At 64.3% G+C, this 57,671-nt stretch carries 48 protein-coding genes and 1 tRNA gene (2 of these 49 cut by a window edge); 27 read left to right on the forward strand and 22 right to left on the reverse strand.

Annotated features, from left to right (window positions below):
* Positions 1 to 593: the 3' portion of a L,D-transpeptidase gene (locus RFM40_RS16245; protein ID WP_320226438.1), read on the forward strand. 148 nt of this gene lie to the left of the window's left edge; 593 of the gene's 741 nt are visible here — the last part of the coding sequence; its start codon lies beyond the left edge, outside the window; the stop codon is at positions 591 to 593.
* Between the two features lie 314 nt (positions 594 to 907).
* A complete protein-coding gene (locus RFM40_RS16250) occupies positions 908 to 1,828 on the forward strand; it encodes a bifunctional 5,10-methylenetetrahydrofolate dehydrogenase/5,10-methenyltetrahydrofolate cyclohydrolase (RefSeq protein ID WP_320226437.1) in 921 nt (306 codons plus the stop codon).
* Here RFM40_RS16250 and glcF read toward each other — a convergent pair whose 3' ends face one another.
* The 6 genes from glcF to RFM40_RS16280 all read right to left on the reverse strand — a co-directional run bounded on the left by glcF (position 1,829) and on the right by RFM40_RS16280 (position 8,456).
* Positions 1,829 to 3,154 (reverse strand): glycolate oxidase subunit GlcF, encoded by a 1,326-nt coding sequence (gene glcF, locus RFM40_RS16255; RefSeq protein WP_320226436.1) that lies wholly within the window; start codon positions 3,152 to 3,154, stop codon positions 1,829 to 1,831.
* Between the two features lie 89 nt (positions 3,155 to 3,243).
* Entirely contained in the window at positions 3,244 to 3,633 is a 390-nt protein-coding gene (locus tag RFM40_RS16260) for a DUF4870 family protein (RefSeq protein ID WP_320226435.1), read from the reverse strand.
* A complete protein-coding gene (gene glcE / locus RFM40_RS16265; protein ID WP_320226434.1) occupies positions 3,630 to 4,886 on the reverse strand; it encodes a glycolate oxidase subunit GlcE in 1,257 nt (418 codons plus the stop codon). The genes RFM40_RS16260 and glcE overlap by 4 nt, the downstream gene beginning before the upstream one ends.
* A gap of 76 nt (positions 4,887 to 4,962) precedes the next feature.
* Positions 4,963 to 5,427: an endonuclease domain-containing protein gene (locus RFM40_RS16270; protein ID WP_320226433.1), complete on the reverse strand. Its 465-nt coding sequence runs from the start codon at positions 5,425 to 5,427 to the stop codon at positions 4,963 to 4,965.
* 50 nt (positions 5,428 to 5,477) lie between these two features.
* Positions 5,478 to 6,974, reverse strand: a complete 1,497-nt coding sequence (locus RFM40_RS16275) for an FAD-linked oxidase C-terminal domain-containing protein (protein WP_320226432.1) — start codon at positions 6,972 to 6,974, stop codon at positions 5,478 to 5,480.
* Between the two features lie 159 nt (positions 6,975 to 7,133).
* Complete coding sequence (locus RFM40_RS16280; RefSeq protein ID WP_320226431.1) at positions 7,134 to 8,456, reverse strand: DUF3422 family protein; 1,323 nt, start codon at positions 8,454 to 8,456, stop codon at positions 7,134 to 7,136.
* A gap of 214 nt (positions 8,457 to 8,670) precedes the next feature.
* Between RFM40_RS16280 and RFM40_RS16285 the strand changes: the two genes are divergently transcribed.
* The 3 genes from RFM40_RS16285 to RFM40_RS16295 all read left to right on the forward strand — a co-directional run bounded on the left by RFM40_RS16285 (position 8,671) and on the right by RFM40_RS16295 (position 11,591).
* Positions 8,671 to 9,474 (forward strand): FCD domain-containing protein, encoded by an 804-nt coding sequence (locus RFM40_RS16285; protein ID WP_320226430.1) that lies wholly within the window; start codon positions 8,671 to 8,673, stop codon positions 9,472 to 9,474.
* Between the two features lie 22 nt (positions 9,475 to 9,496).
* Positions 9,497 to 10,633 carry an alpha-hydroxy acid oxidase gene (locus RFM40_RS16290; RefSeq protein WP_320226429.1) on the forward strand — a complete coding sequence of 379 codons (1,137 nt, stop codon included), beginning with the start codon at positions 9,497 to 9,499 and terminating at the stop codon, positions 10,631 to 10,633.
* Between the two features lie 187 nt (positions 10,634 to 10,820).
* Entirely contained in the window at positions 10,821 to 11,591 is a 771-nt protein-coding gene (locus RFM40_RS16295; RefSeq protein ID WP_320226428.1) for a metallophosphoesterase, read from the forward strand.
* A 156-nt stretch (positions 11,592 to 11,747) separates the two neighbouring features.
* Here RFM40_RS16295 and RFM40_RS16300 read toward each other — a convergent pair whose 3' ends face one another.
* Together RFM40_RS16300 and RFM40_RS16305 are read right to left on the reverse strand one after the other, a co-directional pair.
* Entirely contained in the window at positions 11,748 to 11,888 is a 141-nt protein-coding gene (locus tag RFM40_RS16300) for a hypothetical protein (RefSeq protein WP_124997890.1), read from the reverse strand.
* A 285-nt stretch (positions 11,889 to 12,173) separates the two neighbouring features.
* Positions 12,174 to 12,872: a type 1 glutamine amidotransferase gene (locus tag RFM40_RS16305; protein WP_320219945.1), complete on the reverse strand. Its 699-nt coding sequence runs from the start codon at positions 12,870 to 12,872 to the stop codon at positions 12,174 to 12,176.
* 86 nt (positions 12,873 to 12,958) lie between these two features.
* Here RFM40_RS16305 and RFM40_RS16310 point away from each other — a divergent pair, with 86 nt between their 5' ends.
* The 6 genes from RFM40_RS16310 (at position 12,959) to RFM40_RS16335 (ending at position 17,886) form a co-directional block, all read left to right on the forward strand.
* Entirely contained in the window at positions 12,959 to 13,606 is a 648-nt protein-coding gene (locus RFM40_RS16310; protein ID WP_320226427.1) for a hypothetical protein, read from the forward strand.
* 133 nt (positions 13,607 to 13,739) lie between these two features.
* Positions 13,740 to 14,474, forward strand: coding sequence for a 16S rRNA (uracil(1498)-N(3))-methyltransferase (locus RFM40_RS16315; RefSeq protein ID WP_320226426.1), 735 nt, complete (start codon positions 13,740 to 13,742; stop codon positions 14,472 to 14,474).
* Positions 14,475 to 14,909: 435 nt separating this feature from the next.
* The gene (locus tag RFM40_RS16320) at positions 14,910 to 16,283 is read left to right on the forward strand and encodes a glutamate--cysteine ligase (RefSeq protein WP_320226425.1); all 1,374 of its coding nucleotides are present in this window, start codon (positions 14,910 to 14,912) and stop codon (positions 16,281 to 16,283) included.
* Positions 16,284 to 16,385: 102 nt separating this feature from the next.
* Positions 16,386 to 17,399, forward strand: a complete 1,014-nt coding sequence (locus RFM40_RS16325; RefSeq protein WP_320226424.1) for a DUF937 domain-containing protein — start codon at positions 16,386 to 16,388, stop codon at positions 17,397 to 17,399.
* A gap of 27 nt (positions 17,400 to 17,426) precedes the next feature.
* Complete coding sequence (locus RFM40_RS16330) at positions 17,427 to 17,678, forward strand: type II toxin-antitoxin system HicA family toxin (protein WP_320226423.1); 252 nt, start codon at positions 17,427 to 17,429, stop codon at positions 17,676 to 17,678.
* Positions 17,662 to 17,886 (forward strand): type II toxin-antitoxin system HicB family antitoxin, encoded by a 225-nt coding sequence (locus RFM40_RS16335; RefSeq protein ID WP_320226422.1) that lies wholly within the window; start codon positions 17,662 to 17,664, stop codon positions 17,884 to 17,886. The genes RFM40_RS16330 and RFM40_RS16335 overlap by 17 nt, the downstream gene beginning before the upstream one ends.
* Before the next feature lie 239 nt (positions 17,887 to 18,125).
* Here the strand turns inward: RFM40_RS16335 and RFM40_RS16340 are convergent, their stop codons facing one another.
* Positions 18,126 to 18,416 carry a DUF1127 domain-containing protein gene (locus RFM40_RS16340; RefSeq protein ID WP_320226421.1) on the reverse strand — a complete coding sequence of 97 codons (291 nt, stop codon included), beginning with the start codon at positions 18,414 to 18,416 and terminating at the stop codon, positions 18,126 to 18,128.
* 179 nt (positions 18,417 to 18,595) lie between these two features.
* On the opposite strand from RFM40_RS16340, the gene RFM40_RS16345 reads away from it, so the two are divergent.
* From RFM40_RS16345 to RFM40_RS16355, 3 genes are all read left to right on the forward strand, one after another.
* Positions 18,596 to 19,552: a LysR substrate-binding domain-containing protein gene (locus RFM40_RS16345; protein ID WP_320226420.1), complete on the forward strand. Its 957-nt coding sequence runs from the start codon at positions 18,596 to 18,598 to the stop codon at positions 19,550 to 19,552.
* 87 nt (positions 19,553 to 19,639) lie between these two features.
* Positions 19,640 to 21,205, forward strand: coding sequence for an exodeoxyribonuclease VII large subunit (xseA, locus tag RFM40_RS16350; protein WP_320226419.1), 1,566 nt, complete (start codon positions 19,640 to 19,642; stop codon positions 21,203 to 21,205).
* Positions 21,206 to 21,212: 7 nt separating this feature from the next.
* Positions 21,213 to 22,331, forward strand: coding sequence for a DmpA family aminopeptidase (locus RFM40_RS16355; RefSeq protein WP_320226418.1), 1,119 nt, complete (start codon positions 21,213 to 21,215; stop codon positions 22,329 to 22,331).
* A gap of 158 nt (positions 22,332 to 22,489) precedes the next feature.
* Here RFM40_RS16355 and RFM40_RS16360 read toward each other — a convergent pair whose 3' ends face one another.
* On the reverse strand, positions 22,490 to 22,744 hold the full coding sequence (locus RFM40_RS16360) for a hypothetical protein (protein WP_320226417.1): 255 nt from the start codon (positions 22,742 to 22,744) through the stop codon (positions 22,490 to 22,492).
* Positions 22,745 to 23,300: 556 nt separating this feature from the next.
* On the opposite strand from RFM40_RS16360, the gene RFM40_RS16365 reads away from it, so the two are divergent.
* Positions 23,301 to 25,163 carry an ABC transporter ATP-binding protein gene (locus tag RFM40_RS16365; RefSeq protein ID WP_320226416.1) on the forward strand — a complete coding sequence of 621 codons (1,863 nt, stop codon included), beginning with the start codon at positions 23,301 to 23,303 and terminating at the stop codon, positions 25,161 to 25,163.
* Entirely contained in the window at positions 25,163 to 27,055 is a 1,893-nt protein-coding gene (locus RFM40_RS16370) for an ABC transporter ATP-binding protein (protein WP_320226415.1), read from the forward strand. The genes RFM40_RS16365 and RFM40_RS16370 overlap by 1 nt, the downstream gene beginning before the upstream one ends.
* A 116-nt stretch (positions 27,056 to 27,171) precedes the next feature.
* On the opposite strand, the gene RFM40_RS16375 is transcribed toward RFM40_RS16370, so the two are convergent.
* Both RFM40_RS16375 and RFM40_RS16380 read right to left on the reverse strand, forming a co-directional pair.
* A tRNA-His gene (locus tag RFM40_RS16375) sits at positions 27,172 to 27,248 on the reverse strand.
* Between the two features lie 343 nt (positions 27,249 to 27,591).
* A complete protein-coding gene (locus tag RFM40_RS16380; protein WP_320226414.1) occupies positions 27,592 to 28,056 on the reverse strand; it encodes a phasin in 465 nt (154 codons plus the stop codon).
* A gap of 246 nt (positions 28,057 to 28,302) precedes the next feature.
* On the opposite strand from RFM40_RS16380, the gene RFM40_RS16385 reads away from it, so the two are divergent.
* Positions 28,303 to 32,046 (forward strand): PAS domain S-box protein, encoded by a 3,744-nt coding sequence (locus RFM40_RS16385; RefSeq protein ID WP_320277806.1) that lies wholly within the window; start codon positions 28,303 to 28,305, stop codon positions 32,044 to 32,046.
* 246 nt (positions 32,047 to 32,292) lie between these two features.
* Here RFM40_RS16385 and RFM40_RS16390 read toward each other — a convergent pair whose 3' ends face one another.
* On the reverse strand, positions 32,293 to 34,251 hold the full coding sequence (locus RFM40_RS16390; protein ID WP_320226412.1) for an acetoacetate--CoA ligase: 1,959 nt from the start codon (positions 34,249 to 34,251) through the stop codon (positions 32,293 to 32,295).
* Between the two features lie 263 nt (positions 34,252 to 34,514).
* On the opposite strand from RFM40_RS16390, the gene RFM40_RS16395 reads away from it, so the two are divergent.
* Positions 34,515 to 36,419 (forward strand): AsmA family protein, encoded by a 1,905-nt coding sequence (locus tag RFM40_RS16395; protein ID WP_320226411.1) that lies wholly within the window; start codon positions 34,515 to 34,517, stop codon positions 36,417 to 36,419.
* A 113-nt stretch (positions 36,420 to 36,532) separates the two neighbouring features.
* Here the strand turns inward: RFM40_RS16395 and RFM40_RS16400 are convergent, their stop codons facing one another.
* The 6 genes from RFM40_RS16400 to RFM40_RS16425 all read right to left on the reverse strand — a co-directional run bounded on the left by RFM40_RS16400 (position 36,533) and on the right by RFM40_RS16425 (position 43,560).
* On the reverse strand, positions 36,533 to 37,351 hold the full coding sequence (locus RFM40_RS16400; RefSeq protein WP_320226410.1) for an ABC transporter permease subunit: 819 nt from the start codon (positions 37,349 to 37,351) through the stop codon (positions 36,533 to 36,535).
* Positions 37,348 to 38,313, reverse strand: a complete 966-nt coding sequence (locus RFM40_RS16405) for an ABC transporter permease subunit (RefSeq protein ID WP_320226409.1) — start codon at positions 38,311 to 38,313, stop codon at positions 37,348 to 37,350. Before RFM40_RS16405 ends, RFM40_RS16400 begins: the two co-directional genes overlap by 4 nt.
* A gap of 9 nt (positions 38,314 to 38,322) precedes the next feature.
* Positions 38,323 to 39,462: an ABC transporter ATP-binding protein gene (locus RFM40_RS16410; protein WP_320226408.1), complete on the reverse strand. Its 1,140-nt coding sequence runs from the start codon at positions 39,460 to 39,462 to the stop codon at positions 38,323 to 38,325.
* Between the two features lie 92 nt (positions 39,463 to 39,554).
* Positions 39,555 to 40,652, reverse strand: coding sequence for a polyamine ABC transporter substrate-binding protein (locus RFM40_RS16415; protein ID WP_320226407.1), 1,098 nt, complete (start codon positions 40,650 to 40,652; stop codon positions 39,555 to 39,557).
* Positions 40,653 to 40,992: 340 nt separating this feature from the next.
* Positions 40,993 to 41,943: a DMT family transporter gene (locus RFM40_RS16420; protein ID WP_292372007.1), complete on the reverse strand. Its 951-nt coding sequence runs from the start codon at positions 41,941 to 41,943 to the stop codon at positions 40,993 to 40,995.
* A gap of 168 nt (positions 41,944 to 42,111) precedes the next feature.
* Positions 42,112 to 43,560, reverse strand: coding sequence for a helix-turn-helix domain-containing protein (locus RFM40_RS16425; protein WP_320226406.1), 1,449 nt, complete (start codon positions 43,558 to 43,560; stop codon positions 42,112 to 42,114).
* A 246-nt stretch (positions 43,561 to 43,806) separates the two neighbouring features.
* On the opposite strand from RFM40_RS16425, the gene aceA reads away from it, so the two are divergent.
* The 3 genes from aceA (at position 43,807) to RFM40_RS16440 (ending at position 46,067) form a co-directional block, all read left to right on the forward strand.
* Complete coding sequence (gene aceA, locus RFM40_RS16430; protein ID WP_320226405.1) at positions 43,807 to 45,096, forward strand: isocitrate lyase; 1,290 nt, start codon at positions 43,807 to 43,809, stop codon at positions 45,094 to 45,096.
* Between the two features lie 52 nt (positions 45,097 to 45,148).
* Positions 45,149 to 45,391, forward strand: a complete 243-nt coding sequence (locus RFM40_RS16435; protein WP_059186117.1) for an SMc00767 family acetate metabolism repressor — start codon at positions 45,149 to 45,151, stop codon at positions 45,389 to 45,391.
* Between the two features lie 259 nt (positions 45,392 to 45,650).
* Positions 45,651 to 46,067: a response regulator gene (locus tag RFM40_RS16440; RefSeq protein ID WP_320226404.1), complete on the forward strand. Its 417-nt coding sequence runs from the start codon at positions 45,651 to 45,653 to the stop codon at positions 46,065 to 46,067.
* A gap of 72 nt (positions 46,068 to 46,139) precedes the next feature.
* Here RFM40_RS16440 and RFM40_RS16445 read toward each other — a convergent pair whose 3' ends face one another.
* Complete coding sequence (locus RFM40_RS16445; protein ID WP_320226403.1) at positions 46,140 to 46,853, reverse strand: HAD family hydrolase; 714 nt, start codon at positions 46,851 to 46,853, stop codon at positions 46,140 to 46,142.
* Between the two features lie 148 nt (positions 46,854 to 47,001).
* Between RFM40_RS16445 and RFM40_RS16450 the strand changes: the two genes are divergently transcribed.
* From RFM40_RS16450 to RFM40_RS16460, 3 genes are all read left to right on the forward strand, one after another.
* Positions 47,002 to 48,438, forward strand: coding sequence for a glutamine synthetase family protein (locus RFM40_RS16450; protein WP_430691682.1), 1,437 nt, complete (start codon positions 47,002 to 47,004; stop codon positions 48,436 to 48,438).
* A gap of 125 nt (positions 48,439 to 48,563) precedes the next feature.
* On the forward strand, positions 48,564 to 49,850 hold the full coding sequence (locus RFM40_RS16455; protein ID WP_320277807.1) for an NAD(P)/FAD-dependent oxidoreductase: 1,287 nt from the start codon (positions 48,564 to 48,566) through the stop codon (positions 49,848 to 49,850).
* 260 nt (positions 49,851 to 50,110) lie between these two features.
* Positions 50,111 to 51,010 (forward strand): SH3 domain-containing protein, encoded by a 900-nt coding sequence (locus RFM40_RS16460; protein WP_320226401.1) that lies wholly within the window; start codon positions 50,111 to 50,113, stop codon positions 51,008 to 51,010.
* A 71-nt stretch (positions 51,011 to 51,081) separates the two neighbouring features.
* On the opposite strand, the gene RFM40_RS16465 is transcribed toward RFM40_RS16460, so the two are convergent.
* Positions 51,082 to 51,828 (reverse strand): SDR family oxidoreductase, encoded by a 747-nt coding sequence (locus tag RFM40_RS16465; RefSeq protein ID WP_292372230.1) that lies wholly within the window; start codon positions 51,826 to 51,828, stop codon positions 51,082 to 51,084.
* A gap of 459 nt (positions 51,829 to 52,287) precedes the next feature.
* Here RFM40_RS16465 and zwf point away from each other — a divergent pair, with 459 nt between their 5' ends.
* The 3 genes from zwf (at position 52,288) to edd (ending at position 56,343) form a co-directional block, all read left to right on the forward strand.
* Positions 52,288 to 53,757: a glucose-6-phosphate dehydrogenase gene (gene zwf / locus RFM40_RS16470; RefSeq protein ID WP_320226400.1), complete on the forward strand. Its 1,470-nt coding sequence runs from the start codon at positions 52,288 to 52,290 to the stop codon at positions 53,755 to 53,757.
* A complete protein-coding gene (pgl, locus tag RFM40_RS16475; RefSeq protein WP_320226399.1) occupies positions 53,739 to 54,455 on the forward strand; it encodes a 6-phosphogluconolactonase in 717 nt (238 codons plus the stop codon). The genes zwf and pgl overlap by 19 nt, the downstream gene beginning before the upstream one ends.
* A gap of 64 nt (positions 54,456 to 54,519) precedes the next feature.
* Positions 54,520 to 56,343, forward strand: a complete 1,824-nt coding sequence (gene edd, locus RFM40_RS16480) for a phosphogluconate dehydratase (protein WP_320226398.1) — start codon at positions 54,520 to 54,522, stop codon at positions 56,341 to 56,343.
* Between the two features lie 73 nt (positions 56,344 to 56,416).
* Here the strand turns inward: edd and RFM40_RS16485 are convergent, their stop codons facing one another.
* Positions 56,417 to 57,671, reverse strand: partial view of a vWA domain-containing protein gene (locus RFM40_RS16485; RefSeq protein WP_320277808.1) — the 3' portion only. It continues 401 nt past the right edge of the window; 1,255 of the gene's 1,656 nt are visible here — the last part of the coding sequence; its start codon lies off the right edge, out of view — the gene reads right to left on this strand; it ends in the stop codon at positions 56,417 to 56,419.

Here is a 57,671-nt window from a genome sequence, read left to right on the forward strand (position 1 = left end):
ATGCGCCGGGCATCGTGCGCCCGAGCCGCCAGGCAACGCAGCAGCAGCCGCGGCGGCTATTCCAGGCGCAGCCCGACCGGCAGCGCACCGCGGCCGTGCAGCAGCCTGCCAAGCGCGTGGCGATGCGGCCGCAGATCAACCCTGTCTACCTGCCGCAGGAAGTCGCCTATGACGGTCCCCAGAAGCCGGGCACCATCGTCATCGATACCCACCAGAATTTCCTCTATCTGGTCGAGAAGGACGGCAAGGCGCGTCGCTACGGCGTCGGCACCGGCAAGCCGGGCTTCGAATGGTCGGGCACGCACAAGATCACCGACAAGAAGGTGTGGCCGGACTGGCGCCCGCCAGCCGTGATGATCAAGCGCGAGGCGGCCAAGGGCCGCTACCTGCCGACCTATCTTGCCGGCGGCATAGAGAACCCGCTCGGCGCGCGCGCGCTCTATCTCGGCACCACCGAATACCGCATCCACGGCACCAACCAGCCCTGGACGATCGGCGGCGCGGTGTCTTCCGGCTGCATCCGCATGCGCAACGAGGACGTCGTCGATCTTTACGAGCGTGTGAATGTCGGAACGACCGTCGAGGTGATATAGTGAATGCGAATCAGCCGGTTAGGCAGCGCCAAGCAGTTTTGGCGCATACTGTTGCCCTCAAGCCATAGCGCGCTTTTGGGAGACGTGCTTAGACTGGCAATGAGTTAACGGGGGACGGGCCGTGTGGGGATACGGCCAGTCACGAGAGGGCAGCACGGGAAACCGCGCTGCCCTTTTCGCTTTCACCCAGGTGCGACCGGGTCGTCACGACTGCGACAGGTCGCCCCGGAAGCACGGTGTTTCGTTTTCGGGGCTGATTTCCGGGCCATGCTCTGCTATTGCAGCGCACAATTCCCATGCCAAAGGTCCCAGCCATGTCCCGGTCCGACGACAGCCGCTACCTCAAGGGTGGTCCGGTCGCCCAGCGCATCATCGCTTCCGTGCGCGAGGACGCGGCAATCGCCACGGCGGAAGGGTTTTCACCGAAGCTGGTCTCGATCACCGTCGGCGATACCGATGCGGTCGATGTCTATGTGCGCAACCAGCGCGCCAAGGCCGGGCTTGCCGGCATTGGCTTCGAGGAACGGCGCTTTGCCGCCGACATCACGGCGGGTGAGTTGGAGGCCTCTATCCACGGCCTCAACGCCGACCCGCGCGTCACCGGCATCATCATCCAGCGGCCGGTGCCGGCGCACATCCCGATCAAGACGCTGCAGGCGGCGGTGCATCCGCTGAAGGACGTCGAGGGCATGCATCCGGCCTCGATCGGCAACATCGTCTACAACCAGCTCGATCTGGCGCCCTGCACGGCGGCGGCCTCGGTCGAGCTGCTGAAGGAGACCGGCCTCGACCTCAAGGGGCTCGAAGTCGTCGTCGTCGGCCATTCCGAGATCGTCGGCAAGCCGATCGCCTTCCTTTTGATGAGCGAAGGCGCGACGGTGACGGTCTGCCATCACATGACGCGCTCGGTCGCGGCGCACGCACGGCGCGCCGACGCGCTGTTCGTCGCCGTCGGCAAGCCGCGCCTGATCAAGGCCGACATGGTGAAGCCGGGCGCCTGCGTCATCGATATCGGCATCAATTCGGAGATCGGCCCGGACGGCGAAAGCCGCATCGTCGGCGACGTCGATACCGAGAGCGTCAAGGAGGTGGCCTCCTGGATCACACCGGTGCCGGGCGGCGTCGGCCCGCTGACGGTCGCGATCCTGCTGCGCAACACGATGGTGGCGCTCAACCGCCAGCGCGCGCTGTACCGCGCGACCTATGGCGTGGCGGACAAGCTCGCGGCGGAATAATTATTCGGCGGCGACCAGCTTCGCGTCGGAAACACCTTCCGGCTTCGGGCCGCCATAGGCCCAGTCGAGCAATTTTATCGTATGCACCACCGGCAGCCTGGCGGCGGACGCGATCTGGGTGATGCAGCCGATATTGCCGGTGGCGACAATTTCGGCGCCGGTCGCCTCGATATTCCTGACCTTGCGGTCGCGCAGCTTCGCTGAGATCTCGGATTGCAGGATGTTGTAGGTACCGGCGGAGCCGCAGCACAGATGCCCTTCGCGCGGCTCGCGCACGACGAAGCCCACCTTGGCCAGAAGCTCCTTCGGCTGGCGCGTGATCTTTTGGCCGTGCTGCATCGAGCAGGCCGAATGATAGGCGACGATCGTGCCCGGCTTGCGCACCGGCTCGGGCAGATCGATGGCGGCGAGATATTCGGTGATGTCCTTGGCCAAAGCCGAAACACGCGCCGCCTTTTCGGCATAGGCGGGATCGAGACGCAGCATGAAGCCGTAATCCTTGATCGTCGTGCCGCAGCCGGACGCCGTGATGATGATGGCGTCAAGCCCGCCCTGGTCGATGGCGCGCGTCCAGGCGTCGACATTTTGCCTCGCCGAGGCAAGGGCCTGATCCTCGCGACCCATGTGATGGACGAGCGCGCCGCAGCAGCCCTCGCCTTCCGGCACCACGACCTCGACGCCCAGCCTTGTCAGCAAGGAGATGGTCGCCTCGTTGATGGCCGGATCGAGCACCGATTGCGCGCAGCCGGTAAGGATGGCGACACGACCGCGCTTGGCGCCCTGCCCGGCATAGACGCCGGGCGAGGCCAGCGGCGACGCGGACGGGATTGACGACGGCGCGAGCTTGAGCATGGCGGCGACCGGTTTCAGCGCCGGCAATTTCTCGAACAGGTTGATGAAGGGCCGGCCGAGCCCGGCAAGCTTCAGCGCGGCGCGGAAGCGGCTTGGATAGGGCAACACGAAAGCCAGCATGGCGCGCGTCAGCCGGTCGAACAGCGGCCGCTTATAGGTCTGCTCGATATGGGCGCGGGCATGATCGACCAGGTGCATGTAGTTGACGCCCGAGGGGCATGTCGTCATGCAGGCGAGGCAGGAGAGACAGCGGTCGATATGGGTGACGATCTCCTTGTCGGCCGGCCGGCCGTTCTCCAGCATGTCCTTGATGAGATAAATGCGGCCGCGCGGGGAATCGAGCTCGTTGCCTAAAGTCACATAGGTCGGGCAGGTGGCGGTGCAGAAGCCGCAATGCACGCATTTGCGCAGGATCGTCTCCGATTCCGCGACATGCGGATCGGCAAGCTGCGCGGCTGAGAAATTGGTCTGCACCGTGATGTCCTTAATGCCTGAGCATGATCTTTTCCGAAAACCGGTTCCCGCTTTTCGCTGTCGCGGACCTTTGGTTCGGGATCATGCTTCTATGAACCGATAAGCCAGCTTTGCGGGTTCCTGACCGGCTCGCCGCGCTGCAGCGCCTGCAGCCCGAGGATGCAGCGGACGATGAACCAGACGGCGACTGCAAACATCAGCAGGAAGCCGATCGCGAGCATCATCAGGACCACCGAGATCAGCGCGTAGAGAAGGCCGATCCAGAAAGTCCTGATCAGGAATGTGTAGTGGCTTTCGACAAAGCCGCCCGCCTTGCCGCGATTGATGTAGGCGAGCACGATTCCGACAATGCCGGTCACGCCGATGACAAGGCTGGCGAGGTAAAGAATGTAGATGACCAGCGCATTGGTCTGACCTGGCTCAAGCCAGCGGTCGGTCTGGCGCGATCCGGTATCAGGGCCTGGATTGGCATTGCTCATGGTGCTGCTTCCTCCGTTGTCTGAGGAAGAGTAGCAGAGCTGGAGCCCGGCGCCATGCGACCGGGGTTGAGAATGTGCTTCGGATCGAACTCGGCCTTGAGCCTGGCCGACAGCGCTGCCAGATGCGGCGGCTGCGGCTCGAACACCGGCAAAGCGGCTCGGAGAGAGGCCGAAGCGCGCACCAGCGTCGCATGGCCGCCGCCAAATTTGCGGATCAGCCCGCGCAGCAGCTCGGCCTCGGGATCGTCCTCGCGCATCGAGAGCCACACCAGCCCGCCCTGCCAGTCGTAGAAGGCGTCGACCGCGGCCTGCATGCGCAGCGCCATCACCATATGGTGCGCCTGTGAGGGTGCCATCGACACGCGCCAGACCGGCCTCGCGCCGCCATCGGCGAAGGGCACGCAATCGCGGATGTCGCGCCAGATGGTTTTTGAGGCCTCGCCGGCAATTTCCTGGAGCGGCCCGGCCTTGCCGAGCAGCTGCTTCAACGCCTCGATACGATAGACGACCGACGGTCCAAACCCCTCGACGCGCAGCAGTGTCGCGGCGTCGCTGCCGAGACGACCGGCAGCGACGCGCGCGGCGATACGCTCCGGCAGATGCGCGGCGCTCGACACTTCGGCGCTGGACCCAAGCGCCAGCGCCATGGCGGCGACGGCGGCATCGTCGAGCAGGCCGCGAATGGCCAAAGTCACCTCGGTCTCCGCCGCGGGCAGGACCTTGAAGGTGACATCGGTGAGCACCGCAAGCGTGCCCCAACTCCCCGCCATCAGCTTGGAGAGATCGTAACCGGTGACGTTCTTGACGACGCGGCCGCCCGACTTGAAGGCCTCGCCGCGGCCGGAAACCGCCGATATGCCCAGGATGTGGTCGCGCGCCGCGCCCGCCTTCAGCCGCCGCGGACCGGAGAGGTTCGAGGCCAGCACCCCGCCGAGCGTGCCTTTGCCCCGCTCGCTTCCAAGCAGCGGGCCGTAATCCATCGGCTCGAATGCGAATTGCTGGCCGTTTTCGGCAAGCAGCCTCTCGATTTCGGCAAGCGGCGTGCCGGCCCTTGCCGAAAGCACCAGCTCGGCCGGCTCGTAGAGCGTGACGCCGGTAAGCTTGGACAGGTCGAGCGTGTGCTCGGCCTGCAGCGGACGGCCGATGCCGCGCTTGGAGCCATGGCCGAGGATTTCAACGGGTGTTTCTTCGGCGGCTGCCCATTGGATGGTGGAGAGGATTTCGGCGGGCGAGGATGGGGTGAAGGTGGTCATAGGTAAGCGCCTTTCCTCGTCCCCGCAAAGCGGGGGAGAGGTGGCTCGGGCGAAGCCCGAGACGGAGAGGGGGCCATCATAGAGCGCTGTCTCCGATCTTCCTGGCCGCGAAAACAAACCTGAGGTCCGGAGCGGCAACATCTTCGGCAAGCCGACCTTCCAGCGCTGCAAGGATCGTTTCGCAGACACTCCTCGTGTTTTTCAAAACATCGAATTTCCAGAACCGCAAAACCGAGAAACCTTCGCCACGCATGAATTCGTCTCGTCGCCTGTCGTACGAACTGTCCGCATGCTGGCTGCCGTCCAGTTCCACGACCAGCCTTTGGCTTCTGCAGGCAAAATCCGCGAAATACGGACCGATAGGCATCTGGCGAATGAACTTGTATCCGCCCAGCCTCTTGGCCTTCAATTCGGTCCAGAGTGTCGCCTCTGCTTGATTGTCACCGTGGCGAAGCTCGCGCGCACGGGCGATCCTTTCGGGCGAGCGGCGGCTTGGCTGAGAGGGCGTCCCCCTTTCCGTCTCGGGCTTCGCCCGAGCCACCTCTCCCCCGCTTTGCGGGGGCGAGGAACCAGAGTTTCGAGATGCCCCCATCAAAACCTCGGAATGTCCGGAAACGCCACCTGGCCGCGATGCACATGCATGCGGCCGAGCTCGGCGCAGCGGCGAAGTTGCGGGAAGACCTTGCCCGGGTTGAGCAGATGGTTGGGGTCGAAGGCGCATTTGACGCGCATCTGCTGGTCGAGGTCGATCTGGTTGAACATCTCCGGCATCAGGTCGCGCTTCTCAACGCCGACGCCATGCTCGCCGGTCAAGACGCCGCCGACCTTGACGCAAAGACGCAGAATGTCGGCGCCGAAGCTCTCGGCCTTGTCGAGCTCGCCCGGCACGTTGGCGTTGTAGAGGATCAGCGGATGCAGATTGCCGTCGCCGGCGTGGAAGACATTGGCGACGCCCAACCCGTATTTCTCGGAAAGGTCGCGCATGCCGGCCAGCACCCTCGGCAGTTCCTTGCGCGGGATGGTGCCGTCCATGCAGTAATAGTCGGGCGAGATGCGGCCGACCGCCGGGAAGGCAGCCTTGCGGCCGGCCCAGAAGCTCAGCCGCTCCTCTTCCGACTGCGAAATGCGGCAGGTGGTCGAGCCGTTGCGGTGGGCGATCGCCTCGACGAGGCCGATCAGGTGGTCGACCTCGACGCTCGGCCCGTCGAGCTCGACGATCAACAGCGCCTCGACATCGAGCGGATAGCCGGCATGAACGAAATCCTCCGCGGCGTGGATCGCCGGCCGGTCCATCATCTCCATGCCGCCCGGGATGATGCCGGCGCCGATGATGTCGGCGACGCACTGGCCGCCCTCTTCGCTGGTCGGAAAGCCGATCAGCAGCGCGCGCGCCGTCTCCGGCTTCTTCAGGATGCGGACCGTCACCTCGGTCACGACGCCGAGCAGGCCTTCGGAGCCGGTCATGACGCCGAGCAGGTCATAGCCTTCCTGGTCGAGATGGCTGCCGCCGAGCCGCACCACCTCGCCATTCATCAGGACCATCTCGATGCCCAGCACATTGTTGGCGGTGAGGCCATATTTCAGGCAGTGCACGCCGCCGGAATTCTCCGCGACGTTGCCGCCGATCGAGCAGGCGATCTGGGAGGATGGATCGGGGGCGTAGTAGAAGCCCTCCTGCTCGACGGCATTGGTGATGCCAAGATTGGTGACGCCCGGCTGGGCGACGACGGCGCGGTTGGGATAGTCGATCGCCAGGATGCGGTTGAAGCGGCTCATCACCAGAAGCACCGCATCCTCGAGCGGCAGCGCGCCGCCGGAGAGCGAGGTGCCGGAGCCGCGCGGCACGACGCGGATGCTGCGCTCGTTGCAGTATTTCAGCACGCGCGAGACCTGCGCCACCGTTTCTGGCAGCACCACGACCAGCGGCAATTGCCGGTAAGCGGTGAGGCCGTCGGTCTCGAAGGCGCGCATCTCGTTGGCCGTGTCGACGACGCCCTCGCCCGGCACGATGATACGCATGTCGGCGACGATCTCAGCGCGCCGGCCAAGCGTCTCGGCATCTGACTTGGGCATGGCAAGGCCGGACATCGGCGCTTCCTCCGCTCGACTGGTCAAAATCTTTTACCAGCCGGGACCATTCGTTGCAAACGCTGCTTTGGTCGGAATGGGATGGCGAACGATGGCCAGGGGTTCCGCAGCGGCAATCTGCCGCTGGCCCTCAATCGTATCTGAGGAAGGTCTGGCTGCCTACTCGCCCGGGTGCTTGGACGGCTCGGAGTGCATGCGACGCACGCGGCGCACGGCCCACCAGACTAGTAGCACCGCCACCGGCACGGAGGCCGCGGTGACGACTTCCGGCGCGAAAGCGTGGCCGAAGATCGACACACCCTTGGCGACATAGCCGATCAAACCGACGACATAGTAGGACACGGCGGCGACCGAGAGGCCTTCGACGGTCTGCTGCAGGCGCAGTTGCAGCCGGGCGCGGTTGTTCATAGAGGCGAGCAGGTCGCGGTTCTGCTTCTCGACGTCGACGTCGACCCAGGTGCGCAGCAAAGTGGTGGCGCGGGTGAGTTTTCGCGACAGGTTGGCCTGGCGCTCCTCGACCGAGCGGCAGGTGCGCATGGCCGGCGCCATGCGCCGCTGCAGGAATCCAGCCCAGGTGTCGTAGCCCTGCACAGGCTCCTCATCCAGCGCTCCCAGGCGCGCGGTGACGATGCCGTCATAGGCGCGGCTGGCGCCGAAACGGTAGAGGCTGGAGGCGGCATCGGCCTCGAGTTCGGCGGCGAGCCCGGTGAGGTCGGCGAGCAGCGTCTGGCTGTCGCGGGTCTCGGCCGCCTTCATTTCCAGCGTCGTCTGCGCCAGTTGGTCCTCGATGCGGCGGGCGCGGCCGGACAGCGTCAGCGCCAGCGGCAGGCCAAGCATGGCAAGGGTGCGGTAGGTCTCGATGTCGATCAGCCGCTGCGAGAGGGCACCGGTGCTGGCCGGCGTCAGGCCGCGATCGAGCACCAGCATGCGGGTCAGGCCATCGCCATCCTGGCGGAAGTCGGTGATGATGGCCGCTGCCCCTCGCTCGACCAGCGAATAGCAGAGGCTGGTGGGATCGAAGCCGGCGATCAGCTTCTCGCTCGCCTGCGTCCATTTGCGGATCTCGAGCCGGATGCCGGAAATCACGGTTCCCGGCGGCGAAAAACCGTTGCCGAAGGGAGAATCCTCCTGGCCGCGGCCGTTTTCGGCAAGCGGCCCCTCCCACAGATAGGTGGAAAATTCCGTATGCCGTTCCCAGCGCAGCGTGCCCTTGCCCCATCTCATGGCGTGGTGGCGGGCATGACGCTCGGGGGCCGCAATGCCAAGGCGCCGCGACAATTCCGACAGCACGGCATGGTCGACGCTGGAGCCGCCCTCGGTCATGAAGGAAAGCTGGATGAGCACGCGCGGCTTCTCGACGAGCGGATGCGGCCGGGCATGCACTTCGCCCAATGCGCCGGGGCGGCCCTCATGCGCCGGAAAGCCCATGACGCTGCCCTGGGCGCGCGACTGGAATTCGAGATTGGACGTCTCGTCCGACACGTCTGGTCCCCCTGGTTTCGACCACCCTTCGTGCAATGGCGTTCTCCCTGCGGCAATCGGCAAGGCACGTAAACAGCAAATTTTAGCAGCCGCCCGATGCAAGGGCGCTGCGCTGGAGCCGACCGGATCCGGCGAATTGGATAAATAATTTGACCAGTTGGCGACAGAGGCTTTAATCTGCGCGACACCCATCCCGTTCCCAGGCGCCCCTCTGTTGAGCGATATCTTCTCCAGGATCGAGCATTCGCGCACCGCCGACGAGGTGGTGCAGCAGATCGAGAACCTGATCCTCGAAGGCGTGCTGCGCACCGGCGACCGGTTGCCCGGCGAGCGAGAGCTGGCGCGCCAGTTCGACGTGTCGCGACCGATCCTGCGCGATGCGCTGAAGGCGCTGGAGGCACGCGGGCTGCTGACGACCAGGCCAGGCGGCGGCACGCATGTCGCCGACGTCATCGGCCAGCTTTTCACCAGGCCGGTGACCGATCTCATCTCCACGCACCGCAAGGCGGTGACCGACTATCTGGAATACCGGCGTGAGATCGAGGCGGTGGCGACCGAATATGCGGCGCGGCGCGCGACGCCGGAGGATCTGGCGCTGCTCGACCGCATCATGGCGCGCATGGACGAGGCGCACCGGACCGGCGATTTCGACGACGAAGCGGAAATCGACGTCGAGTTCCATCACGCGGTCTGCGAATGCGCGCACAACATCATCCTTTTGCACACGCTGCGCTCCTGCTACCGGCTGCTCTCCGAGGGTGTGTTCCAGAACCGGCTCTTGGTGTTCACCGTTCCCGGCGCCCGCGAGGCGCTGCTTCAGCAGCACCGGGCCATCCACGCCGCGATCAAGGCCGCAGACCCGATCGCGGCGCGCAAGGCGGCGATGGACCACATCACCTATGTCGAGCGCTCCATGGCGGAAGCCGAGCGTAGCGGCGACTGGCAGCGCGTCTCACGGCTGAGGCTAAGGCAGCGCTCGGAAGCCGGCGACATCGAACCCACACGCAAACGCTCCTAAGCATCGATCAGCGGGGACCACCATGAGCGACATCCTCACCATCGCCGACCTCAAGGATCTGGCGCGCCGCAAGGTGCCGAAGATGTTCTTCGACTACGCCGATTCCGGCGCCTGGACAGAGAGCACCTACAGGGCCAACGAGGAGGATTTCGGCAAGATCAAATTCCGCCAGCGCGTGCTGGTCGACATGAGCAACCGCTCGCTGGAATCGACCATGATCGGCCAGAAGGTGGCGATGCCGGTGGCTCTCGCCCCGACCGGGCTGACCGGCATGCAGCATGCCGACGGCGAGATGCTGGCGGCGCAAGCGGCCGAGGCGTTCGGCGTGCCGTTCACGCTTTCGACCATGAGCATCTGCTCGATCGAGGATGTCGCCTCGGCGACAAGCAAGCCGTTCTGGTTCCAGCTCTACGTGCTGCGCGACAAGGATTTCGTGCTCAATCTCATCGACCGCGCAAAGGCGGCGAAATGCTCGGCGCTGGTGCTGACGCTCGACCTGCAGATCCTCGGCCAGCGCCACAAGGATATCCGCAATGGGCTATCGGCGCCGCCCAAAATGACGCTCGCCAACATCATCGACCTAGCCATCAAACCGCGCTGGTGCCTGGGCATCGCCGGCACGCCGCGCCGAACCTTCCGCAACATCGTCGGCCACGCCAAGGGCGTCGGCGATGTCTCTTCGCTGTCGTCCTGGACGACGGAGCAGTTCGACCCGCAGCTGTCCTGGAAGGATGTCGCCTGGATCAAGGAGCGTTGGGGCGGCAAGCTGATCCTGAAGGGCATTCTCGACAAGGAAGACGCGCTGATGGCAGCCCAGACCGGCGCCGATGCGATCATCGTCTCCAACCATGGCGGGCGGCAGCTTGACGGCGCCGCGTCGTCGATCTCGGTGCTGGAGGAGATCGCCGACGCGGTCGGCGACAAAATCGAGGTGCATATGGATGGGGGCATCCGCTCTGGTCAGGACGTGCTCAAGGCGCTCTGCCTCGGCGCCAAGGGCACCTATATCGGCCGGCCCTTCCTCTACGGGCTCGGCGCAATGGGCAAGGCAGGCGTCACCAAGGCGCTGGAGATCATCCGCAAGGAAATGGACATCACGCTGGCGCTCTGCGGCAAGCGGCTGGTGACCGACATGGGCAAGGATCAGTTGCGGCGTTGAACCGGGACGCGCTGAACCGGATTTCAGGTATCGCGGTTCAGCTCTTAACCTTACATGTCGTTTTCCCAAAACCGCTGCGCACTTTTCGGCGACATGCACTAGGATGTTGTTTATTCGTTGGTTCTAGCTTCCGTGACAGCTTGATCACGACTGTCGTGACGGCTTGATCGCGGAGACGACGGCAGCCTTGACTGAGACTGGCATCCACTATCTCGACGCGCGCGGGCCGGACGGCATGCGGCTCTACGCCATCGGCGACGTGCATGGCCGTCACGACCTGCTCGCCGCCATGCACCACCATATCGAAAGCGAGCTGGAATACGCGGCGGCGTCCGACTGGCGCATCATCCATCTCGGCGACTATACCGACAGGGGACCCGACTCCAAAAGCGTCATCGATTTCCTGATCGAGGCGCGAGAGCGCGATTCGCGCAACCTGATGCTCGCCGGCAATCACGACATCGGCTTCCTCGATTTTCTCGACCGTCCGGACCCGGACGGGTTGTTCATGCGCTATGGCGGGGTCCAGACCGCGGCGTCATACGGGGTGAAGCTCTCGACCGGCAGCAGCTGGTTCGGCAGGCCGGACGAAGCGCTGGCGCACGGGCACGCGGCATTGGTCGAAGCGGTGCCGCAAGCCCATGTCGACTTCCTGCGCTCGCTGTCCTTTTCAGTGACCTTCGGCGACTTCTTCTTCTGTCATGCCGGCATCAGGCCCGGCATTCCGCTCGAAAGCCAAAGCCCGCAGGACCTGATCTGGATCCGCGACGCCTTCCACGACCACCCCGGCCTTTACCCGAAGGTGATCGTGCACGGGCATACACCCGTGCCCGAGGCCGAGGTGATGGCCAACCGCGTCAATGTCGACACCCTCGCCTGGCAATCGGGAACGCTGAGCGCGCTGGCCATCAATCGCGGCGAAAAGCGTGTCCTGGCCGTGCAGGGAAAAGCGTTCTAGCCATGATCCCGACCGTCGGATCGGCTTTCCGTTTCTCGGAAAGGATCAGGCCCTAAAGCGCGTCGCGATCTTTCAGATTCGCTCCGTGCGCTTTAGGTTTTTGATTTTACCCATGTCTTTGTCCCGAAACCGGTTCCCACTTTCGGGAGACATGCTCTAGCGAAGCGCGGCGGTGACGCCGTAGCCGTCGACGGCCTGATGATTGTTGGCCGCGTCGGCAGAATAAATGCCGAGGCCGCACACGACGATGGCAGACAGCATGACAAAGGACAAAAGCGCTGCTTTCACGGACGTCATCTCTAGTTGAGCTTCCTGCATCTGTGCACGAGGCGGTTACCAATGCGTTGAAACGATAAAATGCGTCTCAATGTTTCGACGATTTCGCGCTTCTAAGCAGATTCTGTATCGCCGGTGTGTCGCTTGGATCACACAGAGGTTCATCGCGGTTGCACGGACGATACAGGGCGCGCGCCTTCTAGGATGGCGGGCGAGCACAAGCCAAGGACGAAGCAGGTTTTCCCCAGGCGGAACTGCCGTCGCGTGCCAATTATGTCACGCTTGGCGCAGCGGTCGGCGAGACGATCAGATCGTCGCCACCCAGGCACGCGCAATCGCTAGGCCGGCGGCGTCGGCGTCGGGCCCGTTACGATCCATCTCGTCATCGAGCTTGCCGGCCCAGTCGGGATGACGGTCGGCGATCAGCGTCGCGAAGGAGGTGCTCCAGTCGCGCACCAGCGGGCGGTCCGCCTCGAAATGGAACTGGAAGCCATAGACGGCGCGGCCGATGCGAAAGGCCTGGTTCTGGGCGACATCGTTGCCGGCGAGCCGCACGGCCTTCTCGGGCAGGTCGAACGTGTCGTCGTGCCATTGGAAGATCGGGAATTTTTCCGGCAAGGCGCCGAGCACCGGATCGGCCTTGGCTGACGTCGTCAGCGACACGCCGCACCAGCCGAATTCAACTGCGGCGCCGATGTGGTTGTCGGCGCCGAAGGCGCGGGCGAGGAGTTGGCCGCCCAGGCAGATGCCGAGCACCGACCGGTCCTTGCCGGCGAAATCGCGCGTCAGTTCAAGCAAAGCGGGAAAATAGGGATAGTCCTCGTCGGCCAGCGCATTCTGCCCGCCGCCCAGCACCACCAAGGCATCGTGACCGTTCGCGTCCTGCGGCAGCGGATCGCCCTGGTAGGGGCGGCACAGGTCGAGCTCGGCGCCAGCCTCGGCAAGAGCGGTGCCGACCTGGCCGAGGCCGGTATTGTCGTAGTTCTGGACCACCAGCACCCGCATGGAAAATCCTGCTGACATGAAAATACCGGGGCGAGCGATATCATGCTCTGTGTATTTCAGCCAAGCTGCGTGCCGGAGAGAAAGCTATGCCACTGCAGAACCGGGTCGATCCATTCGGCGCCATCCATGCCGTGCCCGAGCGCGGCCTGTTCATGGGCAATCGCGGCATCATCCACGATCCCGATACGAGAACGCTTCTGAAGAAGCGCTGGGCCTTGCCGACCTGGATCATCTGCGCCTGCGAATTCCGCAACGTGCGGCGCGCGCCGATGGGGCGCAACCGGCCCGGAGGCAAAGCCGGCTGGACCGAGCTGTTCTTCCTCGATGAGGTGACGGCGCTGGCCGCCGGGCATCGGCCCTGCTTCTTCTGCCGGCGCGAACGGGCGAGCGATTTCGTGCGGCGCTTCGGCGAGGCGTTCGACGTTCCCGATCCACGCGCGCCTATGGTCGACAAAAGGTTGCACAAGGAGCGGCTTGCAGCGGGCGGCCGGCCGCCGACCATCTCCATGCAAGAGCTTGGCGGCCTGCCGGATGGGACGATGGTGTCCGACGGCGGCACCGCTTACGCGCTCCGCGACGGCAAGGCGCTCAGATGGTCCTTCGCGGGCTATGGCGGTCCTGTTCCGTTCAATCGACTTGCCGAGAGGCCACTGCGACTGCTCACGGCCGCCACGAGTGTTTCGGTGCTGCGGCGAGGCTACGCGCCGGTCTGGCACTCCTCCGCCGATACTTGACGGCAAGCTGCGCCTCGCCCATTGCTAAGCAGATATTCGTGGGATGTCCCACGAATATCTGCTTAGATTCCCTTGTTTTTCGCAGGTTCTGATCGCAAAACCGCGGGACACTTTTGCGGAACCTGCTTGGGCCATGCGCGCCAATTACAAAATGCAGCGGCTGTTCGTGCCGGACGATCTCGGACCGGGCCTCGAATTCGATGCCGGAGAACAGCAAAGCCACTATCTCGCGCATGTGCTGCGGCTCGGCGAAGGCGCGGAGGTTCTGCTCTTCAACGGCCGCGACGGCGAATGGTCGGCGGCGATCGCCGCCAAATCCAAGAAGGCGGTGCGGCTCAAGGTGCTTTCGCTGCAGCGGCCGCAGCCGCCGCTGCCCGATCTCGTCTACTGCTTCGCGCCGCTGAAACAGGGTCGGCTCGACTATCTGGTGCAGAAGGCAGTGGAGATGGGCGCCGGCATCCTGCGGCCGGTCATCACCCAGCATACGCAAGTGGCAAAGCCCGGCATCGAGCGGCTGCGCGCCAATGTCGTCGAGGCGGCCGAGCAATGCGGCATCCTGGCCGTTCCGGAGGTGCGCGAGGCGGAGAAGCTGGAGCGGTTGCTCGGCGGCTGGGACAAGGAACGGCGTCTGATCTTCTGCGACGAGGATGCCTCGACCAACAACCCGCTGCCGGCCTTGCAGGAGTTGAATGAGAAAAAATTCGCGCTGCTGGTCGGGCCGGAGGGCGGATTTTCCGACGACGAGCGCAAAATGCTGAGGGCGCTGTCCTTCGTCACCGCCATCCCGCTTGGGCCGCGCATCCTGCGCGCCGATACGGCGGCGGTGGCTGCACTTGCGGTGATGCAGGCGACGATCGGCGACTGGTGAAGGATCCTCCTTCTCCGCCAACGTGTGCACATAGGCGAGAAGGGAAGAAGCAATGGCAATCGCTTCAGACCGCACGACGTTTCCAATTTGAGATTGCCAATTATCGAGGTCAGCGCTGTCCCTCATCGCCCTGCCGGGCACTTCTCCCCGTATAGTGACGGGGAGAAGGGGCTGGCCGCGCCCTTGGCGCCTTTCCTGCAACCCTGGCAATTGGCGAAATCGCCAGCGACAGTGCCCCTCTCCCCGTCACTATACGGGGAGAGGATGCCGGCGGGCAGTGAGGGGCGGCGCCAGCGCTCGGCGACCTGCCCGGGGCAGAAGCCATGCAGATCAAATCCAGTTGAGCCGTGGCTCAGGATTTTTCGCTTGATCGGCTACTGACATTTCGTCCATCTAGCGCCCGGCGGTCGGCTGACCGCTGCGGAGGGCTTTGTTATGGCGCGCGACACAACCGATACCAGTCCCATCGAAGGCATCGACGAACTCGTCGGCTACCTGGCCGCGGGCAACAAGCCGCGCGACAAATGGCGGATCGGCACCGAGCACGAGAAATTCCCCTTCTATGTCGACGGCAACGCGCCGGTGCCCTATGGCGGCGAGCGCGGCATCCGCGCCATCCTCGAAGGCATGCAGGAAAAGCTCGGTTGGGACCCGATCATGGATGCCGGCCGCATCATCGGCCTGGTCGAGCCGACAGGCCAGGGCGCGATCTCGCTGGAACCGGGCGGGCAGTTCGAACTCTCCGGCGCGCCGCTGGAATCGATCCATCAGACCTGCCGCGAGGGCAACGCGCATCTGGCGCAGGTTCGCGAGATCGCCGAGCCGCTCGGCATCCGCTTCCTCGGCCTCGGCGGCAGCCCGAAATGGTCGCTCGCCGAAACACCGAAAATGCCGAAGTCGCGCTACGAGATCATGACGCGCTACATGCCGAAGGTCGGATCGAAGGGCCTCGACATGATGTACCGCACCTGCACGATCCAGGTTAACCTCGACTTCGAGAGCGAGACCGACATGCGCCGCAAGATGCAGGTGTCGCTCAAGCTGCAGCCGCTGTCGACGGCGCTGTTCGCCAACTCGCCCTTCACCGAGAGCCGGCCGAACGGGCTGCAGAGCTGGCGCGGCGACATCTGGCGCGACACCGACAACCAGCGCTCGGGCATGCTGGAGTTCTGTTTCGCGCCGGACTTCGGCTTTGCCGACTATGTCGAATGGGCGCTCGACGTGCCGATGTATTTCGTCATCCGCGACGGTCAGTATCATGACATGACGCGCTACACTTTCCGCCAGTTCATGGCGGGCGCCGCGCGCGCGCTAGTGCCCGACGGCCTACCTACGATGGGCGACTGGGCAAACCACCTGTCGACCCTCTTCCCGGATGTGCGGCTGAAGCGCTTCCTCGAAATGCGCGGCGCCGATGGCGGGCCGTGGCGGCGCATCTGCGCGCTGCCGGCCTTCTGGGTCGGACTGCTCTATGACGAGCAAGCGCTGGATGCGGCCGAGACGCTGACATCGAGCTGGACCTACGAGGAAGCACTGGCGATGCGCAACGCGGTGCCGGAGCATGGCATTTCGGCGCCGTTCCGCAACGCCACCTTACGCGAGGTCGCCCGCGACGTGCTGACCATTGCGCGCATGGGGCTGAAGAACCGCTGCAAGAAGAACCGCGACGGCTATGACGAGACCTCGTTCCTCAACACGCTCGACGAAGTCGTGGCGCGCGGCACCACCAGCGCCGAGGAGATGCTTTCGGCCTACCACACGCGCTGGGGCGGTTCGATCGAGCCGGTGTTCATGGAGTATGCCTATTAACCGTCCGGCATCCGCTTGACGGCGGCGCGGCAAAAGCTGCTTCAATCAGGAATGGAAACGAACTAGGTTTCTCCGACGAGGATATTCCCGGAGGAGAATCCGATGCCTTCCCTGTTCGACATCTTTGCGCAAGCCCAGAACGGCAGCGGCATGCAGGCACTGGCCCAGCAATTCGGCCTCTCTCAGCAGCAGGCGCAGGCTGCGGTGCAGGCACTGCTGCCCGCCTTCTCGCAAGGGCTCCAGCGCAACACCGCCGATCCTTACGGGATGGGCGCCTTCATGACAGCGATGGCGAGCGGCCAGCACGCCAAATATTTCGAGGACGCGACCCGGGCCTTCTCGCCGCAAGGCGTCGATGAAGGCAACGGCATTTTGGGCCATCTGTTCGGCTCGAAGGACCTGTCGCGCGCCGTCGCTGCCCAGGCCGCTCAGGCGACCGGGCTCAGCCAGCAGGTGCTGCAGCAGATGTTGCCCGCCATGGCATCGATGATGATGGGCGGGCTGTTCAAGCAGACCAACAACCAGATGCAAGCCGCCGGCGGCTTCGGCGGCGGCGGCAATCCGCTCGGCGAGATCATCGAGGAGATGATGCGCCAGGCGGGAGGCGGCGCACAGGCCCCGCAGCCGCGTCAGGCGCCGCAACAGGCGCCCAGTCCTTATGGCGACAACCCGCTCGGCAAGGTCCTGCAGGACATGTTCGGCGGTGGCGCGCAGCAATCGCAGAGCCAGCCGCAGCAGGCGCCGAACCCCTACGGCGACAATCCGCTCGGCAAAGTGCTGCAGGATATGTTCGGCGGCGCGCAGCAGCCGCAGGGCCGGCCTCAGCAGACGCAGAGCCCCTATGGCGACAATCCGCTCGGCAAGATGTTCGAGGAGATGCTGCGCCAGGGCGGAGGCTTCGGATTGCCGGGCGGGCAGCCAACACCGCAGCAGCCGCAAGAGCGCCAATCACAACAGAATCAGCCGCCGCAGACCAACCCGAGCGGCAGTCCTCGAAACCCGTTCGACGATATCTTCGGCAGGATGTTCGAGACCGGCGCGCACCAGCGCGACGAGTATCAGAAAGGCATGGAGACGATCTTCGATCAGTTCAAGCGCGGCATGGACCGGCGCTGAGTATCAAATGCCTCGGAGCAACGTTCCGTGAGCAAGAGACTTGAGCAAATGCGCCGCAACCCTCGCGGCGACTGGTCGATGCGAGACGTTAAGGCGGTTTGTGACGAGGCCGGCATTCAATGCGTGCCGCCAAGATCGGGTGGATCGCATTACAAGATCTACCATCCGGCAATGGCCGACATTTTGACGGTGCCTTTCAAACGCCCAATCAAACCCGTATATATTCGAAAACTCGTGGCATTTATCGACGAGGCAAAAAAGCATGACGGACAAGCTTGAATATCCTGTCGTCATTGCACCACTCTCGGTCGAGGACGGTGGTGGGTTCTCCGCCTATGTTCCGGATCTTCCCGGTTGCATGAGCGATGGCGAAACCCCCGAGGAGGCCATTGCGAACGTTCAAGATGCCATCGCGGCTTGGATAGAAGCGGCGCATGAACTAGGCCGATCGGTGCCAAGGCCGTCGCGAAAATTGGCTTTCGCCTGATCCCTGCAACCCCAGGGAAGTGCTTAGGGTTTTCCGCCGTAATTTTCAAAACGACACTTAGAGCGGTCGGCGCCTCGACAGCACGCCCTATAAAAAATGCCCGGTCCTGGAGGAGAACCGGGCAATGTGCAGGCAGGCCGGCGGGGAACCGGCTGGGAGTGTGGGAGCCTGCATGAAGCTTGGTCGCTTCGAACCTTCAAAAGGTTCAAGGCGACCGGAAACGCAGTCAGCGCAGCCGATCAGGCCACCTTGCGCGCGAGATCCTCGACCGTGTCGGCGCGGTCGCTGGCGATCGCTCGCAGCTTCGCCGTCGGGTCGCGGCCGAAGGGCACCGCGACGGCGACGTGGAGGTCGGCGCGGGTGAGCCCGATATCGGCAAGCTCGGCATCCGACATCTCGCCGAGGCGATAGAAGGCGCGGCGATTTTTCCAGGCGCGAAAGGTATCGGCGACCGCATTGAGCACGCGCGTCGCAACGGCCGGACGCGTGGTGATGCGCGGGGTCTCGGAGGCGAATTCGATCGTGGTCATGTCAGTCTCTCCTTCAGGACAGAGCGGACGAAACCAGTAGACCGGCGCCTGGGAGGGGCGCCGTTCCGGTTCCGATACACATGCCTTCATGTGGATGCTGGCAATTTGCCATCGATCGATTGATTAATCCAACGAATGTTTCTAATCTTTAGCATCAACATCAATGATGGATTGAACCGATGAAAGCGCCGCTCGATCTCGATCAGTTGCAGACCTTCATCTCGATCGCCGACACCGGCAGCTTCACCCGGGCGGCCGAAGAGGTGCACCGCACGCAGTCGGCGGTGTCGATGCAGATGCGCCGGCTGGAGGAGCGGATCGGCAAGCCGCTGTTCGAAAAGGACGGTCGCACCAACAAGCTGACCGAGGAAGGCGACAGGCTGCTTTCCTATGCGAGGCGGCTGATCCACCTCAACCGCGAGACTTTAGCCGCCTTCGACGACCAGCGGCTCGAAGGCACGATCCGCATCGGCACGCCGGACGACTACGCCGACCGCTTCCTGCCCGAGATCATGGCGCGCTTCTCGCGCTCCAACCCGCGCGTGGAACTCACCGTCATCTGCGAGCCGACGCCGGGACTGGTCGAGCACATCAAGCGCGGCAATCTCGATCTCGCGCTGGTGACGCACAACGACACGCGCGGCCAGTCGGAAGTGGTGCGGCGCGAGCCGCTTTTGTGGGTCACCTCGGCCAACCATGCCACGCATGAGCAGGAGATCCTGCCGATGGCGTTCGGCCGGCCGAACTGCGTCTGGCGGCGCGCGGCGGTCGACGTGCTCGACCGGCAAAGCCGCGAGTACCGCGTGCTCTTCTCCAGCTTCTCGGCAACCGTTATCACGGCCGCCGTGCTTTCCGGCCTCGCCATCTCGGTACTGCCGGAATGCGCGCTCAGGCCCGGCATGCGCGTGCTGGGCGAGGCCGACGGATTCGACGCGCTGCCGGACTGCCGGATCGGCATCATGCGCGGCCAGACCTCGCAGCCGGAGATCGTCGACGCGCTGGCCCGCCACATCGCGGAAAGCCTCGACAACATCTCGGTGCCGGTCGGCGAGGAAACGGGCAGCTTCGACTTCGCGGCACTCGCCTTCGCCAAGATGAAGCGGACCAAGGCAAACCAGATCCTGCCTGGCTGGTAGGCCGTCCGCCCCGAAACGTCGGACGAAGACAGGCCCCGGGCAGCGCCCTACCTTGACGCGGCCCGATAAGCGTTCCCCAATCATGTGATGAGCGAGACAGCAACCGAATCACGCAGCAACGCCACCGAATATACGGTGAGCGAGATTTCCGGCGCGCTGAAGCGCACGGTCGAGGACGCCTTCGGCAATGTGCGGGTGCGCGGCGAGATTTCCGGCTATCGCGGTCCGCATTCTTCCGGCCACGCCTATTTCGCGCTGAAGGACGACCGCGCGCGGATAGACGCCGTGGTGTGGAAGACCACGATGTCCAGGCTGAAATTCCGCCCCGAGGAAGGGATGGAGGTGATCGCCAGCGGCAGGCTGACCACTTATCCCGGCAAATCCAACTACCAGATCGTCATCGACAATCTCGAACCGGCGGGCGCCGGCGCGCTGATGGCGCTGCTGGAAGAGCGCAAGCGACGGCTGCAGGCCGAGGGCCTGTTCGATGCCGGGCGCAAGCGGCGGCTGCCGTTCATGCCGCGCGTCATCGGTGTCGTCACCTCGCCGACGGGCTCGGTGATCCGCGACATCATCCACCGCATCAAGGATCGGTTTCCGCTTCACGTGCTGGTCTGGCCGGTGAGGGTCCAGGGCGAGACGACGGCCAGGGAAGTGACCGCAGCCGTCAACGGCTTCAACGCGCTCACCTGGGACGGCGCGGTGCGGCAACCCGATCTCCTGATCGTGGCACGCGGCGGCGGCAGCCTGGAGGACCTTTGGGGATTCAACGACGAGGGGCTGGCGCGCGCTGTCGCTGACTCGCACATCCCGATAATTTCGGCCGTCGGCCACGAGACCGACTGGACGCTCATCGACTTCGTCGCCGACATGCGCGCGCCGACGCCCACGGGCGCCGCCGAAATCGCTGTGCCGGTCAAGGCCGATCTCGAGGCCACGCTTGCAAGCCTCGGCGCGCGGCTCAACGCCTGCGCCTCGCGCAATCTCGAACGTAAGCGCCAGGCCGTGCGCGCCGCGGCTCGCGCGCTCCCCTCGCCCGACCAATTGCTCGCGCTGCCGCGCCGCCGTTTCGACGAGGCGACGAGCCGGCTGGGCCGTGGGCTGACGGTGAGCATCGAGCGCAAGCGCGCAAGGCTGGACCGGCAGCGGCTGACGCCGGCGACCTTGTCGCGCCGGCTCAACGAGACGCGCACGCTGACGGGCCGCGACATTGCCCGCGCACGCGCCGCCTTCTTCGCCATCGTGCGCCAAGGCAGGACACGCTTCCAGCGCACGTCGGTGAGGCTGTCGCCGGCGCCGATCGTCAGGCGGCAAAAGGTGCAGGCCGACACGCTGGCCGGGCTCACCCGAAGGCAGGACCAGGCGATGGCTCGGCAGCTCGACCGGCTGCGCGCGGCTCTCACCCAGGCCGATCGGCTGCTCGCCACGCTGTCACACAAGGCCGTGCTGGCGCGCGGCTTCGCACTGGTCAAGGATGCCGACGGCTCTGTCATCAAGCGGGTCGCGGAGCTGGCGCCGGGCGCGGCGCTGCAGCTGGAATTCGCCGACGGCAATGCCGAGGCCATCGCCACCAGCGGCGGGGCGCGGCCGAAGCTGGCGGCCAAATCGTCGGGCAAGCCCAAGGAACCCGGCAGCCAGGGCTCGCTGTTCTGAGGACGCGATGAGCACCAACGACCCGCATCTTCGCACGCCTTCAGGCAAGCCGCGCCTGCGCGCATTCAGTGTGGCATTGGACGGCACGCCCGGCCGCTTCAACGCCATCACCGACGTGCCAGGCGTCGCGGTCGGCTACACGACGCTGATTTCCGGCGACGGCCCGCTCCGGGTCGGCAAGGGGCCGGTGCGCACCGGCGTGACCGCGATCTTGCCGCGGCCGCCTGGCGAGCTCGCCACGCCAGTGTTTGCCGGCGTGTTCAGCCAGAACGGCAATGGGGAACTCACCGGCACGCACATCATCGAGGAAACCGGCGCCTTCAACCTGCCGATCACCATCACCAACACCCATTCCTGCGGTGTCACGCGCGACGGCACCCTGCGCTGGATGAGCCGGGTGCTGCCGGCAGCGCTCGACAGCGGTTGGGGCCTGCCGGTGTCGGCGGAGACCTATGACGGCTTCCTCAACGACATCAACGGCCACCACGTGAACTTCGAGCATGTCGCCTCAGCGCTCGACGGCGCGACAAGCGGCGCCATCGAGGAAGGCAGCGTCGGCGGCGGCACCGGCATGATCTCCTTCGGCTTCAAGGCCGGGTCCTGCACCGCCTCGCGCATCGTGGAATGGCAGGACAGGCGCTACACGCTCGGCGTGTTCGTGCAGGCCAATTTCGGCAAAAGGCGCAACTTCACCCTTCGCGGCCGGCGCGTCGGACCGGAGTTCACCGAACCGGCGATCCGCGAGGCCATGGCGCGCGCCGAAAAGGGTTCGATCATAGCCATCGTCGCCACCGACGCGCCATTCCTGCCGCATCAGATGAAACGGCTGGCCAGGCGGGTGCCGCTCGGCATCGCCATGACCGGCGGCTACGGCTATCACAGTTCGGGCGACATTTTTCTCGCCTTCTCGACCGCCAATCCGGAGGCAGCGATGGCGGCTTCAGGCCGCGTCGCTCGCGCCGATTTCATCCCGGACGTCGATATCGATCCGTTCTTCGACGCGGTGGTGCAAGGGGTGGAGGAGGCGATCCTCAACGCGCTGGTCGCCAATGACGACATGACGGGGCGCGACGGCAATTTCGTGCCGGCACTGCCCAAGGGATGGCTGAAGAACAAGTCCGGCTAAAGCGCGTCGCGATCTTTCAGATTCGCTCCATGCGCTTTAGCTTCTGATTTTACGCATGTCTTTGTCCCGAAACCGGTTCCCACTTTCGGGAGACATGCTTTAAGCCAGACGCTCGGCTCGTTTGCAGGAGAATGCCGGGTTTCCGGCGGGCCGGTGTCTTACTCGGACGGCTTGTCCGGCTGCGTTTCGTGTTCGTTCTCCTCGGCGACTTCCTCGAGACGCGATGCGATCAGTTCCTTGATGTCGCCGACCTCTTCCTGGATGTCCTCAAGAAGAATGCCTTCCTCGGCTGCCTGGGCGCAGCACTCCTTGGCGAGGGTTTCGGCCTGCTTCTCGATCCTGGTCGGCGAATGCGGGCACTGGACTTTCTCGCCAATCCATCCGCGCAAGAATTCGATCGCATGTTCACTCATACTGCTTCTTCCCTAGCGGCAATGCCGGTTGGTAGTCATGAACGCCCCCATCCCGCTAACGGATGCACGCCCCATTGGAACCCGAGTCGGCCTCGACCGGCAAGACATCTTGCCCGAGATCCACACAGCGGGAGAAATGGGGGGTTCAGGGAACACGTTCTGATCGGTGAGGATGATGATGCTTGGCCAGGACCGTCAAAGATCCGCACTATTGCTTCTGTTTGCTTTTTCCCGGTTTTTCGAACCGATTTCCGTCACAATACGCAACGCATTTACGGCGATCTCGCAGGCGCACGCAAGGGCGAGAAGCCGAAAGCCGCCGCTATATAGTGATATCCTCAGACAATGTCGACTCCGCTCGCGGTCCTGCTTCTTTCCGCCGCGTCAGGCAAGGCAACCATCGGATCGGAAGCCTATAGTCGCCTTCAACAGGCACAGTGCGATGCCTTCATTGGCCCTTGAACGCTCAAGTCGGGCACGCGTAACATCACATCGCTCAAACTGAGTCTGTTTCATTCGTCCGGGCTAATGTCCGGATCGGTTTGGATATTTTCCTTTGCATACGGATGCAAAAAGCAGCGCGCCGGAGCGCGGCAAGTCCTTTGCCCATGTGGCGGAAGCCTCCTGGGGCAAGGGGCTCAGCACCCTGCTGCGCATCATGCGCATGACGCTGCGCCATCCCTGGCAAGTCGCGATCACCATCGTCTCGACCTTCATTGCCGCGACGCTGCAGCTTCTTATTCCACGCCTGCGGGGGCGCGCCATCGATCAGGCGCAAGGCGTGATGGCCGTGGGCGCCGGCACTGCTGCGGAACAGGCGCTTTGGAACACGGCGCTTACACTCTTGGTCGTCAGCGTGCTGCGCGGCCTCTTCACCATGGCGCAGAACTACTATGGCGAGGCCGTCGGCCATCGGACCGGCTATGAGCTGCGCCTGGCGTTCTATGAGAAGATCCAGCGGCTGAGCTTTGCCTTCCACGACCGGGTCCATACCGGCGATCTGATTACGCTCGGGCTGCTTGATCTCGACGGCGTGCGCATGTTCTTTTCCACCGGCGTCCTGCGCGTGGTCCTGCTCGGCGTGCTGATCGGCGTCGGCGCCTATCTGCTAATCAGCACCGATCTCGTGCTCGGGCTGCTCAGCCTGAGCTTTGTGCCGTTCGTCGCCTGGCGATCCTCCGTCACCCAGCTGAGACTGCGCGGCACCTGGCTGACGCTGCAGGAGCGCCTGTCGGTGCTGAGCCGGGTGATGGACGAGAATCTCGGCGGCATCCGTGTCGTGCGCGCTTTTGCTGCGCAGCGCCATGAGCTCAAGAAATTCGACCGCGCCAAGCAGGATGCGCTGGACCTCGCCAACCAGCGCGTCGATATCCGCGTCAGCAACACCAGCGCCATGAACTTCTCGTTCCTGGCGGCCATGGGCCTTGTGCTCTGGTTCGGCGGCCAGAAGGTGATGTCGGGTCAAATCAGCGTCGGCACGCTGGCTCAGTTCCTCACCTTCATGACCATCCTGCAGATGCCGGTGCGCCAGCTTGGCCTGATGGTCAACTCGTTCGCACGCGCCTCGACCTGCGGCACGCGGCTGTTCGAGCTGCTCGACACCGAGCTCGACATCAAGGACGTGCCGGGCGCCAGGGAGCTCGTCGTCACCGAAGGCGTGCTGCGCTTCGACGATGTCGGCTTCTGTTATGCAGGTTCAACCGGGCGGCCGACATTGTCGGGCATTTCCTTCGAGGCCAGGCCCGGCCAGACCATCGGTATTGTCGGCCCGCCCGGCAGCGGCAAGTCGACCATCGCGCATTTGATCCCGCGCTTCTACGACGTGACCTCGGGCACTATCACCATCGACGGCCAGGACATCCGCGCGGTCACACTGCAGTCGCTGCGCAAGGCGGTGGGCGTCGTGCAGCAGGACGCGTTCCTGTTCACGACCTCGATCGAGAACAACATCGCCTACGGCAATCCCTGGGCCCGCGAGACCCGTATCGGCCAGGCCGCAGAGTATGCCCAGTTGCACAACTACATCATCGGGCTTCCGGCCGGCTACACCACGATCGTCGGCGAACGCGGCGCCTCACTTTCCGGCGGCCAGCGGCAGCGCCTGACCATCGCCCGCAGCCTGATGCTGCGGCCTTCGGTGCTGGTCTTCGACGATTCCACCGCGGCCATCGATGCCGGCACCGAACAGCGGATCCGGGCGGCGATGAAGCGCTTCGCCAAGGATCGCGTGACGCTGATCATCTCGCACCGGCTGGGCTCGCTGATGCATGCCGACCAGATCCTGTTCGTCGAGGGCGGTAGGATCGTCGAACGCGGCACACATGAGGAATTGTTAGCCTTGGGCGGACGCTATCGCGCGCTCTACGACCTGCAGCTGCGACCCGACGACGACCGGCCCGCAGCACTGGGAGCCGCGTGATGTCGGACCCGCGCGACGACGAGAAGGAAGATACCAGCGGGCGTCCGGCGAAGGCGGTCGTCGGCTCGCACCGCGACGAGGAGGAGGTTTTCGGCAAGGCCTATGATCCGCGCGTCGTGCGGCGCATCTGGAGCTTCGTGAGGCCGTACCGGACCCGGATCTTCATCTCGGTCGCCGCGGTGCTGGTGTTCACGCTGACACAATTGGCGATCCCGCTGATCATCCGCTACGCCATCGACCACGGCATGGCGACGGGCAGACTGGACCGGTCGGTGATGGCCTGGGCGACCGCCGCTTTCTCGGCGGTCATCCTTATGAATTATGCGGCGAGCTACGTGCAGGAAAGCGTCGTCGGCAAGGTGGCCGAGAACGTGCTCTCCGACCTGCGCCGCGCCATGTTCGGCCATCTGCAGCGGGTCTCGCTGAGCTTCATGGACAAGACCGAGGTCGGCCGGCTGATGTCGCGCCTGCAGGGCGACGTCAATTCGATGCAGGAGTTCCTCGAAACGTCCGTCATGTCGGTGGGCGACATCGTGCTCTTGTTCGGCATTGTCAGCGTGCTCTTGTGGCTCGATTTCCGGCTCGGGCTGCTGACGCTTTCGACCATGCCGATGCTGTTCATCGTGCGCCTGTTCTGGCTGCCGCGCGCCAAGGTCGCCTTCATGGCCGCGCACGAAACCAACTCGATCGCCAATGGCGCGCTGGCCGAAGGCATTCACGGCGTGCGCACCGTGCAAAGCCTCGAGCGCCAGCATGTCAATTTCGACCTCTATGACGAGAAGGTGCTGGCCAATCTCAATGCCCATCTGAGGTCGGCCAAATATGCGCAGGTGATGGTGCCGATCGTCGATGCGCTGACCGGCATGGCCATGGCGACGGTCATCGTCGTCGGCGGTTCGATGGTGCTGTCGCACGGCCTCGACGTCGGCGTCATGGTGGCGTTCCTGTTCTACATCCAGCGCTTCTTCGACCCCATCCGCTCACTGACCATGCAGTACAGCGTCATGCAGCGCGCCATGGCCTCGGGACAGCGCATCTCCGAAGTGCTCGACGTGCCGGTGGACGTCAGCGACAGGCAAGGCGCGGTAGCCCTGTCGCGCGAAATGGACGGATCGGTCGAGTTCAGGAACGTCACCTTCGGCTACCGGCGGAACCAGCCGGTGCTGAAGAACGTCAGCTTCCGCGTCAATCCGGGCGAGACCGTAGCACTTGTCGGTCCGACCGGCTCGGGCAAGTCGAGCTCCATGGCGCTGGCGCATCGCTTCTACGATGTGTGGTCGGGTCAGGTTCTGGTCGGCGGGCACGACGTGCGCGACCTGACACAGGATTCGCTCGGCGAACAGATGGCGATGGTCTTGCAGGAGCCGTTTCTGTTTTCCGGAACGGTGCTGGAAAACATCCGCTACCACAAGACCGGCGCGACCCGAGAGGAGGTGGTCCGCGCGGCAAAGGCCGTGGGCGCGCACGACTTCATCGAGCATCTGCCCGACGGCTACGACACCGAGCTCAAGCAGCGCGGCGGCAATCTCTCGCTCGGCCAGCGGCAGTTGATCAGCTTCGCGCGGGCGCTGGTGGCCGACGCCAAGATCCTTGTGCTCGATGAGGCCACTGCCAGCATCGATTCCTACACCGAGATGCTGATCCAGAAGGCGCTGGTAAAGCTGCTGGAAGGCCGGACCGGGCTCGTCATCGCCCACCGGCTGGCCACCATCCGCGGCGCCGACCGCATCATCGTGCTGCAGAACGGCGAGATCGTCGAAAGCGGCAACCACGATCAATTGATGGAACGAAAGGGCCTCTACGCCCGCCTCTACAACATGAACTACGCCTCGTTCGACGACATTTCGGAGGAGAAGATGGGAATGGACGCGGTGGCCGGCAAAGCGACGTGAGCGTCAGAGGGATTCGGCTTTTTGCTGGAACCAATGAGCCGCTCTGATATTTGTTTCACGCAATTCCGGACGGAAAACCGCGGCGCACTTTTCCTGGAATTGCTCTAAGAAGGCGATGGTACCGTTGGCTGGGCTCGAACCAGCGACCCCCAGATCCACAATCTGGTGCTCTAACCAACTGAGCTACAACGGCACATCCGCCTGAGCGCAACCCGAGAAGAAATCATTCTCCGCGTCGGCTCTGTCGTCGGCGATGCGTCCAATACGGGCTATCAGAGTCTAATTCAAGGCCTTTGATGAGGCAAAGGCCGGCTCAGTGCACCGGGCACCATTTATCCAGGCAAAAGAAAAGGCCGGCGGGAGGAGGTGCCGGCCTTTTCCTGTTACGAGCCAGCGGGAGGAGGAGCTGGCTGGTCACCCCGGAGAGAGAAGGGAGGAGGTTTCGCCCTCCGGGTATTCATCCAATCAAATCGTCGCACATCTATTTGTCTGACGAAATGCGACGTTTTGATGCATCGTAAGGTTGCGACCTGGAATCAGGCCGCCTTGCTGTCCTTGAACGCCTTCTCGAAAGCGGTCTTCACTGGCTTGGAGACGTCCTCGACGGCCTTGGAAGCAACGGTCTGGAAGTCCTTGGCCTGCTCGACGGCCATCTCGGCACGCTTGCGCAGGAAGGCGGTCTGCAGCTCGACGACCTCGGAGAGCGTCTTGGCGCCGACCAGGGCTTCGAGATGCGAGAAGCTGGCCTCGGCGTTGGCGCGCAGGATGGCGATGGACTTGAGCGACAGGTCGCTGGAAACGGTCTTGGCGGTCTCGTAGGTCGACTCCAGAACCTTCTGGGTCTCCTCGGCGCTGTTCTTCAGCTTGGCATAGGCCTCTTTCGACTGCTCGACGCCCTTCTCGGCGAAGGCGCGGATCTGATCGGTGGCCTTGGAAGCGTCGAAGCTCGGGAATTCAATGTTCTCGATGGTCTCAGCGGTCTTCGTGGTCGTCTTGGACATTTTCCAACCTTTCAGGGGCAGCGGCTTTGACAGAAAGCCGTCTCGTTCATGCATGATGGCAATATAAAGGCAAATTTTGTGCATTGCAATATCTTTGTTGCAGCGCACCATAAAAATTGCCCGACCGTTAACCACGAGCCCAGAGATTTCGGCCGATGCACGGCATGGCTTGTGGACCTTCGCTCCGTACGCTTTTATTAACAAAGCGTTAACCGAAATGCCCGCTTGCGGAGGGTTCGCCAGCGCATGCCGCCTGAAAATTACTCCTTCCTCGACGTCGCCGTGCTCGATGCGGTGCGCCAGCGCTTTGCCGCCGGCGACGCGCTTGCCATATTGTCGGCCGACCTCGAGCAGGTGATCTGGGCCAACGGGCCAGGTGCCGCGGTGTTCGGCTATCCGGATATCGAGGCCATCATCGGCGCCTCGGCACAATTGCCGCTGATCGCCAGGCGGCAGATCATGGCGACCAGCGGCTTTCCGGACATCGGCAGCGACCGCGCCATCACCGTCAGGCTGGCGACCGGCATAGTGAGCCGTGCCGTCGGCTTGCTCGCCAGCACGGTTACGATGCCGGACGGCGAAAAGGCGATCATGCTGGCGATACCGGCGGCGCAGACCGGTTCGCGCAGTGCGGACGAAATCGCCAGCCGCGCCATCGGCGGCTTCACCGAGGCTGGGCATTTCATTGCCTTCGTCGATGCCCAAGGCCAAATCGAGGCGGCTTCGGAGGGTTTTATAGCGCTCGGCATCAAGCCGGAGACCCTGGCTGCCCTTGTCGCGGACGTGGCAAGCGCTGGAGACCGCATCGTCAAGCGCCTTGTTCCCGGTGCAAACGCCTCCTACCCGGCCGGTTTCGCGCGGCTCACCGACCAGCGCCATCTGCTGGTGGTGATCGACGAGGATCAACTCGACGACCGGCAGGACGACCGGCCTAGCAGCGATCGGGCGGCAGCGTCGGAAAGCGCGTCCACCATCTCCGAAGACAAGAGCGCCGCCACCGAAGCCGAGCCCGCCCGCGAGAACGATACCAGCACCGAGGCAGGCAAGCAGGCTGCCGATACCGGCCCCGCGCAGCATGACCATTGGTATTTCAACGCCGGCGGCGACGAGGCGGGGCGGCCCGAACCGGAAGCGCCGGCACGGGTCGAACCGACGGATGCCGCGGCCGAAAGCCAGCAGGACGCCGCCGAATCCGCGCCGCCGGCAGAGCCGGCCGCGGCTCGCAATATCGACCGTTCGGCGCCGCCGCTGCGTTTCGTCTGGCGCACCGACGCCGAAGGCAAGTTCAGCGCGCTGTCGCCGGAATTTGCCGACATCGTCGGCAAGCCGGCCGCCGATGTGATCGGCCGGCGCTTCAGGGACGTCGCCACGACTTTCGGTCTCGACGCATCGGGCGAGATCGCCACCCTGCTCGAGCGGCGCGATACCTGGTCGGGGCGCTCGGTGCTTTGGCCGGTGGCTGGCATGGACCTGAAGATCCCCGTCGATCTGGCGGCGCTGCCGGTCTATGGCCGCAGCCGCGCCTTCGAGGGTTTTCGCGGCTTCGGCGTCGCGCGCAGCGCCGACGCTGTTGTCGATCCGGAAGCGCTGGGCATGGCGCTTGTGCCCAATGGCTCCGCACCGGCCAAACCCGAACCTGCCGCCGGGCAGCCGGCGGCCGAGCCGCCAAAGCCCGCCGACCCGTTCCAGGGCGAGGTGCCGGCGCTGACCATCGTGCCGAAGCCGGAGCGGCGCTATGCCGACAAGGTGATCCGGCTGGCCGAGCACAGGCAGCCGGCCAACGACAAGCAGCAGGGAGATGACAGGCAGCAGGGAAATGACAAGGGTCTGTCGATCCTCGAGCGCAGCGCCTTTCGCGAGATCGGCGAGCGGCTGCGGAAGGACAGTTCCGGCCCGGCTGAGCCGACGACTGGCGAAACCGCCGGCGCTGAAAAGCAGCCCGATGAGACCGCGCCCGCCGGCAAGGCCGGTCCCGCGGCCGAGCAGCCGAAGGCCGGCGAAAGGAAGACCGGCGAATACGATCTGAAGGCGCCCGACGCGACCGGGAATGAGCCTGCGTTGCGGGAAGACAACCAAGCGCAGCCCGAGGCCGAAGCCGTCGAGACAGCTGAGGCGCAGACCGAGGCGGAGGATCAGAAAGACCTGGCTCGGCTCGACGGCATCGACGACACTTCCGAGACTGCCGGTGGCGAAGACGAAACGGCACCCGGGTCCGGTTCGCTGCTCAACTATGCCGGGCGCGAGAACACCGCCGATGAACCGCCGGCCGAGGCGCCTGACGCTGGCGCTGACGACGACAGCATGACCGCCGACGATTTTCGCGACGCGGAAGACAGCGAGGACTGGGCCGGCTCCGACAGCGCCCTGCCTGAAGCTGGACAGCCCGGCGAAGGCAAAGCGGCGTTACCGGAACGGCCGCGCCTCACGGTGCCGCTGCTCAAGCTCGAAGGCTTCGTGCCATCGGCTTTCTCCACCGGGGAGGAATCCAGGGCGCCCGACACGTCGATCATCGCCAGGCTGCCGGTGCCGCTGCTCATCCATTCCGGTGATGTGCTGCATTACGCCAATGCGGCGTTCCTCGAGCTCACCGGCTATGACACGCTGGAGGACCTTGCCGATGCGGGCGGGCTGGGCGCGCTGTTCGCCGACCATTACGCCGACGATGGCGAGACCGACGAAAGCGACCGTTCGCTGAAGCTCACGACCCGCCAGGGTCAGGAATTCCCGATCGATGCGCTGTTGCGTTCCGTGCCGTGGCGCGGCGGCAAGGCGCTGATGCTGGTGGTGCGCCGCTCGGGCGAGGACGAGGCGCCGGCGGCGCATTTCAGCGCGGCGAATGACGAGCCGAGCCAGCAGCCGGACGTTTCGGAGCTCAAGTCGCGCATCGCCGAAATGCGCACCATCATCGACACCGCCACCGACGGCGTGGTGCTGATCGGCCGCGACGGCAATATCCGCTCGATCAGCCGTCCGGCGGAAGCCCTGTTCGGCTTCGACAGCGACGAGATTGCCGGCAAGCCGTTTGCCTCGCTGTTCGCCATCGAAAGCCAGCGCGCGACGCGCGACTATCTCGCCGGTCTTTCCGAGCCGGGCGTGGCGAGCCTGCTCAATGACGGTCGCGAGGTCATCGGGCGCGAGGCGCAGGGGCGCTTCATTCCGCTGTTCATGACCATCGGCAGGCTGCCCAACGACAGCGGCTTCTGCGCCGTGGTGCGCGACATCACACAGTGGAAGCGCGCCGAGGAGGACCTCACCCAGGCGCGCGCCGTGGCCGAGCGCGCCTCCTCGCAGAAGACGGATTTCCTCGCCCGCATCAGCCACGAGATCCGCACGCCGCTCAATGCCATCATCGGCTTTTCCGAACTGATGGTGGACGAGAAATTCGGCCCGGTCGCCAACGACCGCTACCGCGACTATCTGCGCGACATCAACCGTTCGGGCAATCACGTGCTCGACCTCGTCAACGACCTCTTGGATATCTCCAAGATCGAAGCCGGCCAGCAGGAGATGGCCTACGAGGCGGTGTCGCTCAACGACACGCTGGCCGAGACGGTGGCGATGATGCAGCCGCAGGCCAACCGCGAGCGCGTCATCATCCGCTCGAGCTTCGCCTCGCGGCTGCCCGAAGTGGTGGCGGATTTGAGAAGCGTGCGCCAGATCGCGCTCAACATCCTGTCCAACGCCATCCGCTACACGCAGGCCGGTGGCCAGGTGATCGTGTCGACAGCCTACGAGGCTTCCGGCGACGTCGTCATGCGGGTGCGCGACACCGGCATCGGCATGACCCAGGCCGAGATCGAGCAGGCGCTGAAGCCGTTCAAGCAGATCAATGCGCTGAAGCGCGGCCGCGGCGACGGCACCGGGCTCGGGCTGCCGCTGACCAAGGCGATGGTGGAGGCCAACCGCGCCCGATTCGCCATCACCTCCACGCCCGGCGAAGGCACGCTGGTCGAGGTCGGCTTCCCCTCGACGCGCGTGCTGGCCGAATAGTCGAGCCCAAAAGAAAAAGGCGTCCAATGGACGCCTTGAAAGATGGGATTGCTGTCACAACGGGGGCTTGAGCGAATCTGAACCTCAGGGGACGAGGAACGGGATTTCTCCCTCAAGTTACACGCGACTATCGGCGCCGTCCCTTAACAAGTCCTTACCGGGGGCCGAAAAAATTTACGAATGTGTACCACTCGTGAAATCTAGGTAAATTCGGGAGATAGATTTCGTTAACCATGTGCCAGCGCTCTAATCGGCCAGCTGCGGCAGGTTCCTGAACAGCTCCAGTGCCTCCGGGTTGGCGAGCGCTTCCTTGTTCTTGATGGCGCGGCCATGCACGACGTCGCGCACGGCGAGCTCGGTGATCTTGCCGGATTTGGTGCGCGGGATGTCGGTCACCGCGACGATCTTTGCCGGCACATGGCGGGGGCTGGCACCGGTGCGGATCCTGGCGCGGATGCGCTTTTCCAGATCTTCGTCGAGGCTCACGCCGGCGGCCAGCCGCACGAACAGCACAACGCGCACGTCATTGTCGAAATCCTGGCCGATGCACAGCGCCTCCAGGATTTCCGGCATCTGCTCGACCTGGTTGTAGATCTCCGCCGTGCCGATCCTCACCCCACCCGGATTGAGCGTGGCGTCCGAGCGGCCATGGATGATCATGCCGCCATGCGCCGTCCATTCGGCGAAGTCGCCATGGCACCAGATATTGTCGAAGCGCTCGAAATAGGCCGCGTGATATTTCTTGCCTTCCGGATCTTTCCAGAAGCCGATCGGCATCGACGGGAAGGCTTTCGTGCAGACGAGCTCGCCCTTCTCCTGCCGGATCGGCTTGCCGTCGTCGTTCCACACATCGACGGCAAGGCCGAGACCCGGTCCCTGGATCTCGCCGGTCCAGACCGGTTCTATCGGCACGCCGAGCACGAAGCAGGAAACGATGTCGGTGCCGCCTGAGACAGAGGCCAAGTGCACGTCCGTCTTGATGCCGTCATAGACGAAGCGGAAATCCTCCGGCGACAGCGGCGATCCCGTGGACGAGATGGTGCGCACGCTCTCGAGGTCATGGCTCGTGATGGGCTTCAGCCCCGCCTTGCGGACGGAATCGATGAATTTCGCCGAAGTGCCGAAATGGGTCATCTCCTCCGCATCGGCGAAATCGAACAGCACGTTGCCGTCAGGATAGAAGGGCGAGCCGTCATAGAGCAGAAGCGTCGCCCCCGAGGCGAGGCCCGAGACCAGCCAGTTCCACATCATCCAGCCGCAGGTGGTGAAGTAGAAGAAGCGATCGCCGTCGAGCAGGCCGGCATGCAGGCGATGCTCCTTGACATGCTGGATCAATGTGCCGCCGGCCGAATGCACGATACATTTCGGGATCCCAGTGGTGCCGGAGGAGAACAGAATGTAGAGCGGGTGCGAAAACGGCAGCCGCTCGAAGATGAGCGCTTTGGCGGCGAAGGGCTCTAGCGCCTCTTCCAGCGCCGCTGCCTTGTCGATGGTGGCGGCGACATCGGAAGATGTGCCGAGATAGTCGACGATCAGCACCTTGCCCACGGTCGCGAGTTTCTCGGCCACCGCCCGGACCTTGTCGGCGACCTCGATCGCCTTGCCGTTGTACCAGTAGCCGTCGGGCGCGATGAAGACGACCGGCTCGATCTGGCCGAAACGGTCGAGCACGCCCTGTTCGCCGAAATCGGGCGAGCAGGAGGACCAGACCGCGCCGATCGACGCTGCGGCCAGCATGGCGGCGACCGTCTCGGGCATGTTGGGCATCATGGCGGCGATGCGGTCGCCCTCTCTGACTCCAAGCGACAGGAACAGCTGCTGCAGGCGCGAGGTGAGCGCGTTGAGCTCGTTCCAGGACAGCCTGCGCTCTACCTTGTCCTCGCCGCGAAAGACGATGGCCAGACCGCCGCCTGTCTTCTTCAGGAGGTTCTCGGCGAAATTGAGCTTCGCGTCGGGAAAGAAGGCCGCGCCCGGCATCTTCTCGCCGTCGATAAGCGCCCGCTCGCCTTTGTCGCCGACAAGCCCGCAAAAATCCCAGACCAAGCTCCAGAACGCCTCGCGATCGTCGATCGACCAGCGATGCAGCTCGGCATAGCTGGAGAAAGCCGCCCCTGACTTCGCAGCCGCGGCCTTCATGAAGGCGGTCATGGGCGCGGAGGCGATACGGTCCTGCGTCGGCGTCCACAAGGGGGTGTCGGCGGCCATCATCGTTCCTCCCAAAGCGCGTCGCGATTGCGGCAGTTAAGCCTGATGTCGCCTGCGTCGTTGTCCCAAAACCGGCGTGGCATTTGCGGGCCGGACGGGTTTATCGCTTATGCATACCGCAGCGCAGCGGAGCAAGATTTTGTTGGAATGGCCGACAAGGATACGGCGCAAATGCCATCGCAGGGCCATAAAGACTTGAAAAGCGTCGGCGCTCGGTTACACCCGTCGGGCGATTTGTCGGCAATGGAAGCATACGGGGCGAAATGCCATCATCTTTGATCCGGCGCGGGGTATGGGTGATCGGTGTTGCGGTGCTGGTCATCGCGCTGGCCGTCGCCGCCCTGCCGCTGATTGCCTCGACGCGGATCGTGCGCGACCGCATCGCCTGGGAATTGAGCGCCTGGAGCGGTTTTCGCGTGACGATCGACGGCTCGCCGCGCATCGAGGTGTGGCCGAAGTTCCGGGCAATCCTCAGCGACGTGACGCTGTCGCAATGGACAGAGACCGACGCGCCGCCGGTGGTCGAAGCCGAGCGTGTCGAAGTCGACCTCTCCGCCATGGCCGCCCTGCAAGGCGACGTGGCATTCTCGACGGCAAGACTGGTGCGGCCGACGATCAGGGTCGAGCGCACGGCGAGCGGCCTCTATTTGCCGCCTCGGCCTTCCGGCGGCCGCATCACGCGCTCGATCGACACGGCGCGCGGCGTGGTCACCGCGAACCCGCAGAAACCCGACCTCGGCAGACTGCCTTCCGATCCGTTCGGCACCGTCGAGTTCCGCGACGGCCGTGTCGTGACCTCGGTGGGCGGCAAGGACACCGAGATCCTGAGCAGCCTCAGCGGCCAGGTGAACTGGGCGGCGATGAACAGTGACGCCACCCTTACGGCGACCGGCATATGGCGCGGCGAAAGCGTCCAGATCGACTTTTCCTCGGCGAGGCCGCTGGTGCTGTTTGCCGGAGGTGTCGCGCCCGTCACGCTCGCCTTCAAGGCGGCGCCCGCCACCCTCTCCTTCGACGGCGTGGCGTCGATGTCGGAGAACGCCTATCTGGACGGCCAGGCGAAATTCACTGCTCCGTCGCTCAGACGCCTGCTTGAATGGTCACAGGCCGGCATCGCGCCTGGCGCCGCGATCGGCTCCGTCTCGGTCGCGAGCAAGGTGACGGCGTCGGCGGGACGGGCGAAATTCGAGAACACGACGGTGGCGCTGGACAACAACCCCGGCATGGGAGCGCTGGACTTTTCGTTCAGCGAGGCCCTGCCCGTCATTTCCGGCACGCTTGCCTTCGACACGCTCGATCTCAGATCGTTCCTTTCCGCCTTCACACCGATCACTCCCACCGGCGAAGCAGGCCCCGGCGAGATCGACACCAGCTTCGCCGACAAGATCAACCTCGATCTCAGGCTGTCGGCGGCGCACGCCACTGTCGGCCCGATACAGCTCGCCGATGTCGCCGCGACCGCGCAGGTCAAGAACGGGCTTGCCGTCTTCGACATCTCCGACGCCTCTGCCTTTAATGGCAACATCCAGAGCAGCCTGCGTTTCGACCGTAAGCCGGACGGCACCCAGGTTGAGTTGCGGCTTTTGGCGTCGGATGTCGACACCGGCGCCTTCGCCACCGCGGCCGGGATGACGCGGCTGATGCCGGCCGGCACCGGAACCGTCTCGATCATCCTCAAGGGGCCGGGCAAGGCCTGGGACTCGATCTTCGAGAACGCTGACGGATCCTTCTCGGCGACGTTCGGGCCGGGCTCGCTCAACGGCCTCAACCTGCCTGCCTTCCTCAAGCGCAACGAACAGGGCGGGTTCTTCGCGCTTGACGATGTCGCCGACGGCTCGCTGCCGATCGACGGCGCCGAGATCAAGGCAAGCATCTCGAAAGGCGTGGCGCGGCTGGACAAGGCCGAGGTCAATTCCCAGAAGTACAAGATCTGGCTTTCCGGCATCGCCTCCTATAGCGGGCGCGGCCTGGCGCTGTCCGGCGGCATCATCCCGAACGGACAGCCTGCGCAACAACAGCCCGCACAGCAGCCGGCGCAGCAACCAGCCGCCGGTGGTCAGGCGCCCGTGCAGGCACCGCCGCCCCCAAAGCAGTCGCTGTTCTTCGTTGGCGGCAACTGGAGCACGCCGTTCATCTCGCCGATCAGCCGGGGCGTTTCAGGCCAATAAGGCAATTGCCTAAAGCAGGTTGCGTGAAAAAGGATTCACGCGACCTGCTTTAGGTTCTTGATTTTTAAGCATGTCTTCGTCCGGAAACCGGGCCCACTTTCGGGAGACAAGCTTTAACCGCGTTGCGCGGCCTGCTCGTCGCGCTGGCGCTGGACCTCGCGGCGCTTGTTGGCGATCGAGGCGATGATAACGCCGATCGCGACCACCGCGATCAGGATGGTGCAGGCGGCGTTGATCTCCGGCGTCACGCCAAGGCGCACCTGGCTGTAGATCTTCATCGGCAATGTCGTTGCGCCAGGGCCGGAAGCGAAGCTGGCGATGACCAGGTCGTCGAGCGACAGCGTGAAGGCCAGCATCCAGCCTGAGATGATCGCCGGCATGATGACCGGCAAGGTGATCTGGAAAAAAGTCTTCACCGGCGGCGCGCCGAGGTCCATGGCGGCCTCCTCGAGCGAACGGTCGAAGGAGACCAGGCGCGACTGCACGACGACGGCCACGAAGCACATGGTGAAGGTGATGTGGGCGAGCGTCACCGTAAAGAAGCCGCGGTCGAGCCCGACCGCCACGAACAGCAAGAGCAGCGATAGGCCGGTGATGACTTCCGGCATGACCAGCGGCGCAAAGACCATGCCGGAAAAAAGCACCCGCCCCTTGAAGCGCGTATAGCGCGTGAGCGTGATCGCGGCCAGCGTGCCGAGCACGGTCGCAACGGTGGCCGAGATGACGCCGACACGCGCGGTCACCCAGGTGGCGTCCATCAGGCCCCGGTTGTGGAACAGCGAGACGTACCATTTGGTCGAGAAGCCGCCCCAGACGGTGACGAGCTTCGATTCGTTGAAGGAAAAGACGATCAGCAGCACGATCGGCAGATAGAGGAAGGCAAAACCGAGCACGATCGAGGTGATGTTGAAGCGGCTCCAGGTGGCGTTCATTTGCCTTGCTCCTGGGCGCGCGCCTGGGCCTGCTGGAAGAACATGATCGGGACGGTCAGCACCAGGAGCAGAATGACCGCCACCGCCGACGAGACCGGCCAGTCGCGGTTGGCGAAGAACTCGTTCCACAGCGTCTTGCCGATCATCAGCGTCTGCGAACCGCCGAGAAGGTCCGGGATGACGAATTCGCCGACGGCCGGGATGAACACCAAAAGGCAGCCGGCGATGACACCCGGCAGCGACAGCGGGAAGGTGATCTTCCAGAAGGCGCCAGTCGGCGGGCAGCCAAGATCCTGCGCCGCCTCGATCAGCGAATAGTCCATCTTCTCCAGCGACGAATAGAGAGGCAGCACCATGAAGGGCAGGTAGGAATAGACGATGCCGATGAAGATCGCGGTGTAGGTGTTGAGGATGACCAGCGGCTGGCTGATGAGGTGCAACGACAGAAGCACCTGGTTGAGCAGCCCTTCCGGCTTGAGGATGCCGATCCAGGCATAGACGCGGATCAGGAACGAGGTCCAGAACGGCAGGATCACCAGCATCAGCAAGGTCGGGCGTACTGTCGCCGGCGCGCGCGCCATGCCGTAGGCGATCGGATAGCCGACGATCAGTGTCAGCAGCGTCGAGATGGCGGCGATGATGAGGCTCGTCACATAGGCGTTGAAGTAGAGCGCGTCCTGGGTCAGCCAGGTGTAGTTGTCGAAGTTCAGCTCGCGGAAGCCTGCGAAGAATCCCGAAATACCATCGCTGAAATCGAGCACGGGCGTGTAGGGCGGCATCGAGATCGCCGTCTGCGACAGCGAGATCTTGAAGACGATGATGAACGGGACGAGGAAGAAGAACAGCAGCCAGAGATATGGGATGATGATGACCAGGCGCTCGACGAAACCCTTCGCCAGCCTGGCCGGCAATGCTGCAGCGGTTGCGGTCGGTGGAGAAGCCGTGGCGGCGATGTTGGTCATGGCCCGCTCCTATCTGGTCAGCACGACGCCGGCATCCGGCCGGAAGGAAACCCAGGCGCGGTCGTTCCAGGTCAGCGGATCCTCGGTGACGCGCGACGCGTTCAACGCGCTTGCCCGCACGATCTGCCCGTCGTCCAGCTTGATGTGATAGACGGTCATGTCGCCGAGATAGGCGACATCGTAGATCTCGCCCTCCAGGGCGTTGACGGCGTCGGCCGGCTTCTTCGACGAGACCTTGATCTTCTCCGGCCGGATCGCGAAGACGATGTCGGCGCCGTTGGCGGTGTCGGCGGCGTTCTCGACGACGATCTGCGCCCCGGTCGCGCCGGTGATGCGCGTCGTATTCGCCGCCCGCTCGGCGACCTTGCCTTCGAACATGTTCACATTGCCGACGAAATGCGCGACGAAGCGCGAGGTCGGGGCCTCATAGACTTCCGCCGGTGTGGCGACCTGCATCACCTCGCCCTTGTCCATGATGGCGATGCGGTCGGCCATGGTCATGGCTTCTTCCTGGTCGTGGGTGACGACGACGAAGGTGAGGCCAAGCTCCTGCTGCAGGTCCATCAGCTCGAACTGCGTCTCCTCGCGCAGCTTCTTGTCGAGCGCGCCGAGCGGCTCGTCCAGAAGAAGCACCTTCGGCCGCTTGGCGACCGAGCGGGCGAGCGCGACGCGCTGGCGCTGGCCGCCGGAAAGCTGATGCGGCTTGCGCTTGGCGAACTGCTCGAGCTTGACCAGCCGCAACATCTCGGCGACGCGCTTTTCGATATCGGGCGCGGGCATGCCTTCCTGCTTGAGGCCGAAGGCGATGTTCTTCTCCACCGTCATATGCGGAAACAGTGCATAGGACTGGAACATCATGTTCACCGGCCGCTTGTAGGGCGGGATGCCGCGCAGGTCCTGGCCGTCGAGCAGGATGCGGCCTGCCGTCGGCTCCTCGAAGCCGGCGAGCATCCTGAGCAGGGTCGACTTGCCGCAGCCCGAGGCGCCAAGCAGGGCGAAGAACTCGCGCTCGAAGATGGTCAGCGACAGACTGTTGACCGCGGTGAAGTCGCCAAACTTCTTGGTCACCTTGTCGAACTGGATGTATGGCTTGGCGCTTGGATCACTCCATGGCGCGAAATCCCTGCGGATGCTGCCAAGCGATTTCATGTCCCCACTCCGTTCTTGTTCTTGGTGCTTCTTGTTGGCGTTTCAAAAGAAGGCGACCCCGGCAGTTGGCTGCCGGGGTCGCCTCTCGACGCTTATTGGCCGGTGACGATCTTGGTCCAGGTGCGCGTGATGACCCGCTGCGTCTTGGGATCGTATGGCTGCACGGTATAGAGCTTCTTGGTCGTCTCCTCGTCCGGATAGACCGAGGTGTCTTCGAGCAGCGCCTTGTCGACGAACTGCTGCGAGGCCTTGTTGCCGTTGGCGTAGAGCACGTAGTTCGACGACTTGGCGATGACTTCCGGCGTCATCATGTAGTTGATAAACTCAAGCGCCTCGGCGACATGCGGCGCATCGGCCGGGATCGCCATCTGATCGAACCACATCTGGGCGCCTTCCTTCGGCACCGAATAGCCGATCTCGACGCCCTGCTTGGCTTCCTCGGCGCGGTTGCGCGCCTGGAACACGTCGCCCGACCAGCCCACCGCCAGGCAGATGTCGCCGTTGGCTAAGGCATTGATGTATTCGGACGAGTGGAACTTGCGGATATAGGGCCGGACCTTCAGCAGCGCTTGCTCGGCCTTGGCGATATCGTCGGGCGAGGTGCTGTTCGGGTCGAGGCCGAGATATTTCAGCGCCGCCGGAATGATGTCGGCCGGCGAATCCAGCACATAGACGCCGCAATCCTTCAGCTTGGCCAGGCTCTCCGGATTGAAGAACACGTCCCAACTGTCGACCTTGTCGGTGCCAAGTGCCGCCTGCACCTTCTTGACGTTGTAACCGAGGCCGACCGTGCCCCACATGTAGTTGACCGAGTACTCGTTGCCCGGATCGTACTTGGCGGTGCGCTCCAAAATGACATCCCACATGTTGGAGATGTTGGGCAGCTTCGACTTGTCGAGCTTCTGGAACACGCCGGCCTGGATCTGGCGCGCAAGGAAGTTGGCGCTGGGCACGACGACGTCGTAGCCGCTGCCGCCGGCCAGCAGTTTCGTCTCCAGGATCTCGTTGGAATCGAAGGTGTCGTAGACGACCTTGATGCCGGTTTTCTTGGTGAAGTCGTCGATGATCGAGCTGTCGATATAGTCCGACCAGTTGTAGACGTTGACGACACGGTCGTCGGCATGGCCGCCTACCGTGAAGAGCGTCAGGAATGCCGAAGTCGCCGAAAGCAAAAGCGCTTTGCGGATCATAATGTTCTCCTTTGGTGAGTGTTCCCGTGCCGGCTCGTCGCGATATGGGCGCGGGACGGCGTTTGGTTCAGACTATTGGGCTTTCCGGGGAGCGCCAAGCGCGCGCGCCTGGCGGTGCGCCGGACCGTTGAGTGGTGGTTGTGGCCCGTGCATCCCTCCCAGGAAGATGTTCGGGCAGCGTCAGCGGCGTTCGCCGCGGCGGATGCAGAAATATGACGATGCGGTCCGGCCCCGGTGAGGCCGGCGGAGACACTTGGCAAGATACGCCTGTCTTGTTGTTGCCGTAATTGCAGCCTGCCCGGCCGGCAACGGGGTTGTCAATGGGGAAGACTCTGCGGCGTCAATTGGGAGACGGCAGGCCGGTGACGCCCGGCCGCTCGGGACGCGTCTGCCGCTTGAATTCAAACCCGACATGGACAAGCAGCGCCGTGACGACGACGGCGCCGCCGATGATGGTGCGCACCGACGGGACCTCGGCATGGACCAGCCAGACCCAGATGGGCCCAAGGATCGGCTCGAACGTGCCAAGCAGCGCCGCAACGGCGGCCGGAACGAGCCGCGCCCCCATCGCGAAAAAGGCGAGCCCGACGCCAAGATTGAGGACGCCGAAGGCGAAGAGGAAACCCATGTCGCGCCCGGAAACGGCGAATTCCGAAGCTTGCGAGGCAGCGAATACGCCGGCAAGCAACGCAGCAAGGCAATTGGCCGGCACCATGCGCACATGCGCGAAACGGCGCGTGATGACGGTCGCCACCGAAAACATCACCGCAATCAGCAGAGCCAGCCCGTCGCCGATCGGCGAGACGGCGCCGCCAAGGGATTCCGAGACCATGATGGCGACGCCGGTTATGACCGCGGCAATGGCGATCCAGGTGGCCGGGCTCACGCGCTCGCGAAACAATACCCAGGCAAGCAGGGCAGCCAGAAGCGGCACGCCGGCCTGCATCAGCAGGATGTTCGCGACCGTCGTGTAGGCAAGCGCCACCACGAAGCTCGTCGAGGCAGTGGCGAAACAGAGAGCGACGCCGAGCCCGGGCAGCCCCATGCCGCGGAACAGTTTCAAGGTGCCGCGCCCGCCGTCGCGCCAGAGCATGAAGGCGATGAGGAAGGCCACCGCCCAGAGCGAGCGCCAGAACACCACGGTCCAGCTGTCGCCGACATGGATGAAGCGGGCGATGGTGCCGCCGAAACTCCACATCAGCGCCGACAGGAAGACCAGCAGCATGCCGATCCGCTCCTCGCGCGGCGAGACGGCAGGCAAGGCAACGCGGGGCGAGGCGGTATCGGTCATGGATGGGACTGTCAGCGATTTGCGGGCGGCACGATCCACCAAGGACGACCAGACTATATGCCATTCGCGTAGCGCAAATACTGAAGCGCGGCGTGATCCAGCATCCGCTGAAATGTAGGACAAAGCCCAATGGCGCCCGCTGAATGCGCTACACGCTTAGCGGCGGCACTATCCCTGGAAATCGAAGGCGCTGAGGCCCGTCACCATCTCGTCGAGACCGAGCGGGCGGGTCACCGGCGGCTCGGCGCGCGCCAGGCAGCCGACGCGCTCGCAGAGCCTGCAGGCCGGGCCGACCGGCGTCGCGAATGCCGGGCCCTGCGCGGCCTTGCTGGCGGACGGTCCGGGCAGCGCCGCGCTGTAAACGATCTCGTCGCGAAAGCCGACGTCGCAGCCGAGCAGAAGCGCGGTGCGCCGCGGCCGCTCGGAGAACGCGCCTTGCGGCCCTTCGAGCGTGCGGGCGATGCAGAGGAACTCGGCGCCGTCCGGCATTTCCACCGCCTCGACCAGGATGCGGCCCGGTTGTGAAAAGGCGGCGTGGACGGGAAGCTTCGGACAGGCGCCGCCGAAGCGGCTTTGCGGATAGCCCAGGCTGCCCGCCTTGCGGAAGCGATTCCCCGCATTGTCGACCTCCAGCATGAAGAACGGCACGCCAGAGGCGCCGGGCCGCTGCAGCATGGTCAGGCGGTTTGCCGCCTGTTCGAAGGACACGCCGAAGCGCGAGCGCAAGACGTCGATGTCGTAGCGGGCGCGCACAGCCGCCGCATGGAAGGCCTGATAAGGCATCATCAGCGCATGCGCGGCATAGCGGCCAAGCTCGAAGCGGGCGAGCCGGCGCGCCTCGTCGCTGCCCAGCTTCAACGCCTGGACCTCGCCCGCCACGGCCACCGTCATGCGCATCAGGCTCGCCTCCATGGCGACCTCGCGCAACTGATCGAAGGGGGAGAGCCGCTCGGACAGGAACAGGCGCTGCGAATGGCGGTCGTAGCGCCTGCGCCAGTTCGGCATGGTGGCGACCGGCAGCACCTTGACCACGATGCCGTGCTCGCGCCTCAGCCAGTCCTTCAGCGCGCCGAACAGGTCGTCTCCGGGATCGAGCACCGAAATGAAGGCCTCGGCTTCCTCCTCCAGCGTCGCGAAATGGTTCGGCCGACGCTCGAAGGTCTCGTGCACTTCATCGACCGGCAGGCGGGTGCCGGACAGGGCGGTCGCCCTGCCCTCCCGCGCCAGGAGCTCGTTGAGATCCGATAGCCGCTCTGCCTGCTCGCGATAGGCGCGAAACAATTTCACCATCGCGGCGGAAGCGTTGGGAGCAATTTCGGCGAGATCGATCAGTTCCTGGTCGCCCGGCAGTTCGCCGGCCAGCAGCGGATCGCCGAACACTTCCTTCAGCGCCGCAATCGACCCTTTGGTCTCGCCCTGCAATTCGTGCGGGTCGATCTTGTAGACGGAGGCCAGCTTGAGGATCAGCTGCACCGTCAGCGGCCGCTGGTTGCGCTCGATGAGGTTGAGGTAGGACGGCGAGATGCCCAGCCCTTCGGCCATCGCCGTCTGGGTGAGGCCCTTGGCGTTGCGAAGCCGGCGGATGCGCGGTCCGGCGAAGATTTTCTGGTCGGCCAATCGGCTGCCCTTGACAAGATTTTACACGAAATGGCGCGACCTGCGGCCAACCGCCTTTTACAATCGTGACAAATTTACTGCGCTCGCCTGTCAAACACAATACAGGTTTTCCCTTATTTTCGCGTGTAATATCCGGTTTTCCTGGCCCTTTTTGCACCCCGATGTAAACGATGTCACACGTCAACGGCGCCGAATGACTCCCACGAACGCGCCATCCGAGCAAAGCAGACCGACCTGGAGCAACCGATGACTGATTTTTACAACCTTGTCCCGTCCGCGCCGGAAGGCCGTTTCGACGGTATCGAACGGCCCTACTCGCCGGAGGATGTGAAGCGGCTGCGCGGCTCGGTCCAGATTCGCCACACGCTTGCCGAAATGGGCGCGAGCCGGCTGTGGAAGCTCATCCACGAGGAGGATTTCGTCAACGCGCTCGGCGCCATGTCCGGCAACCAGGCCATGCAGCAGGTCAGGGCGGGGCTGAAGGCGATCTACCTGTCGGGCTGGCAGGTCGCGGCGGACGCCAACACCGCGTCCGCCATGTATCCGGACCAGTCGCTTTATCCGGCCAACGCGGCGCCTGAGCTGGTCAAGCGCATCAACCGCACGCTGCAGCGCGCCGACCAGATCGAGACGTCCGAAGGCCAGGGACTTTCGGTCGAGACCTGGTTCGCGCCGATCGTGGCCGACGCCGAGGCGGGCTTCGGAGGCCCACTCAACGCCTTCGAGATCATGAAGGCTTTCATCGAGGCTGGCGCGGCGGGCGTCCACTACGAGGACCAGCTGGCGTCGGAGAAGAAGTGCGGCCATCTCGGCGGCAAGGTGCTGATCCCGACCGCGGCGCATATCCGCAACCTCAACGCGGCTCGGCTCGCGGCCGACGTGATGGGCACGCCGACGCTGGTGGTGGCGCGCACCGACGCCGAGGCGGCAAAGCTGCTCACCTCCGACATCGACGAGCGCGACCGGTCTTTCGTCGATTACGATGCCGGCCGCACCGTCGAAGGCTTCTACCATGTCAGGAACGGCATCGAGCCCTGCATCGCGCGCGCCGTCGCTTATGCACCGCATGCGGACCTGATCTGGTGCGAAACCTCGAAGCCGGATCTTGAGCAGGCAAGGAAGTTCGCCGAGGGCGTGCACAAGCATCATCCCGGCAAGCTGCTCGCCTACAACTGCTCGCCGTCGTTCAACTGGAAGAAGAACCTGGACGACGCCACCATCGCGAACTTCCAGAAGGAGCTCGGCGCCATGGGCTACAAGTTCCAGTTCATCACGCTGGCCGGCTTCCACCAGCTGAACTTCGGCATGTTCGAGTTGGCCCGCGGCTACAAGGACCGCCAAATGGCGGCCTATTCGGAACTGCAGGAAGCCGAGTTCGCAGCGGAGGCCCACGGCTACACCGCGACCAAACATCAGCGCGAGGTCGGCACCGGCTATTTCGATGCCGTCTCGATGGCGATCACCGGCGGCCAGTCTTCGACCACCGCCATGCATGAGTCGACCGAGCACGCCCAGTTCAGGCCGGCGGCCGAGTGACGACAACATTGAGAGGAAACGCCCGAAGGGCATTACGTCAGGGAGAAGACCAATGGCATCTATAAGCCGCGTCAAGGAACGGGCCGAAGAACAATCGAGCGCAATGAGCGTCGATCAGCAGGCGACGATCCGCATGCTGGCCAACGACCTGCACAGACTGAACCAGTCGGTGATGAAGGCAGTCGAGGCAGGCGTGTCCGTGGAACTGGTGCGTTCGGCCAGGCACCATGGTGGGGACGGCAACTGGGGTGATCTTTTGATCCCGGTGATCGTCACCCACCAGAACCACGGTTGACGCAACGTCAACAATCTTCCGCGAGTGTCTCCCGCGCGCTATACGTTCGGGAGACTTTCGGTTTTTTCGAATTCCGCTTGTGGTGACGGGGAGAACTTGCACCGAATTTTAGCAATTCTTGTTATATTCTCATTTTCCACTATTTCTGCTTGACACCGCTGGCGATCTCACGCCAATTGCGCTCAGGTTTCAACCCTGCATTGAACCAGAGCACCCGCCCAACATGTCTCCCGCCGATCATGACGACGCTCGAAAACCAATGAAACCGGCGGACCGCGGCCCGGCTGCCCGGCTGACGGCGGATTTCTCCAAGGTGCTTGTGGTCGGCAAATCGTCGATCAACCGGGTCGTGGTGTCGAAAATCGTTGAAAAATCCGGGCTGAAGCCGATTTCTGAGTCGCCCGAGACGGCTGAGAAGGCTTTGGCTGGCTTGGTCCCCGGCGCAATCATCCTCGACGGCGGACCCGACGACAAGGATTGCGACGGGTTGTTGTCCGGCATCGACGCGCTGCGGCGCGCTTCCGGCCAGGCGCAGCCCTCGGTGATCCTGCTCTCAACCAGGAATGGCACGCCGGCTAGCCTCGGCCTGTCGAGCGTGATCGACGCGGTGGTTGCCAAGCCGATCACGCCTGAAAGGCTGCAACCGGTGATCGATCGCCTGGTCGGCCGCGCTTAAGCACTCCCGGAAAAGTGCGTACCGGTTTTCCATCCGGAATTGCGAAAACAGATACCTAGACCTGGACAGAGCTCAGCCAGTCCGCGCGATGGCCTCGACCAGGGTCGGCAACTCGCCAAGGTCGGCAATCCGTCGGAAACGCGGCGCCGCATCAGGGGCCTCGGCGTGTTCGACAGCCCAGGTCAATTCATGCGGGACATGGATGCCCCAGCCGCCGGCCTCGATGGCGGGAACCACGTCGGATTTGAGCGAATTGCCGACCATCATGCTTGTCTGCGGACCGTCGCCATGGCGGCTGAAGATGCGGGCATAGGTGGCGGCGCTCTTGTCGCTGACGATCTCGACGGCATCAAAGAGATCGCCCATTCCAGACTGCGCCAGCTTGCGCTCCTGATCCAGAAGATCACCCTTGGTGATCAGCACCAGGCGATAGGCACCGGCGAGCCTTTCGACCGTCTCATGCGCATGCGGCAACGGCTCGATCGGGTGACTGAGCATGTCGCGGCCGGCGGCCAGGATTTCGGCGATGGTCGAGGCTGGAACACGGCCGTCGGTAACCTCGATCGCCGTTTCTATCATCGATAGCATGAAGCTCTTTATGCCGAAGCCATACATACCGAGATTGCGCTTAGCGGCTTCAAGCAGGTTTGCCGAAACCTGGCTTGCCTCGCCATGTTCGGCAAGCATCGCGACAAAGCGCTGCTCGGTCATGCGGAAGAACTGCTCGTTCTGCCACAGCGTATCGTCGGCATCGAAGCCGATCGTCGTCAAATGGGGGACGGACATAAGCGGACACCGTTCGTTGCAGGTGGCTGGTGTAGACGTTGTGGCGCCGCACCGCCAGCCCGAAGACGGTTACCTGCCCGAGGCGCCTCCCCTTCCCTTCTCCCACGGCGCCCGGCTATACTTCGAAATCCGCAACACAATCTGGTGAATGATGCCGCCTGAGAAAAAGGAAGTCCGTCCGTCGAGCCGGGGGGGACGCGCCCGCACGCCTGCGTTCCTGAAAAACGAACGCGGTGTGAAGAACTGGAAGGAAGCCAGCGCCTGGCTGGAATGGCGCGGCATCGAGGACATCGAATGCATCACGCCGGACCAGGCCGGCGTCGCCCGCGGCAAGATGATGCCGTCGAAGAAATTCACCTCCAACACATCGCTGGCGCTGCCTTCGGCGGTGTTCATGACGACGATCTCCGGCGGCTACCCGGAGGACGGCAACGGCTTCCGCTACCCCGAGGACGACGGCGACCTGAAGCTCTTGCCCGACCTTTCGACGCTGACCGTGGTGCCCTGGGAGGAAGATCCGACGGCAGCGGTGATCTGCGACCTCGTCCATCAGGACGGCCGTTCGGTGGAATTCACGCCCCGCAATGTGCTGAAGCGCGTGCTCGCCGCCTATGACGAGCGCGGCCTGAAGCCCGTGGTGGCGCCCGAGATCGAATTCTACCTGGTGCGCAAGAACCCCGATCCGGACTATCCGCTGACGCCGCCCGTCGGGCGCTCGGGGCGGCCGATCGGCGGCGGCGCCGGCTATTCGATCGCCGGCGTCAACGAGTTCGACGAGCTGATCGACGACATCTACCATTTCTCCGAACGGCAGGGCCTGGAGATCGATACGCTGATCCACGAGGAAGGCGCCGGCCAGCTCGAAATCAACCTGCGCCACGGCAATCCGATCGAGCTCGCCGACCAGGTCTTCATGTTCAAGCGCACGATCCGCGAGGCGGCGCTGAAGCACGAAATCTACGCTACCTTCATGGCCAAGCCGATCCAGGGGCAGCCAGGTTCGGCTATGCACATCCACCAGTCGGTCGTCGACAAGAAGACCGGCAAGAACATCTTCTCGGCCGAGGACGGCTCCGAGACGGATGCGTTCTTCCATTTCATCGGCGGCATGCAGAAGCATGTGCCTAACGCGCTGGTGATGTTCGCGCCCTACGTCAATTCCTACCGCCGGCTGACGCAGGCGGCCTCGGCGCCGGTCAACACCAAATGGGGTTACGACAACCGCACGACGGCCTTCCGCGTGCCGCGATCCGACCCTGCGGCGCGGCGCGTCGAAAACCGCATTCCATCGTCCGATGCCAACCCCTACCTGGCGCTCGCCGCTTCGCTCGCCTGCGGGCTGATCGGCATCACGAAAAAGGAAAAGGCTTCGGCCCCGGTGCTCACCACCGCCAACGAGGACGAGATCGATCTGCCGCGCAGCCTGCTCGAGGCCGTCGACCTGTTCGAGGGCGACAGGGAGCTCGGCGCCATCCTCGGCAAATCCTTCGCCGCCACCTATGCGGCGATCAAGCGCGCCGAGTTCGAGACCTTCATGGAAGTGATCAGCCCATGGGAGCGGGAGTATTTGTTGCTCAATGTGTGAGTGGCGACTTCGTCGCGTGAATGGTGAATAGTGAATGGTGAATAGGTTCATACTGGACGGGTGAACGCAGCGCTTGCGCCGCACAAAGCCATTCACTATTCACTATTCACCATTCACCGGCGTTCATGCCCTACCAATCCCCCATCTCCCCCGGCCGGTCCTGGTATGAAGATTCGGCCGGCCCTCGGCCTGAGTATCCAGCGCTCGACGGTGATCGGACTTGCGATGTCGTCATCATCGGGGGTGGCTTCACCGGTCTCTCGGCGGCGGCGCATCTTGCCAAAGCCGGTACGAATGTCGTGCTGATCGATGCTTACCGCTTCGGCGACGGCGCGTCCGGGCGCAATGGCGGCCAGCTCGGCACGGGCCAGCGCGCCTGGGCCGAGGAACTTGAGGCCGAATACGGGCTCTCGCGCGCCAAGGCGCTGTTCGATCTCGCGGAAGAGGCCAAGACGCATCTGCTGGACTTCGCGACGGCCAACCAAATCGAGATCGACTATATGCCCGGCCAGCTGTCGGTGGCGCACAAGCGGCGTTACGTCGACGACTACAAGGCCCATGCCGAGATCATGGCGAGCCGTTTCGGCTATCGGCACATCTCATTCATGGATGCCAGCGAGACAACGGAACGGCTGGGCTCGACGCGCTATTTCGGCGGCACGCGCGATACCGGGACCGGACATATCCACCCGCTAAAGCTGGTGATCGGCACGGCAAAAGTGGCTGCCGCGGCCGGCGCGCATCTGTTCGAGCGGACGCCCTCGACCGGCCTTACCGCGAGCGGCGGCAAGGTGAGGGTGACCACTCCGAAAGGCACGATATCGGCCGAGAAATGCCTGATCGCGGTCAATGCCTATGGCGGCAATCTGGAGCCGGTGAGCGCGGCGCACATCATGCCGATCGGCTCCTTCATCGGCGCGACCATGCCGCTCGGCGCCGAATCCAAGGTGCTGCCGGGTGGCGAGTCAGTGGACGATTCCCGCTTCGTCGTGCGCTACTTCCGTAGGTCGAAGGATGGGCGGCTGCTTTTCGGCGGCCGCGAGGTCTATGCCGTCAATGATCCGAAGGACATCCATATCCACATCCGGCGGCAGATCGCCGAGCTCTATCCGGCGCTGAAGGACGTCGAGATCACGCATGGCTGGGGCGGCTATGTCGGCATCACCGTGCCGAGGAAGCCTTTCGTGCGCGAGGTGATGCCGAACGTGATCTCGATGGGCGGTTACTCCGGCCACGGGGTCATGCTGTCCAACTTCTTCGGCAAGCTCTATGCCGAGACGGTCGCCGGCAATCGCGACCGGTTGAAACTGATCGAGGATCTGAAGATTCCCGCTTTCCCCGGCGGCCGACGTTTTCGCGCGCCGCTGCTGTTTCTGGCACTCAACTGGTTCGCTTTGCGCGACAGGATCTGAGGGCGGACATCTCGAAGAAGCTGTTGATTCGACAAGTCTGCTTCCCCAACGGCATGTTGCAGAATCCTTAACGAACGCGCAGAATTTCGCAAAAAGGCGCAGTGATGCCATAATCAGCGGCAAAAGATGCCGGTTCTGGGCGATAAAATGGGGATTTGCGCGGGCCTGCCCGCTGGAATTTTGGGACCGATGCCGATCAGCTGCGAACTGTTTGCGGCAGGATCGAAAGAACGTCGGCCCGCTTTTTGGAGGTGGTCTAAGTGAACGAGCCCTTCAGTTTCGGTGCGCCGGAACGACGGCGCTTTGCAGTACAGTTCGGCTATGACATGCGGCCGTCTTTCTGGCAGGGCCTGCAGTCGAACGCGCATCTGGTGATCGCGGCCGTCGGCACCGCGGCGCTGCTTGGCGTGGCCGCAGTGGCGCTTTGGCTGGCCCTGCCGGCCAATGAACGGCAGGCGATCGCAAGCGCGGAGCAGACCGTTCCCGCGATCCCGGTCAAGACGAAGAAGATCGCACCGGCCGCTGCGAGCGCAGCTGTCTCCGTCGCCGCGCCGCAGGTCGCGCGCAAGGCCGATGCGGTTTCGCCCGTCACTGCCGTGCGCGAAGCCGCCATCCCGGCGCTGGCATCCAACAGCCCGCGCTGGACCGGCGCGGATGCGGCGACCGCGTCCGCCGCGGCTGAGGCTCCGCCGGCCTCATCCGTTCAGGCCGCGGAGAAGCCGGCAACGCAGAACGACAAGCCGGCCGTTGCCGCCTTCGCCGAATCCGTGTCAGGGAACGATGCTTCGGCCGCCTTGTCCGAGGTCGCGGCGCCTGCGCCGGCGGCCGACCAATCGGCAGATGCGAAAAAGCCAGACGCCAAGATGGACGGCGCGCAGACCGCGGCCATACCGGAAGCAAAGCCGCAGGAGACTCAGCCGGCAGCAACCGAGGACGCGGCCCAGGACGAGCCGAAGCCTCAGAAGGTCAGCGCCGGCGCCAATGGACGCATCCTGCGGGCAGTCACCATGCGGAGCGGCCCGAAGAAGGGCGCATCCGCAATCGTAACGGTGCCGGCCAAGGCATCGGTGCAGGTAATGAGCTGCAAGAAATGGTGCGAGATCGTCTATAACGGCAAGCACGGCTGGGTTTGGAAAACCTACCTAAAAACCGGCACCTGATCCGTTTCCCGGGTTGAACCCGGCCGCAAAGTGCCGCCAGCCGCCAAATCGCTTCGCGCTGGAGCGGCCGCTCAGATGCAGCGCCCGCCATCGACCTCCAGCGCCACGCCGGTAATAAAGGCTGCCTCGTCCGACGCCAGCCAGAGCGCCGCGTTGGCGATGTCGAGCGGCGTCGAGAGCCGGCCGAGCGGGATCGAGGCGCGGAATTTTTCGCGGATCTCCGGCGTGTCGGCGCCCATGAACTTCTCCAGCATGCCGGTTTCGCCGGCGACCGGGCAGAGGCAATTGACGCGTATGTTCTTCGGCGCGAGCTCGACCGCCATCGACTTGGTGGCGGTGATCGCCCAGCCCTTGGAGGCATTGTACCAGGTGAGGCCCGGCCTCGGGCGAAGCCCCGCCGTCGAGGCCGTGGTCAGGATGACGCCGCCGCCCTGCCGATCCATGATCGGCACCACGGCAAGGGCGGCATGATAGATCGCCTTCATGTTGATGGCAGTGATCAGATCGAAGGTTTCCTCGTCGACCCCGAGCAGGTCGCCGTTGCGGTGCGTGTAGCCGGCATTGTTGACCATGATGTCGACGCGGCCGAAGGCGTTCTTGGCGGCATAGACCATCTCGTCGAATTCGGAGCGCAGCGAGACGTCGGTCTGGGTCCAGATCGCGCTGTCGCCGATTTCTTGCGCGACGCGCTCGGCGCCCTTGGCGTTGAGGTCGGCGACGACGACGCGCGCGCCCTCTTCGGCGAAGCGCTTCGCCATGCCCTCGCCGAAACCCGACGCCGCGCCAGTGATGATGGCAACCTTGTTTTCCAGACGCATGGTTTTCCCGCACATTCTAGATCATCCGCACCCGGGAGTTGGCCATGGCGCGATGTCGCGCTCATGATTTCTCCCTGATAAAGCGCGCCGTGTCGAAACGGATTCAGGCGACGCGCTTTCAGTCGTTGTTTTGATGCCTGTCGTTCTCCAAAACCGCTGCGCACTTTTGGGCGACATGCATCCTTGTTTTGATGCATGTCGTTCTCCAAAACCGCTGCGCACTTTTGGGCGACATGCATTGGCTTTCGTCACATTCACGTTCTATGTTGCAGCTGCGAACGCTGCCGGAAGACATCGCTTGCCGACAAGCCTTCCGGTAGCGCCAGTATCAGGGGCACGTCTAGACCCAATCAATCCCCCGCGATTGGCCCTTGATGCGACACCAAGGCACTGGACGATTTAAATCGATTAGAATATATCAGCCCCGCTACCGGCGAGCGGCATCAAACCGGACTGACCATGACCAGCCAGATCATCCCCGTCGACCCCTTCGACTTCATCATCTTCGGCGGCACCGGCGACCTGTCGGAACGCAAGCTCCTGCCCTCTCTCTACTATCGCCAGTGCGGTCACCAGTTCTCCGAGCCGACGCGCATCATCGGCACGTCGCGCGCGAAGATGACCGATGCCGAATTCCAGGCCTTCGCCAAGAAGGCGATATCCCAGCATGTGAAGCCGGCCGATGTCGATGCCAAGGAGCTGGAGAGCTTCTTGGCCAGGCTTTCCTATGTCTCGGCCGACGCGACCACGGGCGCCGGTTTCGACAAGCTCAAGAAGGCGATCGGCGACAGCGACCGCATCCGCGCCTTCTACCTCGCGGTGGCGCCGGCGCTGTTCGGCGACATCTCGCACCAGCTCAAAGAGCACAAGTTGATCACACCGAACTCGCGCATCGTGCTGGAGAAGCCGATCGGGCGGGATCTCACCTCGGCGCGCGCGCTCAACGACGCGGTGGGCGACGATTTCCACGAAAGCCAGATCTTCCGCATCGATCACTATCTCGGCAAGGAAACGGTGCAGAACCTGATGGCGCTGCGCTTTGCCAATGCGCTCTACGAGCCGCTGTGGAACTCCGCTCATATCGATCATGTGCAGATCACGGTGGCCGAGACCGTGGGTCTCGAGGACCGCGTCACCTACTACGACAAGGCAGGCGCACTGCGCGACATGGTGCAGAACCACATCCTGCAACTGCTTTGCCTGGTTGCCATGGAAACACCATCGTCGATGGATGCGGATGCCGTGCGCGACGAGAAGCTGAAGGTGCTGAGGGCATTGAAGCGCATCAACGGCAACGAGGCGCCCAAGCACACCGTGCGCGGCCAGTATCGCGCCGGCGCCTCGGCCGGCGGAGCCGTCAAAGGCTATGTCGAGGAGTTGGGCAAGAGCAGCGACACGGAGACCTTCGTCGCCATCAAGGCCGAGATCGGCAACTGGCGCTGGGCCGGTGTTCCCTTCTATCTGAGGACCGGCAAGCGGCTGGCGACGCGCGTTTCGGAGATCGTCATCGAGTTCAAGCCGATCCCCTATTCGATCTTCGGCGAAAGCGCCGGACCGATCTTCGCCAACCAGCTCGTCATCCGCCTGCAGCCGGACGAGGGCGTCAAGCAGTTCATCATGATCAAGGATCCGGGGCCGGGCGGCATGCGCCTGCGCCAGATTTCGCTCGACATGAGCTTCGCGCAGTCGTTCCAAGGCCGGGCGCCGGACGCCTATGAACGGCTGATCATGGATGTGGTGCGCGGCAACCAGACGCTGTTCATGCGCCGGGACGAGGTCGAGGCGGCCTGGAAATGGATCGACCCGATCCAGAATGCCTGGGAAAGCGCAAGGCAAGAAGCGCAGGGCTATACGGCGGGCACCTGGGGGCCCTCGGCCTCCATCGCGCTCATCGAACGTGACGGACGGACATGGCACGAGAGCAATTGAGCGGGGCCGCCTACGCCTGGAACGGCTTTGCCGACCGCCAGCAGCTGGCGGCAGCCCTTGCCGGCAACGTCGCCGCCCGGTTGACCAAGGCGATTGCCGAGCGCGGCACGGCGCTGCTCGCCGTATCCGGCGGCACGACGCCGGCAAAATTCTTCGCCGCACTGTCCTCGATACCGATCGCCTGGGACAAGGTCACGGTGACGCTGGTCGACGAGCGTTTCGTGCCGCCCACCTCGCCGCGCTCGAATGCCGGGCTGGTGGCGGCCAAGCTGCTCCAGAGCAAGGCGGCGGCAGCGCGCTTCGTGCCGCTCTACCATGAAGCGGCCAGCATCGAGGCCGCGGCGGCTTCGGACAGCGAGGCCTTGCAGTCCTTGGCATGGCCGCTCGACGTCGTCGTTCTCGGCATGGGCGCCGACGGCCACACTGCCTCCTTCTTTCCCGATGCCGACAAGCTCGCTGAATTGCTCGACCCGTCCTCGCAGCGAATCGTGCTGCCGGTGCATGCGCAAAGCGCCGGCGAGCCGAGGCTGACGCTGTCGATGGCGCGGATCGTTGCCGCCGGTTTCATCGCGCTCCACATCGAAGGCGAGGACAAGCGCACCGCCTTCGACGGCGCGATGGGAGCGGGCGTAAAAAAGCCCATCCGCGAAGTGCTCGAGGCAGCGCCGATACCGGTAGAGGTGTTCTGGGCACCCTGATTTCACCAAGGAACAGCCCCGGAGGCTATGGGAGGACGTTTTCCGGGGCTCGAAAGGACCAGCCATGACAGCCAGACGCGACATCGAAGCCATCACGGAACGCATCCGCCAACGCTCGAAAGCCGGCCGCGAGGCCTATCTCGGCCGCATCGCGGAGGCATCCGGCCGCGCCGCCAACCGCGCGGTGCTCTCCTGCGGCAACCTCGCGCACGGCTTTGCCGTCTGCAGCCCGTCGGAAAAGGTCGCGCTCGGCGGCGACCGCGTGCCGAACCTCGGCATCATCACCTCGTACAACGACATGCTGTCGGCGCATCAGCCGTTCGAGACCTTCCCGGCGCTGATCAAGGACGCGGCCCGCGAGGCCGGCGGCATTGCCCAGGTGGCGGGCGGCGTGCCGGCAATGTGCGACGGTGTCACGCAAGGCCAGCCGGGCATGGAACTGTCGCTGTTCTCGCGCGACGTGATCGCCATGGCGGCGGCGATCGGCCTCTCGCACAACATGTTCGACGCCGCCGTCTTCCTTGGCGTCTGCGACAAGATCGTGCCGGGGCTGGTGATCGCGGCGCTTACCTTCGGGCACCTGCCGGCGGTGTTCATCCCGGCCGGACCGATGACGTCGGGCCTGCCGAACGACGAGAAGGCCAAGATCCGTCAGCTCTATGCCGAGGGCAAGGCAGGCCGCGCCGAGCTGCTCGAGGCGGAGTCCAAATCCTATCACGGGCCGGGCACTTGCACCTTCTACGGCACCGCCAATTCCAACCAGATGCTGATGGAGATCATGGGCCTGCACACGCCCGGCGCCTCCTTCGTCAATCCAGGCACGCCGCTGCGCGACGCGCTGACCAGGGAAGCGGCCAAGCGCGCGCTGGCGATCACCGCGCTCGGCAATGCCTATACGCCGGTCGGCCGCATGATCGACGAGCGCTCGATCGTCAACGGTGTGGTCGGCCTGCACGCCACCGGCGGCTCGACCAACCACACCATTCACCTCATCGCGATGGCCGCGGCGGCCGGCATCGCGCTCACCTGGCAGGACATTTCCGACCTCTCGGAAGCCGTGCCGCTGCTGGCCCGCGTCTACCCGAACGGGCTGGCCGACGTGAACCATTTCCACGCCGCGGGCGGGCTCGGCTTCTTGATCCGCGAGCTGCTTGACGAGGGCATCCTGCATGAGGACGTGCAGACGGTGTGGGGTGAAGGCTTGAGGCCCTATGCGGTCGAGGCCAGGCTCGGCGCCGACGGCAGCGTCGTGCGTGAAGCGTCGCCGCTCACGAGCGGCGACGAAAAGGTGCTGGCGCCGTTCAAGAAGGCGTTCCAGCCGACCGGCGGCCTGAAAGTGCTTGCCGGCAATCTCGGCCATGCCGTCATCAAGACCTCGGCGGTGAAGCCCGAGCGGCGCGTCATCGAGGCGCCGGCAAAGGTGTTCGACAGCCAGCAGGGGCTGAACGATGCCTTCAAGGCCGGCACGCTGACCGGCGATTTCGTCGCCGTCATCCGTTTCCAGGGTCCGAAGGCCAACGGCATGCCGGAGCTGCACAAGCTGACCACCGTGCTCGGCATCCTGCAGGACCGCGACCAGCGCGTCGCGCTGGTGACTGACGGACGCATGTCCGGCGCCTCCGGCAAGGTGCCGGCGGCGATCCATGTGACGCCGGAAGCGGTCGAGGATGGGCCTATCGCCAGGATCCACGACGGCGACATCATCCGCCTCGATGCCGATGCCGGCACGCTGGAAGTGCTGGTGCCGGGGACGGAATTCGCGCTGCGCCGCACGGCCGATGCCGATCTCGTCGGCAACGAGTTCGGCTTCGGCCGCGAGCTGTTTGCCGGCTTCCGGCAACTGGTCGGCCGCGCCGACCATGGCGCCGCCGCCTTCGCAAACGCCTGACCTCCTCCAACGTGCTTCAAGAAAAGGGCGGCTCGAAGCCGCCCTTTTTCGTCCGTTCGCGGAGCGCCAATGCCTACTGCACCGTGATCTCGGACCGCTCGCCGGCCTTGATCGTCACTGGCATTTCCTTGTCCTGACCCTGGTCGGACATGTGGCGCACAACGACATAGTCGCCGGCGGGGATCGTTTGCTGCCAGCTGTCGCCATAGCTTAGCCCAAGCGACTTGCGCTTGCCCTCGATGTCCTTCTTCGATGAGAACACCTCGATCGAATAGGCGCCGGGCGCCGACATCGCCAGCACGCCGGCGTCAAGGGCCACCTTCACGTCCTGATTGTCGCCGGCATTGATGCTGAAGGGCTGCTCGACGACGGCGAGATCGAGCGTGGTGAGCGCGACATAGTCGTCCGGCGGCAGCCAGAACTTGCTGTCGGGACCGTAGGAGTGCTCGACGCTCTCGCGCGAGCCGTCGATCTTCTTCTTGGCCTTGACGATCTCGAAGCCGATGCCGGAATTGTCGGCCTTGTCGCCGCCGGCGGTGTAGTAGGCGTTGAGCATCGCATGGCCGACGCCGACAATGATATCCTTCTCGACGGTCTGTCCGGCGGCAAGCTGGACGGTCTCCGTTGCGGTGCCCGCGCCGATCTGCACCGTCACCTTCTGCTCGCCCGCGGGCACGGTGGCCTTGGCGTCGCCATAGTGGGTGGTGTTGCCGCCCGGATAGTTGAAGTCGACGCGCGCCTCGCCGCTGATCTCGGAGCCCTGGCTCGCATGCGGGTGGATGACCAGGGTGCCGGCGTTCAGCGTGAACAGCGGGCTGTAGGTCTGTCCGGCCTCGACTTTGATCTTCTGCTCGCTCCTTGCCTCGTCGTCACGCCCGACGACGATATAGTCGCCCGGCTCGAGGTTGGTTTTCAGCTCGCCATACTCGGTCATGACCTGATCGCCGCGCGTGCCGTCGGCCGCGGCTTTATAGATCTCCCAGGCATTGCCGTCGGTGATCGGATCGCCGCCCTCGGCCATGGCCACGCTCGGCATGAAATTGAATTCAGGCTTGGCCGGTTCGGGCGCCGGCGCGGGGGCTGGAGCGGGCTCAGGCGCGGGAGCCGGCGCCGCCACGGTCTCCACCAGCGCTTGCTGCAGCGCCTTCTCGTCGGAGGCCTGGATGTATTTGCCGCCGGTGTTTTCGGCGAGACAGGCGATCTGCCTGCCTTCGTCGGCAGTCAGGCCGAAGCCGACTACGTCGGCGGTGAAGGCGACACCGGTTTCCTTCAGCTCCTTGCCGAGCGCGCACGGATCGCCGCCGCAGGTCTCAAGCCCGTCGGTGATG

It is taken from the genome of Mesorhizobium captivum, from assembly GCF_033977165.1.
GTDB classification, from domain to species: Bacteria; Pseudomonadota; Alphaproteobacteria; order Rhizobiales; family Rhizobiaceae; genus Mesorhizobium; species Mesorhizobium captivum.

What these genes read in the sequence shown, in the direction of transcription:
- RFM40_RS16320 (WP_320226425.1), top strand. Translation starts at nt 14,910, where the DNA reads ATGGCGCGCGACACAACCGATACCAGTCCCATCGAAGGCATCGACGAA.
- RFM40_RS16420 (WP_292372007.1), bottom strand. Translation starts at nt 41,943, where the DNA reads ATGACCGATACCGCCTCGCCCCGCGTTGCCTTGCCTGCCGTCTCGCCG.
- RFM40_RS16345 (WP_320226420.1), top strand. Translation starts at nt 18,596, where the DNA reads ATGAAAGCGCCGCTCGATCTCGATCAGTTGCAGACCTTCATCTCGATC.
- RFM40_RS16450 (WP_430691682.1), top strand. Translation starts at nt 47,002, where the DNA reads ATGATGCCGCCTGAGAAAAAGGAAGTCCGTCCGTCGAGCCGGGGGGGA.
- RFM40_RS16315 (WP_320226426.1), top strand. Translation starts at nt 13,740, where the DNA reads ATGCGCGCCAATTACAAAATGCAGCGGCTGTTCGTGCCGGACGATCTC.
- RFM40_RS16405 (WP_320226409.1), bottom strand. Translation starts at nt 38,313, where the DNA reads ATGACCAACATCGCCGCCACGGCTTCTCCACCGACCGCAACCGCTGCA.
- RFM40_RS16385 (WP_320277806.1), top strand. Translation starts at nt 28,303, where the DNA reads ATGCCGCCTGAAAATTACTCCTTCCTCGACGTCGCCGTGCTCGATGCG.
- RFM40_RS16250 (WP_320226437.1), top strand. Translation starts at nt 908, where the DNA reads ATGTCCCGGTCCGACGACAGCCGCTACCTCAAGGGTGGTCCGGTCGCC.
- RFM40_RS16335 (WP_320226422.1), top strand. Translation starts at nt 17,662, where the DNA reads ATGACGGACAAGCTTGAATATCCTGTCGTCATTGCACCACTCTCGGTC.
- RFM40_RS16400 (WP_320226410.1), bottom strand. Translation starts at nt 37,351, where the DNA reads ATGAACGCCACCTGGAGCCGCTTCAACATCACCTCGATCGTGCTCGGT.
- RFM40_RS16370 (WP_320226415.1), top strand. Translation starts at nt 25,163, where the DNA reads ATGTCGGACCCGCGCGACGACGAGAAGGAAGATACCAGCGGGCGTCCG.
- RFM40_RS16440 (WP_320226404.1), top strand. Translation starts at nt 45,651, where the DNA reads ATGAAACCGGCGGACCGCGGCCCGGCTGCCCGGCTGACGGCGGATTTC.
- RFM40_RS16275 (WP_320226432.1), bottom strand. Translation starts at nt 6,974, where the DNA reads ATGTCCGGCCTTGCCATGCCCAAGTCAGATGCCGAGACGCTTGGCCGG.
- RFM40_RS16260 (WP_320226435.1), bottom strand. Translation starts at nt 3,633, where the DNA reads ATGAGCAATGCCAATCCAGGCCCTGATACCGGATCGCGCCAGACCGAC.
- RFM40_RS16325 (WP_320226424.1), top strand. Translation starts at nt 16,386, where the DNA reads ATGCCTTCCCTGTTCGACATCTTTGCGCAAGCCCAGAACGGCAGCGGC.
- RFM40_RS16305 (WP_320219945.1), bottom strand. Translation starts at nt 12,872, where the DNA reads ATGCGGGTGCTGGTGGTCCAGAACTACGACAATACCGGCCTCGGCCAG.
- xseA (WP_320226419.1), top strand. Translation starts at nt 19,640, where the DNA reads ATGAGCGAGACAGCAACCGAATCACGCAGCAACGCCACCGAATATACG.
- RFM40_RS16360 (WP_320226417.1), bottom strand. Translation starts at nt 22,744, where the DNA reads ATGAGTGAACATGCGATCGAATTCTTGCGCGGATGGATTGGCGAGAAA.
- RFM40_RS16380 (WP_320226414.1), bottom strand. Translation starts at nt 28,056, where the DNA reads ATGTCCAAGACGACCACGAAGACCGCTGAGACCATCGAGAACATTGAA.
- RFM40_RS16340 (WP_320226421.1), bottom strand. Translation starts at nt 18,416, where the DNA reads ATGACCACGATCGAATTCGCCTCCGAGACCCCGCGCATCACCACGCGT.
- RFM40_RS16455 (WP_320277807.1), top strand. Translation starts at nt 48,564, where the DNA reads ATGCCCTACCAATCCCCCATCTCCCCCGGCCGGTCCTGGTATGAAGAT.
- RFM40_RS16465 (WP_292372230.1), bottom strand. Translation starts at nt 51,828, where the DNA reads ATGCGTCTGGAAAACAAGGTTGCCATCATCACTGGCGCGGCGTCGGGT.
- glcE (WP_320226434.1), bottom strand. Translation starts at nt 4,886, where the DNA reads ATGACCACCTTCACCCCATCCTCGCCCGCCGAAATCCTCTCCACCATC.
- edd (WP_320226398.1), top strand. Translation starts at nt 54,520, where the DNA reads ATGACAGCCAGACGCGACATCGAAGCCATCACGGAACGCATCCGCCAA.
- RFM40_RS16415 (WP_320226407.1), bottom strand. Translation starts at nt 40,652, where the DNA reads ATGATCCGCAAAGCGCTTTTGCTTTCGGCGACTTCGGCATTCCTGACG.
- RFM40_RS16300 (WP_124997890.1), bottom strand. Translation starts at nt 11,888, where the DNA reads ATGACGTCCGTGAAAGCAGCGCTTTTGTCCTTTGTCATGCTGTCTGCC.
- RFM40_RS16310 (WP_320226427.1), top strand. Translation starts at nt 12,959, where the DNA reads ATGCCACTGCAGAACCGGGTCGATCCATTCGGCGCCATCCATGCCGTG.
- RFM40_RS16390 (WP_320226412.1), bottom strand. Translation starts at nt 34,251, where the DNA reads ATGGCCGCCGACACCCCCTTGTGGACGCCGACGCAGGACCGTATCGCC.
- RFM40_RS16395 (WP_320226411.1), top strand. Translation starts at nt 34,515, where the DNA reads ATGCCATCATCTTTGATCCGGCGCGGGGTATGGGTGATCGGTGTTGCG.
- RFM40_RS16435 (WP_059186117.1), top strand. Translation starts at nt 45,149, where the DNA reads ATGGCATCTATAAGCCGCGTCAAGGAACGGGCCGAAGAACAATCGAGC.
- zwf (WP_320226400.1), top strand. Translation starts at nt 52,288, where the DNA reads ATGACCAGCCAGATCATCCCCGTCGACCCCTTCGACTTCATCATCTTC.
- RFM40_RS16290 (WP_320226429.1), top strand. Translation starts at nt 9,497, where the DNA reads ATGAGCGACATCCTCACCATCGCCGACCTCAAGGATCTGGCGCGCCGC.
- RFM40_RS16410 (WP_320226408.1), bottom strand. Translation starts at nt 39,462, where the DNA reads ATGAAATCGCTTGGCAGCATCCGCAGGGATTTCGCGCCATGGAGTGAT.
- pgl (WP_320226399.1), top strand. Translation starts at nt 53,739, where the DNA reads ATGGCACGAGAGCAATTGAGCGGGGCCGCCTACGCCTGGAACGGCTTT.
- aceA (WP_320226405.1), top strand. Translation starts at nt 43,807, where the DNA reads ATGACTGATTTTTACAACCTTGTCCCGTCCGCGCCGGAAGGCCGTTTC.
- RFM40_RS16445 (WP_320226403.1), bottom strand. Translation starts at nt 46,853, where the DNA reads ATGTCCGTCCCCCATTTGACGACGATCGGCTTCGATGCCGACGATACG.
- RFM40_RS16355 (WP_320226418.1), top strand. Translation starts at nt 21,213, where the DNA reads ATGAGCACCAACGACCCGCATCTTCGCACGCCTTCAGGCAAGCCGCGC.